The organism is Mesorhizobium sp. M0587 (genome assembly GCF_040320945.1).
GTDB lineage: Bacteria > Pseudomonadota > Alphaproteobacteria > Rhizobiales > Rhizobiaceae > Mesorhizobium.
In genome coordinates this window covers 1-57,671 of sequence record NZ_JAMYQP010000037.1, presented here as the reverse complement: position 1 = coordinate 57,671, position 57,671 = coordinate 1, and the positions used below count along the sequence as shown (strand labels likewise).

The following is a 57,671-nucleotide window of genomic DNA, read 5'->3' as shown; positions in this document are numbered from 1 at the left end:
GAAGATCGCCACCACCACCTCGTCCCATGAGGCGAGGAAGGCAAAGATCGCGGCGGAGAAGATGCCGATCCTGATTGATGGCAAGGTGATCCGAAGCCTCGCCTGCAGCGGGCTGGCACCACAGATGATAGCCGCGTCCTCGATGGATTTGTCGAAGCCTTCGAGCGCCGTGGTGATCGGAATGATGGCGAAGGGCAGCGCCAGGATGGTGTGGGCAATGACGAAGCCGATGGTGGTGCCGGCAAGGCCGATGCGCAGGAAGAAGGCGTAGATGGCGATGGCGAAGACGACGACCGGCAGCACCATCGGCGTCAACAGCAATCCGCGCAGGAGTTGCCGTCCGCGAAACTCACCCCTCACCAGGCTGAAGGACGCCATCAAGCCGATGAGCACGGCGAGGATCGCTGCCAGGGTGGCAATGCGGGCGCTGGTCAGTGCCGCATCGATCCAGGCCGGATCGGCAAACAGCTCCTCATACCATTTCAACGTCCAGCTGGGCGGCGGAAAGGCCAGCCAGCGCGACGAGCCGAACGACAGCAGCACGATGAAGACCACCGGCAGCAGTAGGAAACCAGCAATAAGGCCACTGAAGCCGACAAGGGCGATGCGCAGCCAACCCAGCCGGTTGTAGTCGAGCAGCATCTTACAGGGCTCCCGCGAGGCGCTTGGCGCCGACCAGGCGCAGTTGCAAGGCATAGAGCATCATGGTGACGACCAGCAGCACGAAGGCGGCGGCGCTGCCGAGACCCCAATTGAGCAGGGACTGGATGGTCTGGGCGATCATCTCGGCCAGCATCATATTCGAGGTACCGCCGAGCAGCGCCGGCGTGACGAAATAGCCGAGCGACATGACGAAGACCATCAGTCCGCCGGCGGCGATGCCGGGCAGCGACAGCGGCAAGAGGATGCGGCGGAAGGCGTCGAGCGGGCTCGCGCCACACAAGGCGGCAGCTCGCAACGTCATCGGGTCGATGGCGCGCAAGGTGCCGACCAGTGGCAAGATCATGAAAGGCAGCATGATGTAGACCATGCCGATGGTGACGCCGGCGAGATTGTTGATGAGCGGCAGCGGCTCATGAATGACGCCGAGGCCTATCAGGGCGCGGTTGATGACGCCGGTGCGCTGCAGCAGCACCATCCATGCGTAGGTGCGGGTGAGAAGATTGGTCCACATCGACAGGATGATGGTGCCGAAGACGACCGAGGCGAGGGCTGGCGGCATGATCGCCAGCGTCCAGGCGACCGGGAACGCCACGACGACGGTTACGGCGGTGACGACGGACGCGACCAGGAAGGTGTTGAGGAACACCCGCACATAGGTGCCACTTCCGAAAAGCGTGGCGTAGTTCTGCAAGCCGGGCTCGGGATCGGTGACGCTGCGCAGCAGCAAGGCGACCACCGGGACGATGAAGAACAGGCCGACCAGGATGACGGCCGGCAAGGCGCCGCCACTGCCGGCCGGTAGCCCTACGATCGAGGTGCGTCTGAGGGAATTTCCCGACATTTGGCGGTCCTGGTTCTGGAACGGGGCGCGGCTCTTCGCGCCCCGTTGGCTGTAGCGGCCTACTTGGTCTGCCATGCGTACCAGCGCTCGGCGATGGCGTCACGGTTCACCGCCCAGTAGTTCATGTCGAGGTTGATCTGTCCTTCGACATGGGCATCGGGCAGGCCCCTCACAACATCGGCAGGCATTTCGGCCTTGGCCGCGGTGTTGATCGGCGCATAGCCGCTGGCTTCGGCGAACTTAGCCTGGCCGGTTGGGCTGGTGGCGGCGGCCAGGAACTTCATCGCGTTGGCTTTGTTCTTGGCGCCCTTCGGCACGACGAGAACGTCGGCGGCGGTGAGGTTCTGGTTCCAGGAGACGCCAACATCGGCGCCGTCCTTCTCCAGCGCGAAGACTCGGCCGTTCCACAGCTGGCCGAAAGCGGCCTCGCCAGAGGCGATCAGCTGCTGCGACTCGGCGCCGCCGCTCCACCAGACGACGTCGGCCTTGATCGTGTCGAGCTTCTTGAAGGCACGGTCGAGGTCGAGCGGGTAGAGCTTGTCGGCCGGCACGCCGTCGGCAAGCAGCGCGATCTCGATGACACCCGGCGCCGACCATTTGTAGAAGGTGCGCTTGCCTGGAAATTTCTTCAGGTCGAACATGTCGGCCCAGCTCGTCGGTTCACCCGAGACGGCGCCCCTGTTCCAGGCGAGCACGAAGGAATAATAGAAGCTGCCGACGGCATGTTCATTGCTGAAGCGCGGGTCGAGATCGGACTTGGGCACGGCCGCGAAATCGATCGGTTCCAAGAGCCCGTCCTTGGCGGCCTTGATGGCGAAGTCCATTTCGACGTCGACGACATCCCAAGTGACGTTGCCGGCATCGACCATGGCCTTGAGCTTGCCGTAGTCGGTCGGCCCGTCTTGCAACACCTTGATGCCCGAATCGGCTTCGAAGGGGGTTGCCCAGGATTTGGTTTGGGCCTCCTGCGTTGTGCCGCCCCAACTGGTGAACACCATTTCGTCGGCGCGGGCGGCGGTTACCGCCAGCAGCCCGGCCAAAAGGCCGGTCAGGATCAGTTTCATGCCATTCTCCTCTGTTGGTTGCTATTGTTGTTGTTCTTAGTGCTCCGCCGCCGTGCGGTTCTCAGCGCATGACGAAGGGATCGGGGATCGGCTCGTCGGAGGTCTTGATCCAGACCGATTTCGAGCGCGTGTAGTCGCGGACGGCGTCGAGCCCGCCTTCGCGGCCGAAGCCGGACTGGCCGTAGCCGCCGAAGGGAACGAGCGGCGACACGGCGCGGTAAGTGTTGACCCAGACGACGCCGGCATGGATGTCGCGCGCCAAGCGGTGCGCCTTGCCGAGATTGCTGGTGAAGACGCCTGAAGCGAGGCCGAAGGGGGTGTCGTTGGCGAGCGCCAGCGCCTGTGCCTCAGTGTCGAAGGCGAGCACGCTGAGCACCGGACCGAACAATTCCTCTCGCACGCAAGGCAGGTCGGCGCTGCCGGCATCGATGATGGTCGGCGTGTAGTAGAAGCCGGGGCCGTCTGGGCGTGTGCCGCCGGTAACCAGCATGCCGCCCGCTGCAAGGCTCTCGGCGACGATCTTCTCGATCCAGTCGCGCTGACGCCGCGTGGCCAATGGCCCCATCTCGGTGGCAGGGTCCTGCGGATCGCCGATGCGGATCGCCTCGGCCTTGCGCTTGAGGCGGGCGAGGAATTCATCCTTTACCGAACGCTCGACCAAAAGCCGCGAGCCGGCAACGCAGCTTTGGCCGGTCGCCGCGAAAATGCCGGCGACAACTGCATTAGCGGCGCTGTCGAGATCGGCGTCGGCGAAGACGACGACCGGGCTTTTGCCGCCGAGTTCGAGCGTCGTGTAGGCGAGGTTTTCGGCCGTGTTCCTGACGATGGCCCGCGCCGTCGAAGGACCGCCCGTGAAGGCGACGCGCGAAACCAGCCGATGGCTGGTCAGGCGCCGGCCGCAATCATGGCCAAAGCCGGTGAGGATGTTGACGACGCCCGGGGGAAAGCCGGCCTCCTGGACGAGTTCGGCAAAGGCGAGCAGCGGCGCTGGACCATCCTCGGAGGCCTTGAGCACGATGGTGCAGCCGGCAGCGAGCGCCGGGCCGAGCTTGACGGCCGAGAGGAAGAGTTGCGAATTCCACGGTACGACAGCGGCAACGACGCCGATAGGCTCGCGGCGAATGGTGACGTCGAGATCCGGCTTGTCGATCGGCACATGCGCGCCTTCGTGCTTGTCTGCGAGCCCGCCATAATAGCGGTAGTAGTCGCCAACATAGGCGATCTGGGCGCGGGTCTCGCGGATGATCTTGCCGGTGTCGCGTGTCTCGAGTTCGGCCAGGCGTGCGGCATTGATAGCGACGAGGTCGCCGAGCTTGACCAGCAGTTTTCCACGCGCTGTCGCGGTCATCCTTCGCCATGGGTCTGAGCGCAATGCGCGGTGCGCCGCCTCGACGGCGCGGTCGACATGGGCTTCGCTCGCTGCTGGCATCTTCGCCCAGGCCGCGCCGGTCGACGGATCGACACTGTCGAAAGTGGCGGACGGCTCGTCGAAGCGGCCGTCGATGAAGTTCCTGAAGAGGGCGTCGGTCATGGGCTCGCGATCAGAGGAAGGCCGGCATCACCCGGTCGATGAACAGTTGCAGCGATTTCATCTTGCGCTCGTGCGAAAGGCCGCTGTCGATCCAGATCGAGTACTGGTCGTAGCCGAGCGTCTCGTAGGCTTTCAGCCGGGCGATCACGTCGTCGGCTTCGCCGATCACCAGGTTCTGGCGGATCTTGTCGGGCGCATATTGCGGCATGGCCGCGATCTCGTCCGCCGTCAGCGGTTCCAATATACCTTGATGCACGGGCTTTTTGTTCTGGAACCAGGCGCCGAACTGGCAGTAGAAAGTCGACAGGTCCTGCGTGAGGCGATCGGCGTCGGCCGCGTCCTCGGCGACGAATGTGTGCATCAGAAGCATGATTTCCGGCCGTGCAATGTCGGGATGGGCCTCGCAGGCGGTGTTGAAACGCTGCATCAGGCTGGTCACCTCGTCGTCACCGGACGCAAGCGGCGTCACCTGCACGTTGCATTTGTTGGCGACGGCGAAATCATGCGAGTTGGGATCGCGTGCCGCCACCCAGATCGGCGGATACGGGTTTTGCAACGGCTTGGGTGAAGAGGTGGTTGGCGGGAAGGACCAGAACTCCCCGGAAAGCTCGAAGTCGCCGTCCCACAGACCGCGGATCGCCGGCACCATCTCGCGCATGCGCTGGCCCGCGCCCCAGGCGTCGAGCCCGGGAAAGAGACGCTGATACTCATAGCTGTAGGCGCCGCGCGCGATGCCGATGTCGAGCCTTCCGCCTGTGATAACGTCGGCCATCGCCGCTTCGCCGGCAAGCTTGATCGGATGCCAGAACGGAGCGACGATTGTGCCCGTGCCGAGCCGGATGCGCTTCGTCTTGGCACCGAGATAGGCGATGTTGATGAACGGGTTCGGCGAGATGGTGAATTCCATGCCGTGGTGTTCGCCGATCCAGACGGTTTCGAAGCCGGCCTGTTCGGCCAGAAGGACGAGCTCCTCGAGTTCGTGCACGAGATCCGAATGCGGCTTCGTCAGATCCGACCGTTCCATGTGCACGAAGAGCGAAAATTTCATCTCTGGTCATCCTGATTGGAAGCGGCGCTGGCAAGCGGCCGCACCTCGCCTTCGATCTCGTTACCGACATAAACGCCGAAAGCATCCTGCGTGCACTCACGCACATAGCGCGCAAGCATTGAGCGGATTGCCGGATCGGCGATCTTCATCCCTTCGATAGCGTCGATCTCGACAAGCCGGATACTGTGGTCGCTGGAGGCAGGCACAACGAACGTGCCGCGATAGTAGACACGGGTTCTCGACGTATTTCCGGCATCGTCCCAGACCGCGAAGAGAAAGCCGAGCTGGGCTTCGATGGCCCTTGCGGCAAGAAGCCCGTTGAGGCTCTTTGCGTCGCTTGCCGAGCCGAGCCCCCTGCCGTGCGGCAGTTCGTAGAAACCGTCGGCCGTTTTGAGGAACAGGATCCTGCCGCCGTTTTCGAGAATGGCGCCGACATCGGTGCCGGGCTGGGCGGCGGCCATCGCCTCCTGGCTGAGGCCAGGCGCGACGTACGCGCCACGGCAATAGCCGAGCGGCGGCGAAGAGTTGTGCGAGAAATCGCGGACGCGGCCGATCAGAATGGAATGATCGCCGGCTTCGACCAGCCGCTCCATATCGCAGTCGAATGCGGCGACCGAGCCGTCCAGCAAAGGGCTGCCGGTCTGTCCCGGGCGCCAGGCGACCGAGGCGAACTTGTCCGCCGCTTTCGAGGCGAAAATGCCGGAGGCAGCTTTCTGGGTCTCGCTGAGGATGTTGATGGCAAAGCTTTTCGAGGTGGCGAATACTGGATGCCCCGATGCCTTGGTGGCGATACAGACGAGCACGAGTGGCGGCTCCAGCGACACCGAGGTGAAGGAGTTGGCGGTGAAGCCGCGCGGCTCGCCTCCTGGGCCGATTGTGGTGACGATGGTGACGCCGGTGAGGAAGGAACCCAGCGCGCGCCGAAACTCGCCAATGTCGAAAACGGATTCCGTTCTTCCGACCTTTGCCTCCAGCTCGCCCTCAAGAAAGTCGACAATGTGGCGCGTGGTCAGGTCGGGCGCGGTCACCGCCATCATGTGCTTTTGGCCGTCAAGCACGACACAGCGGCCTTGCGGCGCCAGACGCGCCATCGCGGCCGACATCACCGGTGACGAATTCCTGTCTTCGGAGCCGGTCATGAATAGCGCCGGCACAGCGAGCGTCCCTAGGCGGTCGGCGTGATCGCCGTCGGCGCGGGCAAACAGACGATAGGTGCGGGCGTAGCCTTCCGGGTCGGCGTTATTGAGTGCCCCGGCCGTCTTTTCGGCAGCCGTCGACAGGTTTGCCGGCACCGGATTTCCGAACCAGCGTTCGATGGTCGTGGCGGTGCCAGATGGATCGCCCTTGCCGTTCAAGGCGGCCGCGCGCTCACGAACGGCCTCAGCCAAATGCGGCGGGCGCCGAAACACGGCGTTGAGTGAGACGATGCGGCGGACGCGCTCCGGTGCGCAAAGCGCGAGTTCCTGGGCCACAAGCGCGCCCATGGAATGACCGATGACGAATGCCGCGTCGATGCCGAGCTGGTCTAACAGCCCGAGGGCCTGGCCGGCATAGTCGGCCAGGTCCGGGTTCTCTCGTGGCAGCGGCGACTGCCCGTGGCCGAGCATGTCGATGGCGATCACATCCCAACGGTTAGCCATCCGCTCGATCTGCGGCTCCCAGATGGTGGCGTTCATGCCCACGCCATGAATGAGCAGCACCGGCGCGCCCGATCCGGCGCGGAGAAAGCCGGTGCCGTCCAGGGTCTTGCCCCGGATCCATGCCGGTGCGGGGGCGTCAGCCATGCAGGTCCCCGAGCTCCTTGAGGTCCTGGTAGCGGTCGCCGATGCGGTGATGCGGGCGCCCGCCGATCGAAGCGCCAAGCGCCACCACCAGTTCGTCGGGTGCGGGCGCGTCGCCGATCTGGAAATGCACGGTCAGGTAGTGTGAACGTCGGCCTTCGTCGTTCTTATCCATCAAGGGGATCATGATCGGCGTGTTCGGCCCGCCGCGCAGATTGGTAAAGGCAAGATAGGTCTTGGCGCCGACAGCACGGCGAAAATGATTGCCGAAATGCAGCGTGTGGATCAGCGCCGATGCGTGCTCGATCTCTCCCGATGTGCCGCAGATCGCGGCCTTGCCGTAGCCTTCGATCGCCTCCCCCGAACCGGCGATGGCGATGATCTCTCGGGTCAGCAACTCACCCAACACCGGCGCGTAGCCGCGGATTTCGGGGGAGAGATCCTCGGTAAAACCACGCCCGGCCCAAGGGTTGGTCAGCACCGCGGCGACGCCAATAAGGCGCAGTGGCCGCGGGGCGGCCTTGCCGCCTTCGATCAGCGTGTTCTCGGTATAGGTCACGATCTTCCGAATGGCAGGCTGCATGGAATCCTCGGCTAGGTGACGCGCCCCAAAAGGGATCAAAGGCTTGTGCTATCTTATGGTATACCATCCTATGGAACGCCAATAAACTTGTCAATCGGCCATCGAATCTGATTTGGTGGCGGCGCAGGGAGACAGGGCATGCCGGACGACTCGCTTCGCATCGATCGCACCACCAAGACCTTGAGAACGCTGGCGCTGGAGCGCATGCGCGAGGCGATCATGGATTTCCATTTCCAGCCCGGCGAAAGGCTGGTCGAACGGCCGCTTTGCGATCAGCTCGGCGTCAGCCGTTCGGTGGTGCGCGAGGTTCTGCGGCAGCTGGAAGCCGAGGGTTTGGTGCAGATGATCCCAGGCCACGGGCCGGCGGTGGCCAAGCCGGATCTTGGGCGCACCGATGAAATCTATGAATTGCGTGCGCTGCTCGAAGGTATTGCGGCACGCGCCTGCGCCATGTCCGCGACCGATGCGCAGTTGGCCTTGCTCGATCGCGCTCTGGCCAACCTTTTTGAAGCCTGGGCGTCCGGCAAACCGGCCGAGGTGATGCGGGCGACGACGAGTTTTTATGAAGTGCTGTTCGACGCGGCCGACAAGCGCGTCGCCTGGGAGATCGTGACCGGGCTCAACGTCCGCATCAACCAGCTCCGTTCCATGACGATTCTTTCGGCGAACCGCCGCGAGCCGGCAATTGCCGAGATGACCGAGATCATGAACGCGATCCGGTCACGCAGGCCGGAGGAGGCGGAAGCCGCGGCGCGACGGCATGTCGAATCGGCCTGGCAGATCGCCCGACACAAGCTGAGCCTTGATCCGCGTTAGCCGTGCCTTGGCAACCCGTCCCCACGACATTGAATCCGGGCTTTGACCATTGGCCCACATATGCACACGCCAGCAGGATTGCTTGCGGCGCTTGGCGACAGACTTAAAGCTGACAAGGCTCATCTCGCAACAATGGACGGAGAAATCGACAGCCGGCAGTGCCGAGATGGAGGATGCTCAGTTATCTCTAACGCGAGATCGAAAACCGCAAGCGTTACAGCGACGTGTCGCCCTTTCCAGCCTCCCTAGCCATAGGGGCTTCATTGAAGCTAAAATGGCCGACGCGAAGCCGGTGAGACAGCCGCATCGGCCACCACGGCATTTGCTTGAGGGGCCAAATACCGCCCGCGGACCTTTGCATCTGCTAATGTTTCAGGCAAATGAAGTCGCTATCCGGACGCAGGAGGATAATGCCACGGCGCGCCGGGGATCGTGGTCCAGTAGGCGAATTTATATTTGACAGACCCGCTCTTAAAGTTGGCTAGAATCGCACCCTGATTCCATTTGAGCCAAGGTTAGAAAACGAGTAAAAAGTTTCCATTCGCCGGAAGGGAGGCCGCGATGATTGCAGCGCGATTAGAGGTCGCACGGGCGGTCATTGAATCCGCCTTTCTTCTTCGCCAGCATTCCATCGCCCGAACTGCCGCATTTCGCCGGGATATGGATCAATCGCGGAAGACTATCCAAGCGTCACGTGAACTGTTGAAGCGGCTTCGTCAACTTCATCGCGACGACATGGTGCAAGTTTGGGAAGATGCCGATCCGCCTCCCGTTGCGGTCTGCGCTTTCGATGCCGACATTCTCCGCTCTGCATTCCGAGACCTAGTCAGTGAAACGGGCGTGCCTGAGTGCCAGTGGCGAGATTTGGCTAAGACCCTGGTACGCGAATACACCGGATGCGAGCAGATCGCAGCTGGCTTGGTCGATTGGATCATCCACAACTAGCTACCCAGTCTGTAGAGAACGGTTGGAATCATCCCGCACCGTGCTGGTTGTGCGCTCGGAGCGGCCGATTCTGCAAAGATGCAGCCGCTTAAAAGCCCGCTGCGGTCCCTCCCCCCGGAGGGCTTTTTCCAACGGATGTTCGCAGGACTTAGGTCTTGGTTCTACACGCAAAGGTCTTGGAGTTGCGGTTTTGTCCATTGGACGTTCCGCTATATAATCCAGAAATAATAATCTGGGCGCAAGCCGGCCAACGATGACAGAGACCTGTAGCGGCAGTCGGGAAAGCTGTGCGAAAACGCTACACGCAAACACCCGATGAGCATGGCGTCCAAGAGCCGGTCAAATCTGCAATATGCACCAATGAGACCTTTAAGACGCTTTTTGGGACGAAATCAAATGGCGGTACTTAAGTCCCCGCAGTGATGTCCACCCAGGCAACACTCTTCAGCAAACGTCGCGGCCACAAGCGCCCAAGGCCCAACGACGCCCGAGATCGTCAGCATTGCGAGCAGGAACTGCGGAAAAATACATCGCCCCAATCCGCTACCCATTCCGCAAACGCTCCAGGCGAGAGTCTCATTATTTTAGCGATCGCGTGAGTACAGCCTCTGGCCGGTAGTGTCTCAGATTGAAATTTGACGGAATGCAAATGCATTCACATATCGCCCAGACCTCCTATATGCTTAGCGCAAAAGCATGGGAGAAAGGCGTGTCCCCAGAACGTGACGTGCGTATGTGGCGCGAGGCCGGGAAACTTGTGGAATCCGGCGACTATGAAGGCTGGCAAGCCATCGAAAGGGAGCTTCGTAGCAGAGGCTTCCCACGCGCCAAGCTACTGCTCGATAACGATCGGATCCGCGACAAATTGGATGAGCTCTGTGAGCGCGCACAGGAGCAACGCGCTTAACTACCGGACCTAGCTAAAGGCCAGAAGCGCCCCGCCGACGTGATAGGCAATGCCGTGCACGTATGCGAATTGCGACGGGCGAGCCGCCGCGAAGGACTTGGCGCAAGACACGGAAACAAGCGCGCCGAGAACATGACGCCAGAGCGGCGCGCGGTCAGTTCCTCCAGGAGGCTGACGGGCGTTTCCGCGCTATCCTGCACGCTGCTCACGTGCAGGAACACCGGCTAGTCATCCGTCCCCTTGTCGGCACAACCTAACTGCGTTGGCTCGAATTCGGATTTTGACGATCCTCAGTGGTGATGGCGCCCTTTGAGGCCTTCGAACCACCTCCCCATTTCTGGGCTTTTTGAGCTTGGTCGCCGCTCCCTGTCGGGCGCTTTGACTTGTCGCTTCCGTCTGCCTTTTTGCCGGAGATAGGCTGATTGGTAGAGCCTTTCGTTTGCGTGTTCATAATCGCCTCCTTGCGCTGAGCGAACGAATGAAAGTGACGACAGTTCCACTCCGGGTGGCGCCTGCAGGGTGAACTATGAGGCGCTCCCCCTCCAGAAGCCGACGAAGCAGATCGACACGAAACAGAAAACGTTTCCCTGCCTTCGCGTTTCATCAGTTCCAGCTAGGGATCGGCCGAATGCCGCCGAACCGCAGGCAGGACGGACGGAACAAGGAAGCGATTGCGTAACGAGCTTAAACGGGCACAGCCGCCCCATGCAAAAAGGATCGCCATCGCATGCTGCGCGTCGGGTGGGGAGCCGTGGCTGCGGCCGGGCCGTGGTGGGAGACGAGCAGCTTGCAGGCACCCGGCCGAGAAGTTCGGCCGGGCATTTCGAGATTAGAGGCACGCCCGCATCTCGCCATGCAAGCATTTGACGTCGAGTGCTCGGTTCGCAAGAGGACCGGACCGCCCCGCTCGCCGACCGACGGTCATGCTGCAGTCGTACCTTGCGTTGGCCCACTGCGCGCCTCGTCCAGTGCCTCACGATCTGGTTCGTTTAAGGCGGTCGATAAGAAGGGCGAGGACAATCGAAGTTGATGCCGGTCTGCTGCTTTGAAACCGGAGCATCCTCTTGGGGAGCGTGATCATCGGCCTTCGACCTACCGCACAGCGGTACGCCAAACTGCTGGTTGACTCGATTGTTTAGAATGAACTAATAGAATAGCGCTTTGGCGCCACGGATGTGGCCGCCTGTTTCGGGATCGACATGTTTGTCCCCTTAGTCAGGATGATAGGGCGCCCGAGTCGATTTGCCGCGAATTCGCCCCGATCATTGTAGAGCAGTACTGACACTTATGGCAGCTAGCCACTTTTTGCCGCGGAGAAAACGAAGTCGCCGATGATCCATGACAAAACCACGGTTGGCGTCGTGGTTCCGATGTTCAATGCCGAGCGAACCATCCGCTCTACCCTGACCAGCATCTGCCGGCAGAACCACCAGGCTTTGGACATTATCGTGGTGAACGATGGATCGACGGATCAATCCGCATCAATCGTGGCATCCTATGCCAAGCAAGATCGGCGTATACGCCTCATAGGAAATTCGAATGGCGGCGTGGCGCACGCTCGCAACAGCGGTGCGGCTTCCACCGACGCTGAGTTTCTGGCGTTTGTGGACGCCGATGATCTTTGGGCCCCCTCCAAAATCGCGCTGCAGTTGCGCGCCCTGCGCGAAGGTGGTTCCTCGGCGGGCTTGGCTTATTGTTGGTTTGCGCACATCGACCAGGACGGTCGGGTATTCTCACTGAACCATCGGCCCGACGCCGACGGCTATGTACTCCAGCGCATGTGCAGACAAAATTTTGTCGGTAACGGAAGTTCGATGCTCGTACGTCGCTCTGCATTCGAGCGAGCAGGACAATTCGATCCCACCTTGCGGGCCAGGAACGCACAAGGCTGCGAGGATCTTCTAATGTGCCTCAAAATTGCGGAAAACTATGAGTACCGGCTCGTGCCTCAGCACCTTGTCGGCTATCGGGTGACGAACCTCAACATGTCGAGCGATGTCATGCAGATGCTGCGTTCCTGTGAAATCGTCCTCGCCCAGTTTCGTGAAAAATATCCGCCGTTCGGGAGCGATCTCGATGCCCATTTGGTCGACATGATCCATTGGCTCGCCACAAGAGCCTTGATTGATGGGCGGTTTTTCGCGGCCGGTGAGCTGCTGAGGAGGCTCTTTGCGACGGAACCGGGCGTTGCGATCTCCCGTCTGCCTAATATGCTGGAAGAGTATTGCAGAAGCCGACTGGTTGCTCGATGGTTCAAGGCGCGCGTGAGACGAATGCGAAATGACAGGAGCGAATTTCGGCCCCTCTATAGCGAAATGAGCTGGTGAAGATGTCGGTGACGCCGAACCGGCGCGCAAATCTGCTGGAAGCCGACCTGCAGAAGATGTTTGGCCTGGATGGCTGCCCAGGTATCCGCCATGTGGATTTAGATACCCAAGCTGCTCCTGAGGATTGCGATTCTGGCATGATCGTATTGTGGCGCGGCGGGCTCCCAGTCGGGCATTTGCTCAGAGCGAGCGACGGTGAGTGCCGCATCGCCCCAATTGCGGCCGCTGTAGATACAGAACTTGCTCCACCGGTTCTGGACCTGCCGAGTGCCAGCGTGGTCATATGCACACGCGACAGGCCGAACGAATTGCGGCGCTGCCTCTCCTCGCTTCCCCAGCAAAGCGTCCCGCCGGCAGAGGTTATCGTGGTCGATAACGCGTCGAGAGGTGGCGAAACGCGCGAGGTGGCGCTCGCGGCCGGCGCAATCTACGTCCGCGAGGATCGTCCTGGTTTGGATATTGCTCGCAATCGGGGCGCTGAGCGTGCGTCCTCTGAGATTGTTGCTTACACGGACGATGACGTTCTGCTTCATCCGCAATGGCTTGAGCGGCTAATTACTGCATTCGGCAGCCCGTCGATCGGCGCCGTGACGGGTCTAGTACTGCCCGCCGAACTTGCCACCGAAGCACAGCGTTATTTCGAGACATTCTGGAGCTTTGGGCAAGGCTATAGACCTCAAATTTTCCTAGCGGCCGACTTTGCTGCCAGCAAGCACGAGGTGTTCCCTGCCTGGAAAATCGGTGCCGGTGCCAGTATGGCATTCCGGCGCGACGTGTTTGACCGCGTCGGGCTGTTTGACGAGCGCCTTGACGTTGGCCAGGCCGGGTGTTCGGGTGACTCCGAATATTGGTATCGGATCCTCGCCAATGGATATGACTGCTGTTACCAGCCAACGTCAGTCGCCTTCCATTTCCATAGGAGGACGATGGAAGGATTAGCCAAGCAAATCTACTTCTATATGCGCGGTCACTCAGCCGCATTGCTCGTCCAGCATGAACGGACCGGCGTCAAGGCGAATTTGAAACAAGCTTTCAAATGGAAGCCTCGTTGGTATCTCGGTAGAGTTCGCAGAAGGTTGCTTGGACGCAGGGTCCCTGACGATCGTTTCCTTTGGCAGGAAATCGCCGGCTATGCTTCGGGTATCCTGTTCTATCTCCGAGCCAGGCGCGGGTAAGGCAGCGTGGCGGATAACCCCTTGGTTTCAATCGTGGTGCCTGCGCGCAACGCGGAGTTGACGCTGGCACAAGCCCTTGATTGCCTCCTCAGGCAGGACATTGCTGATTGGGAGGCGATTGTCGTCGACGATGACTCGGAAGACGGTACCGCGGCGATTATCGCTGATTATGTCGGGCGCGATGCCCGATTTCGGACGGTGAGCTCTTCTGCCCATAGCGCCGCGGGCGCACGCAACAAAGGTATTTCGATCGCGCGCGGCCGTTGGCTCATGTTCCTGGATGCAGACGATTGGGTAGACGCCAGCTTCCTTGCGAAAATGCTGGCCGCACTGAAAACCGCGCCCGGTTCGGTGGCTGGCTATTGCGGGTCTCGGCGCGTGATGCCCGATGGCGCACTCACCCCGCCGAGCATCGCTCCCGAGGTTGCGATCCAACCCTTCGAGACATTCGCGCGCCGGTGTGCCGTCCGCACGCACGCGCTGCTGATCGACCGAGCGACGATTGTCGAGTTAGGCGCTTTTGATGTGACGCTGCGCACCTGTGAGGACTGGGATTTATGGCAGCGCGTCGCACGCCTTGGCAAACGTTGGGTGATGGTAGACGAGCCGCTCGCCTTCTATCGGGCCAGCCCCAACTCGCTCACCCGCAATTCAACGCAGATGCTGGCGGATGCGGAAATCGTGATCACCCGCGGCTTTGCCGCTGACCCCAGGGTCAAACACCCGGCAACTGCGCATGTCAATGGAGCGACCTCGGCGGGAAGTCGCGCCGCTTCGGAAGCACTCGCGTGGTTCGCATTGTGGAATGCCGCATCGGATTGCGGCGCAGGCGTCGGCCCGATCAATCCCCAGATCCTGCGTGCTCTTCCCGCCAGACATGACTGGGCGCATGAGGTCGCCAAGGTGATCTTCGACGGCCTGATGGTAGGCTCTCTATCGGTGCCCGAGCAATTGGCTGCCAGATGGGACGGGTTCGGCGCCCTCCTGACCGACTTGATCATTGAACTCGGCAAGATCTGGAACGATCCCGTTGCGGGTCGGCGCGTACAATATCATCTCGAGCAAATGCTTCTCGATTTCGACAATCTTGCTGCTCCGCGGACGCTGGCGCGGACGCTCGGGATCCGCGTTGATGCCCGAAATCCGCCCTGGACCGAACTGCCGGAGGGGATCGATCAAATCTACGCCTACCTCATGGTGAACGGCGAGATCGCGGCCCTCGTGCAGTTTGGTGTGCTCGGGAGAGTGACAAGGCGTCATTGGGTTGAATTGATCCTGAATTGTCTGTCGCCTCAGGAGGTTACACGAGATCTCTCCGGCTTCGCGCGCTTGGCATTCCGCTTCTGGAAGGGCGCGGCATGGTTAGCTAGCCGATCATATGTCCCAGGCCTGCAACAGAGCGCCGACGCCGACAAACCAGTTGGGTACGCAGCAAAGGCGTTGCTGTCTATGGCCCGACGCCGGTCTGATCGGGACAGCCACTACGGCAGGCTTGCACGGGTGGCAGCTGAAACACAAAGGCTGGTGTGGTCGGGCGTCGAAGTGAAAGAACCTCCTGCACCGCCGCACCGGGCACAACCAGAAGGTGGGCGCGACAATGATCGCAAGTCGTTCTGGGATCGCTATTTCGCGACGGAGGACCCCTGGAACTACGGTTCGCCCTACGAGCAAGAAAAATACGAGCACCAGCTCGACATTCTGCCGGCCACTCCCATAAGACGGGCGCTCGAGCTGGCCTGTGCGGAAGGCCACTTCACGCGACAACTGGCGCCGCGAGTGGGCCATTTGACCGCAACCGATATCTCCGCCGTAGCGATCGAGCGCGCGCGCGCGCGATGCAGGGACCAGCTGAATGTGGAATTCGACGTCCTGGATTTTTCCGTGGATACCCTTCCTGGAGAGATGGATCTGATCATCTGCTCGGAAGCGCTCTATTTCTTGGACGGTCTCGATGAGTTGCGACGCGTCGCCACAAAACTAGTCGATGCCTTGGCGCCCGGCGGCAGTTTCATCACCGCGCACGCATTCGTGCTTCGTGACAATATGGAACGGACGGGCTTCGATTGGGATAACAAATTCGGTGCACAGGCAATCTCGGAGACGCTCGCCGCGATCGAAGACCTCGTCCTCGAGCGGTCGATCCAGACCGATCTCTATCGCATAGACCACTTCCGCCGCATGTCCCCGCAAGATGCGGCGACGGAGCCGACGGTCGATCATGTTCCCGTCCGCGCGCCCATCGAAATGGAAGTGGCGCGAAATATCGTCTGGGGCGGGGCACGGGCGCTTCGCCGCGACGTGGCGCGTAACGAGCGGCGGCGGCGCATCCCTGTTCTGATGTATCATAGCATTTCCGACAATGGTCCGCCCGCGCTCGCCCGCTATCGCTTCACGCCCGCCAGCTTCAACAGCCAGATGGCGTGGCTGCGCGCCAATGGCTTTCACGCCATCACGTCCGAGCAACTGCAATGGTTCATCGACAATGGTCACCCTTTCGTGGGTCGCCCCGTGCTCATCACGTTCGATGACGGTTTCCAGAACTTTGCCGACCATGCCTGGCCAATCTTGCGCGCGAACGACCTGACTGCGGAAGTGTTTCTGGTGACGGACCTGGTCGGAGAAAACGCACGGTGGGATGCCGACAGCGGTCCGCCGACGCCGCTCATGGATGCCGGGACTGTCCAACGCCTTGCCGAAGAAGGTGCATTTTTCGCTAGCCATCTGGCGACGCATCGCGCGATCGATGGTCTCTCGAGCTCCGACCTGGCCGGTGAGCTGCTGCGCTCACGTATGTTCATCGAGCGTTGGACCGGGCGGACCACGAAAACGTTCGCGGCGCCTTTTTCTGTCACCGATCGACGGCTCGGTCAGCTGGCTAAGGAGTGCGGCTATCGAATCGGCTTCGGCCACAGATCGGGGCCGGCGGATCTCGATTGCGATCCGATCGACCTTCCCCGCATCGAGGTTCGCGGGGATCGGTCGCTCGACGAGTTTGTTGCCGTGCTAGAGGCTGTGCTCGAATGATCGGCGAACTTGTCAGTGTCATTGTCCCCGCTCATAACGCGCAAGACACAATCGACGAGACACTCCGCAGTGTTCGGTCCCAGTCTCACCGCGCGCTCGAGATTATTGTCGTCGACGATGGCTCGTGCGACCAGACTGTCACCATCACCCAACGTCACATGGAGATCGACCCACGCGTGCGGCTGATCAAGCAGGCAAACGCCGGCGTGGCAGCCGCCCGCAATACGGGTTGGCAAGCGGCGCGATCTGATCTGATTGCATTCGTCGATGCCGACGATCTCTGGGCGCCGACCAAGATAGAGCGGCAACTGGCCGCGTTCGATCGGGCAGGCGAGAAAGTGGGGCTTGTCTACTGCTGGTATTTGGTGATCGATGCGCAGAGTGCCGTAACTGATGATCAGCATCGGCCAAACTGGCGAGGCGATGTGCTTGAGCGCCTTTTCCACGGCAACTTCGTCGGCAACGGCAGCGCCGCCCTAGTATACCGGCAGGCACTGATCGACGCCGATGGTTTCGAAAGTGGGCTGCGCAAGGCCGGGGCGCAGGGCTGCGAAGATATCCTTTTCTATTGTCGTGTTGCCGAGACGTACCACTTCGAAGTCGTCGAAGAGCCGCTGGTGGGATATCGCTATCTACCGGGAAATATGTCGAGCAACATGGCCCGCATGCTGCGGTCCTGGATGCTTGTGGTGGATGAGATGCTTGGCCGCCACCCGGATGCGGCATCTACGCTGTGTCAGGGCCTGCATTTCTATTCGGCGTGGCTCCTGGAGCGCACGTTGCGCCAGGGGCACCCGCGCTATGTGCTTCCCATCGTGTCACTGCTGCTTCGCCATCATCCCGCGATAGCCTTGCGGATAATCGCCGTGGATTTGCCCCGCATTGGAGCGCATTTCGCCAAGCGCGTCGCGACGAGGTTGATACGTGGTCGCCTGCCTGCCCGCCCGCCCGTGACCAAGCGCTTCCCGATTGGTGACCCGAAATGAACGAGGCGAAAGATGCCACGCGCCGCGGTGCGGTCCGTGCTTCGTTGCGCGACCTTTCGCACCTGCTTCGCATCGTTGGAAAGGCGCGGTGGGCGACGCCCGCGCTGCTGGCGCTTGGCTTTCTGTCGTCCTTGGCCGAGACGCTCGGCATCACTCTGATCCTGCTGTTCCTTTATTTGGTGTCCAATCGGATCACGGAAGCAGGCGCTGGCCTTCAGGGTCGAGCGCTGGACCTGGCAGTCACCTGGTTCGGTAGTCCTACCCGGCTCGCCTTCGCAATCCTGCTGCTTATCCTGGCGCGTGGAGCACTAGCGCTGCTGTACTCGTTGATAAGCTCCAGCATCGGGGAACGGATCAGCGAGCGCGTGCGCAACCTCATCCACGAACAATATCTCCGAGTAGCGTTCGGAACCATCCAACAGCATGAGCAATCCCAACTCATGGAGGTGCTCGGGACCGAATCGTGGTTGGTCGCGCAAGCCTATGGTGCGGTCACCCGCCTCATCATAAACAGCTGCTCGATCTTCGTGTTCGCCGTTTTCCTGCTTACGATCTCCTGGAAGATACTGTTGATTGCAGCCCTCACCTCAATCGCGATCTCGGCGATCCTGCGCATCCTTTCGCGTCCCGCGCGGGATCTTGGGCATCAAGTGAAGAAGATTCATCAATCGCTCGGCGAGCACATGCTGATGACACTGCAGGCGTTGCGCACCATACGCGCCTATGGACAAGAGGCGCTTCATCAGCGCCGCTTTGTGCAATCGTCGGCGGCCGCGCGCAACGCATCGCTGTCCATGATTCGCCTTTCGTCGTGGATCGGACCAACGACCGAGATCGGCTATCTGGGAATGTTGGGCTCCATCGTCCTGGTCTCCGGGTGGTGGAATATCAGCTTCGAGGTGACGCTGGCCGCTGTTGCACTCCTTTATCGGCTGCAGCCGCATACGCAGGAGTTCGAGAGCAATCTGCTGTTTCTGGCGCAGATACAGCCGCAACTGCGCTCAGTGTTGGAGATGGTCAAGTCCGAGGACAAGGAATACCCGTCGCAAGGCACCATCGGACTCGGAAATTTGAACGCGAGTATCGTCTTCGAGCACGTGAGCTTTGGCTATGATCAAAATGCGCCGGTTCTCACGGACCTGTCGTTCGAGATTCCAGCCGGAGAAACCACGGCGCTAATCGGCGCAAGTGGCGCTGGCAAGACGACGATCGTGAACCTCCTCTTACGGCTGTATGAACCGTCCTCTGGCGACATCAAGATTGACGGCACCCGGCTGCAAGACATCAAGCGGGACGACTGGTTGTCCAAGATCGCGGTAACGGGTCAGGATGTAGACCTCGTCGAGGGCACGGTGACAGAGAACATCCGTATGGCCAAAACGGACGCGACCGAAGAAGAGATCATTCTCGCTGCCCGCAGTGCCGGCGTGGCGTCATTCGTCGAAGACCTCCCCGATCGCTACGATACCTGGATCGGGCAGGAGGGGCTGCGATTTTCCGGCGGCCAACGACAGCGCATTGGCCTGGCACGAGCTGTATTGCGCAATCCTGACTTCCTGATCCTGGACGAGGCCATGAACGCACTCGATACCGCGCTCGAGGATCAAGTACGGCGTGCGATTGACAGGCAGCTTGGCAAAAGGACAATTTTGCTGATTACGCACCGCATAGAAACGGCGCGTGATGCCGTTAACGTGATTTGGATAGAGAACGGCAGAGTCAATAGCCAAGGACCTGCCTCTGTCATTGTTCCTCAATACCAACGTCGCCAGCACGAAATCGCATGTGCCTCTGAGGTTGATAGCAGGGGGCAGTGACCACTCGATGTTTGTAACCCAGCCTGTTCATTGATCTAAATGTTTAGTCCCGGCATTTGCCGGAGCAGGTTAAGCTGGAAGGGTTCGGGCTGTGCGGCCCAAACCTTGCAGATGAACTCATGAGGTGTGAAGACCTTGAGGTTTTGAGCCTGCGGCCGAAGTTTTAGGCCGAGATGAAGTCGCCAAGGTGCTGGGGGAGCTGGTCGTTGCTCTCATAGTAGAAGCGCCTGACGGTCGCATCCTTGCTGGTTCGGTTCATCCGCTCGACTTGGCCGTTGGTCCAGGGATGCGTTGCCTTGGTCGCCCGGTGCTCGATGTCGTTCGTGGCGCAAGCGTATTCGCTTTGCTCAACCTTTTCCCTGATCTCCAGAAGCTTGCTGGATTTGCGTCATCACATGTCGGGGATCGACATTCTCTGCCAGTTGCGGCAGCTCGTTGTCGGCCGGGGTCGAGACATTCAGGCGCGTCGCCAAAGCAGCCACCATCTCGATCAGCCGCGTGGTTTCATGCTCGTTAAGAAGGCTGATCTGCAGGTCCAGTTCCGCTCGGCGCTCGCTGTGTTCAGCCATTCTGTTCTGATTGATCAGCACGAAAGTGGACAAGAAGATTGCCTCGACCGAGGCGACCATGGCCAGGATCACAAACGTGGGGTCCCAAGCTGGGATGCTTGGTATCGCGCCAAGGTTCGCAAGAATCCAGGCTACAAGAATCGCGAGATGCAAATAGACAAAAGTCATGCTTCCCGCGAAGCGTGAAATGGCGCCAGCAACTCGCACCTGAACGCCTTGGCGCTCCTCTTGTTGTCGTCTCTGGTCGACCAGAGCCTGTATGTTCTGGTGAAGGACGGACTGCATGTCGTCGGGACGTTGATCACTCATGTGTTTGAATGTCACTTTCGCAAAAGCGGCGCTCGCCACTCCCTTGGCCTCGAGACGTGCGTTGACCTCGCTGACACCTGCCCTAACTCCCAGCCGACAGGCAGCCTCGACGCGAGGCGCGCAGCCCTGCACTCTTGTCCACCATCGCGCATCGCGACCACCGCCCGCGGGGCGCTCCGGTGAACCATATGGCCGACGCCCGGAACGATCTCAAGGAGAGACCCACCAACCTCCTCATGCAGGCGCCGCGCATCCCCTTCCGCGTCGAACAGCCGGTCTCCAGATCCGGCCACGATGCCCGTCGACACGGCGATATCCTTGTAGCTTGCCTTCGACAACGGCCTGCGGCCAGCATCAGTGCAGACTCGGAACAAACGGCCTGCAGTTGGGAAGGGCGACTGGCGAATTCTTTGGCGAGCGCAGCAAAGCCACTGTCGACCTCAGCCGGAGAGAAGATCTTCTCCATCGCCCAAGGCCAGGCTAGCCTCACAAGCAGCGGCAGCAAGGGGTGGCGGAAAGCGGTGCCGATCACCGGCAGGGCCGCGAGTGCGGCCAGCGCAAAGAGCGAGCCGAGGCGGCGGATAGTAGCCGGAGACCAGCACGATGCCGGCAAGCGATGGAGCATGCCTGCGCGCCAATTCGATGGCGACCCAAGCTCCCCAGGAATGTCCAAGCACCAGATATTTCTCGATGCAGAGATTGCGTACAGCATCATGTATGACGTCAGCTTGTTCGCCAGCAGACCAGCTCCTGCCCTGCGACCGTGAGCTTCGGCCGAAGCCGGGACGATCAAATGCGAGCATCCGGTAGCTTTTGCCGCCAGGTCGAAGATGCCGCTGGACTTGAAGTCCTCCGCAATGGATCCGTTCCCGTGCAGCAGAAGCAGCGGCATGCCAGTGCCCGCCTCGACAAGATGCAGGTGTAGGCTGCCGATCTCTATCACACGACCGCACGGTCGGCCGGCAAGCGCTCGTTTGGCGCGGACGGCGTTGTATCCCGCCAGGGCCGCCAGTGCGGCGATAAGCAGCCCGGTCGCAAGTTTCGGTCCATCTCTGTCGAGCGCCATGCTCGTGCCTGCCAGGAACTGTTTTGCTCACTGCCGCCTTGCCCCAACCCCGGCCGCCGCGGCTTGTTCCGCCAGACAAACGCAATGCTGTATCGCCCGGCTCAAGCGGGCTGGAAATCAAGTTGTCTATGGGCGTGGGACGCAGCGATGGCAGCCTGACCAAAGGCGACCGCTATCTGGTTCAAGGCTTTAACGAGGTCACCGATCGCGTATACGCCATCGACGGAAGTCTGCTGGTGCTCATCGACTTTGACGTAGCCCTCTTCACAACAGGTCGCGCCAACGACCCCTGCGAGTTGAGAACGGACCTTGCAACCCAATGCCGCGTAAATGGCATCGAAGCGGCATGTCGCCCCGTCCCTCAGAATCGCCTCACAACCGTCAGCAACTGGGCTGAGCCTGTCGAGAGTGTCTCGGATAACGATCGCTCTTTCGCCGGCCGCGCGACGCGTGCTGGTTGAGAAGTCCCTTGCATCAGTCCCCAGCATCGTTACAGCCGGTGTAAATCGACTGAGGAAGATGGCCTCTTGCAAGGCTCTCTCTCCTTGCCCGAGGACCGCTATTTTCCGGTCGATCACCTCATATCCGTCGCACACTGGGCAAAGCCGAACTACGCCTGCAGCCATTGCGTCCCGCAGGCGTGGCATGACGGGTGTCGTGTCGATAATCCCGGTCGACAACATGACCTTGCGTGCGCGGAATGCACCAATCGAGGTCTCGGCGTCAAAGCCTCCCTTAACAGGGGCCAGAGAATGAACCTGACCCCGCATCAGAGTTGCTCCGTACAAACGCGCGTGGCGTCGTAGCCGATCCAGAAGATCGGGACCACTTATCCCTTCGGGAAAGCCCGGACAATTATGGCTTCTTGGGATCAGGGCGGCGCGGGGATCGCCCGCATCGATCACCAGCACGCGACGGCGGAAACGGGCAAGATACTGAGCGGCGGTCAACCCTGCGGGCCCGCCTCCGACGATCAAGACATCTTCGGTGTCGGCGATCAGTCGACCGTTATGGTTTTCAATGCTAGTGTGGCCCATCAGCGGCGAACGATTTGGTTCGTGCGATGTTCCAGTATGATTGCGGAGAGACCGCATTTGCTTAGCCTTAGCGGCGCAATACGTACGCGAGGACGGATGACGAACAAGATTTGAACAGGCCAAAGAAGGCCGAACGGTTGCCAATTTGGGCGACGTCGCGACAAGACCGCTGTTCAGTGCCATCGCTCTGTGTCGTGGAGACCATGTCTTCGCCATGATGTGGAAGGGATCGGTCTGTTTCAAAGTAGACGAAAACACCGAAAAGATTTTGACGCGTCAGGGTCGCATCCCTTGGGCTATGAAAGCCGGGGCAAACCCCAAGCTCTCAAGTCCTATATGGAAGCAGCGCCATCCGCCATTGTCCCAGCGTCACTTCGCTAAGCCCTTCGCGCCTTTATGTCGCTGGAACGGCCGGCCGAATCTCACCAGCAACAATACGACGGAAGAGCCACAGAATGACCGGGCAGAGCAGGAGCACGGCGGCGCCGAAGTCGAGCGCTGCGCTCGCACCGCCCAGCCGCGTCGCGAGCTTTCCACCGATCGCCGGTCCAAGCGGGCTCCCGGCATAGAAAACCGTGTAGAATATTCCCATTCCGATCGACCGCGTCTTCCGCTCGAGCACAAGCGCAGACAGGCTGATGATCGCACCGGCGGGCAGGCCGCAAACGATCCCAAGGGCAATGACGATGGGAAACACCGCGTCGGTTCGCGACAGCAGCAGTGCCAGCAGAGCAAAGACGATACAGCCTGCGATGACCACGGCGTCACCGCGTTTGGTCCAGTCGGCGAGGAAGCCCCCGAAAGGAACCGAAAGCACGGCGAGCCAGAGCACCATGCTGATCGTCGATCCAGCTGCCGTGCCGGACCAGCCTCGCTCGACGAGCATCGATGGTCCGAAACTGAAGATCATGGCAAGACCGACATTGTAGAGGCACCAGATCGAGCCGGCTACAATCACCGCATAGATCGCTTTTGCGGTAAGCCTGCCGCGCTCGCCTTCCGCGGAGGCAGGCGTATCCGGCGCACGATAGATAAAGGCGATGAAGCCGAGTCCGATCAGGATCAAGCCTGCGACAGCAAGGTTGACGGCATGGAGCCCGAACCTCTCTCCGATCGCTGGCAACAGCAGGAGCGCGATTGCGATGCCAGCTGGCCACGAGTTGACGAAAATGGCCATCGCGGTGGCTATTTCCCGGCCACTAAACCAGTCGGCGACCATCTTGGTCATCTGAACGCTCAAGAAAATGCCACCAGTGCCGGCAATCAGTCGGCCTGCGATCTGCATGCTCCACGAGGCCGACGCGGTCATCAATAATTCGCCTGCCAGCATCATCAGCAGCCCGGCGAGGACCGTCGCCTTGTCGCCATAGCGGCGACCGACCGTCCCGCCGGGCAAGGCAAGCAGGACGCCCGGCGCAAAATAGATGCCGATAAGGATACCGACATCGGCCAAGCTCACACCGAGACTTCGGCTGAGCTGTGGCGCTACGGCCCCTACGCTCCCAAATTGAAAGGCGAAGGCGGCACGAGCGACAAACAGAGCGGCAAGAATGGTCCAGCGGCTTCGCACCTGCATCCTCCCAACACCGCGCGGTGCCCGAAATGTTCTATTATATTAGCAAAGTAACATATAATCTCGCCAGCCGGTAAGCTGATATGGGGCGCGGGTGTGATTTCCCTCGATCGTGTTGCCGAAAGTTTTGCCGAGAGACGCCAAAGTTAGCTCCCGCCTACACTAGATCGCCAGCATCGCCTCCTACTGGCGCAACCGCGACCTCTAGGGTGTGACCGAGCCGATCCTAGCTGTCGCCGCATCGAGATCGCTCACGTGCAGCAGAGGGAGATTGCCATCTGATAGCGCCGATCTAATAATCATTGTGTTGAATGCGTTTCGCTGATTAGCTGCCTTGCGTACGCCGGGACAAAATTGGCATTTGTTGTCCGGGGAGGACCGCGATGCCGGTGCTTGAGGTTCGTCACGTCTCCAAGAATTTTGGGGCCATCCAGGCCCTGACGGACGTCAGCTTCCACGTGGAGCGGGGTGAAGTCGTGGGTCTGATGGGGGACAACGGCGCCGGCAAGTCAACGATAGTCAAGACAGTGGCCGGGAATTTTCCGCCGAACGACGGCGAAATTGTCGTGGACGGCGAGATTTGTCACTTCCATAAACCCGTTCAGGCCCGTGCCAAGGGAATTGAAGTCGTCTATCAGGACCTGGCGCTCGCGGATAATCTGACGGCCGCGCAAAATGTCTTTCTTGGCCGCGAGATGAAGAAGGGCTTCTGGCCGATCAGGGTGCTCGACAAGCAGGCGATGATCGACCGCTCGGCAGCGTTGTTCAGGGAACTCAAATCGGAAACACGGCCGCGCGACCTCGTCAGGAAGATGTCGGGTGGGCAGCGCCAGGCGGTAGCGATCGCGCGGACCCGGCTTTCAAACGCCAAGCTGGTGTTGATGGACGAACCGACCGCCGCCATCTCGGTACGCCAGGTGGCAGAGGTGCTCGAATTGATCCGGCGCCTCAAAGCGCAAGGTGTCGGCGTCATGTTGATCAGCCACCGCATGCCTGACGTTTTCGCCGTTGCAGATCGTATCATTGTGCTCAGGCGAGGTTCGAAGGTTGCCGACAAGGATGCCGGCAATACGTCGCCCGAGGAAATCACCGGACTGATAACGGGGGCTATCCGTGGCGAATAGTGCTCGGGAGTCAATTGGTGTTGGGGAGTCGGCCCTGGAAACCGGCCGACCGGCCATGTCGGACTTTGTCCCGACCAAGGAAAAGACGGCGCTTCAACATGTATTTTCAAGTCAGCCGTTCTGGGTGACGATCGCGCTCATTGCCCTCGTCACCTTGATGTCGACCATGGAGCCGAGCTTCGGCACCTCCGAAAACGCCGCCAACGTCACGCGCAACTTCGCACCTTTCGGCATCATGGCGCTCGGCATGACGGTGGTGATCATCACCGGCGGCATCGATCTGTCGGTCGGCTCGATCATGGGCCTGGTGGTCATCGTCGCCGGTCTTTTCCTGACCTGGCACTATCCCTGGTATATCGCATTCGCCGTCGGCCTTTTCTCCGGCATGGCGTGCGGCGCGGTCAACGGATTCTTCGTCGCCTATATTGGAATGCCGTCCTTTGTGGTCACGCTCGGCATGCTGTCCGCGGCGCGTTCGCTGGCGGTCGTGTTCTCCGCCAACCAGATGCTCTACCAATTCGGGCCCGATGCCCCGATCGTAAAGGCGATCGGTCAGGCGAGATGGCCGCTGCATGGGCCGCAGGATTGGGCACCGCACTGGATACCAGAACTGTCATCGCAGTTCTGGACCATGGTGATTCTGGCCCTGATCGTCGGTTTCGTCTTCAATTTCACGGCCTGGGCCCGGCATCTCTTCGCCATCGGCGGCAATGAGGAGGCGGCGCGGCTCACCGGCGTGCCGGTCGACTGGATCAAATTCGAGGCCTATGTCTTCTCGGCCTTCACCGCTTCGGTCGCCTCACTCCTGCTCCTCGGCTACAACGGCTCGGCCATCAATGCCATGGGCCAGGGCTACGAGTTGCGCGTGATCGCAGCGACGGTCATCGGCGGAGCCAGCCTTATGGGCGGAGCCGGCACGGCCTTCGGCGCGATCATCGGTTCGGCGTTCCTCGAAGTAATCAGGAATGCGCTGTTGATGGCCGGCATCGATTCAAATTGGCAAGGCGCATTCGTCGGCGCCTTCATCGTTCTCGCGGTTCTTTTGGGCATGCAAACCGGCGGCAAATCGCTTCTCGCCGCTTGGCTGGCAGTCTTGATGCCCAAAAAAAGCCGCTAGAAAACCCCGCCGGCGGGAGGCCTACGGGGCATTCCAGCTAGGAGGAGAACGTCGAAATGAAAAAAAGATTGCTGATGGCGGCCGTGGCGCTTGGCGCAATGGTGCTCGCCGTTTCCGGCGCCCAGGCGAAATATACCTTCGCCCTGGTGCCGAAGAACATGAACAATCCTTTCTTCGACCAAGCACGCGACGGCTGCAAGAAGGCCGAAGCCGAATCGAAGGGCGCCTTGGAATGCATGTATATCGGCCCGGGCGAGCATGGCGGCGGCGACGAGCAGGTGCAGATCGTGCAGGATCTCGTGGCCAAGAAGGTGGACGGCATTGCCGTGTCGCCATCAAACGCCGCGGCGATGGCGGTTGCGCTACAGGCCGCCAAGGAAGCCGGCATCCCGGTCCTCACCTGGGACTCCGACCTGCTGCCCGAGAATAAGGAGCTTCGCGTTGCTTATATTGGCACCCACAATTATGAGATCGGCGTGAACCTTGCCAAGCTTGCCATGCAGGTCAAGCCTAAAGGCGGCACGATCTGCATCCAGTCGGGCGGCGCGGCGGCGGCCAACCATAATGAACGCATGCAGGGCATTCGCGATACACTTTCAGGAACCAAATCGGCGGCCTCGCCCGGGGACCGGCTGACGGGCCAGAATGGCTGGACCGAAATCGAAGGCTGTCCTCTCTACACCAACGATGATTTCCCGCTTTCGGTGCAGCAGTTTGAGGACATCATGGCGAAAAATCCGAACCTTGATGCATTCATCCCAACGGGTGGATTCCCGCAGTTCATTCCTGATGCCAACCGCGCCGCGGTCGCACCGTACAAGGACAAGATTGCCTCGAAAGCGCTAGCGCTTGTCGTCGCCGACACACTTCCCGTGCAGATCGACCAGATGAAGGAAGGGCTATCCCTTGGCCAGGTCGGCCAACGGCCATTCGAAATGGGCTACAAGACGATGATGGCGCTGAAGGACATGAAGGACGGCAAGGCGCCCCCGGCTGACCCGACCTACACAGGCCTTGACGTCTGCACGCCGCAGACGGCCGATACCTGCGTCGCCAAATAGCGCTTTAGGGCGGGAGGAAACTCCCGCCCTTTCATTGGAGCCAGGTGCGGTTAGACTGCATCATCGTCATCTATCTCGCTCCAGGGATTTCAATGTCGGAAATGTTCTCGCTCAAGGGTCGAGTCGCGTTGGTGACGGGTGCTTCGCGTGGCCTCGGCTTTGCCATGGCCAAGGCGCTTGCGGACAACGGCGCAACGGTAATTATCAATGCGCGCGACATGGACACCCTCTCCGCGGCGGCGGAAAAAATCGGTGCCGAAGCCCTGCCGTTCGATGTTGCGGTCGCAGCGACCTCAAGGGCGGCGCTTGAGGGGATCGTCGAACGCCACGGTCGCCTAGATATCCTGATCAACAACGCCGGCATCCAGCATCGCAGCCCGTTCGTCGAATGGAAGGACGAGGACTTCGACCGCGTGATTGCAGTCAATCTTTCGGCCTGCTTCCGAATGATGCGCGAGGCGGTGCGCCTGATGCTGCCGAACAAATTCGGGCGCATCATAAACACTGGATCGGTTGCAGCCATCCTTGGCCGCCCTACCATTCACGCCTATGTGGCGGCAAAGGCGGGGTTGCATGGACTGACACGCTCGACTGCCGCCGAGATGGGCCGTCACGGCATCACCATCAACGCGATCGCCCCCGGCTATTTCGCCACCGAGCTCAACACCGCGCTCATCAACGACGAGGCCTTTAACAAATGGGTCGAGTCACGAACCCCTGCTGGCCGCTGGGCTCAACCTGACGAACTCAGCGGAGCCGTGGTGTTTCTCGCGTCCGACGCTGCCGCCTATGTCAACGGACATGTTTTGGCGGTCGACGGGGGTCTATCGGTCTCCCTCTGACCTGCGAACTGCCTTCAACAGATTGTGAAAGCTTGGGTCCGGACGGGCCCGAACCCAGATGCACTTCGACCCATTGTATTGCGACGGACCGCAGCGGAGGGCAGCTTTCAGGCCCGGCCGATCGCAATCCGAACGTCGCGACGCGGCGCGAGCCCAAGACCTTCCGGTCTGGACGCACATGTACAATTGGCACAGGCCCCATGGCAGCCTAGGCTCAAAAACACCAATCAGCCGCCTCGCGAGCGGGTGGTCAGCAAGGACGATCTGGTCGATGCGGTCTGGCAGGGACGCATTGTCTCCGACGCGACGCTGGCCAGCCGCGTCAACGCCGCCCGCAGCGCCCTCCAGGTCAATGGCGGGCAGCAGCGCCTCGTCCGCACCATCCTGGGCCGGGGGTTTCGGTTCGTCGGCACCGTGCGCGAGGAAGCCGGAGCCGGCGCCAAGGCGATCGCACCGGTCGAGCAGCCGAAGCCTGGCCTTGGCATTCCCGCCCGCCCCTCCATCGCCGTGCTGCCTTTCGTCAACCTGAGCGGCGATGCGGATCAGGACTATTTCGCCGATGGCGTGGTCGACGACATCATCACCGGCCTGTCGCGCATCCGCTGGCTGTTCGTCATCGCCCGCAACTCCTCCTTCACCTACAAGGGCCGCGCCGTCGACGTGAAGCAGATCGGGCAAGAGCTCGGCGTGCGCTACGTGCTGGAAGGCAGCGTGCGCAAGGTGGGAGTCGCGTGCGCATCACCGGCCAGTTGATCGACGCCGAGGACGGCAGCCATCTGTGGGCCGAACGCTACGACCGCGAGCTGACCGACGTGTTCGCGCCGCAGGACGAGATCACCATCAGCGTGGTGGCGGCAATAGAGCCCAATCTGCGCCGGGCCGAGATCGAGCGCGTCAAGCGCCGGCCCGACAGTCTCGACGCCTACGATCTTTTCTGCGCGCGCTGCCCGACGTCTACACCTTCATGCCGCGAGGGGCCGCCAAGGTCCTGCCGCTGCTCGACCAGGCGCTCGTTTTCGAGCCGAAGCTATGCACTCGTGCACGGCTTTGCCGCCTGGACGCGCATCAAACCCTTTTCATCCGCGGCGGCATGGCTGGCCGAGCACGGCGAGAAGGCATTCCGCCATGCCCACGCGGCGATCGAGCACGGCTCAGGCCGACGCCATGGCGTTGGCTCTGGCCGGCTTCCCTGTCGAGTTGGAGACTCGACCTCGTCATCCGTGATCAGCAGTAAGCTGCCTTTCCGCGGACTGTGCGATGTGACCACAATATCGTCGTCCTGAAACTCGACTTCGCGGGCCATAATACGACCTCCATTGCTCGCGCCACCATGCCGAATGAGCCACAGGAAAGGAAGCGACACACGGACAAGAGGGGGCGTCCCTGGCCGCATCCTGCGGATGCCGCTTCCCGCAGAATTGGTTTTCCGCAACTGCACGTCAGCGGCGACCGCGGTCGGACTTCGTAGTACCATATGAATCGCATGAGCGATCAAATGATGAACACGTCATGAAAGGTCAGGGTGGTTCCGGGCTCTAGCTGGGCGATTTCCACTTGGGCCATCGGTTTCGAGCCGTCGGGGTCATAGTACAGAACGCCCGTGCTCTGGTTGTAGAGCAGGTAATCGTTGTGGCTGGTGGCGTGTTCGCGCAACTCGAAATACGACGAGTTCACCTGCGTCGGGCTGGACAAGGAACCTTGGCCGAGCATGGTGAAGACGGCATTGTCGAGGTAAAGCGCGTCATCCGCCGCGTGGAAGTCAATGAGTTTATCGACATTGCCGGGGCCATAGGCCGTGTCAAACACGAAAGTGTCCTTGCCGGAGCCACCGCTCAGCACGTCGTTGCCACCCTTGCCCGACAGTGTGTCGTTGCCAGCCAGGGCATCATAGGTATCGGCCGCGCCGGTGCCGCCAAAAGTGTCGTTCCCGGTGGTCCCCTTGGCCGAGTCGGTCGGCGGTGTCGGAGGTGGCGGTGGCTGGTCGGTTCCGTCATGGGCTGTATGCCAGGCCGCCTTGGCGTTGGCCCAGTAATCGCGGGCCGCCTGGCCTTGAAGGACCGTCCAGCCGGCCGGCGGCACTGGATAATCGGACGGCAGCGGCGTGTCAGAGAGGTTGAGGTAGTAATTGCCGTGTGACTCGACCGTTTTGTCCCAAGCCCGCTGCAGCCGCTCCAAGCCGTTGTGGTGGACATCGGTGATCGCCACCACGCAATCGATAAAGTGCAGGCTGGGCACGATATCGTCAGAGCCTATGCCCTTGTCGAGTTTGAACGGCGAGCCGTGCGTCATCTCGCCTTTGCGAAGGTACTCTCCCATGCCCAGAAGCATGCCGTCCATGGTGACCGAGTTGTCAGACCCATCCACGTCGCCGTCACCAAGGCTCACTCCGGAAAACACGTTGTCGAACAGGGAATCCTTGATAGTGCCGCCGATGACGTCGTCATCCTCGACCGCGTCGTCTCGGGAGTAGCCGACATAGCTATTGTCGATGAGGAAGGTGCCGGTGCCGCCGACACGGATGCCGTCCCAGGGCTTGGTGATCGTCCAGTCGTCGATGACAAAGCTGTGGGCTGAATTTACACGGACCGCGGCGGAGTTGACGTAAATGCTCTCCCAGGCGCCGGTTTGGGAGACAGTGCCGTTGATCGTGCCGCCCAAAGCCAGGAGGGTGTCGCCGGGATCGACGACCGCGAAGGGATAGAGGTTGGTGGGGCTTCCCTGATTGGCGACGATCCACGAGGCGTTGGTGGCATCGATAGTGGTGTCGGCGGCCAGACCGGATACTTTATAGCTGCTGTAGCCATAGTCGCCGCTCAAGACAATGGTGCTAGCTAGGGCCATGCTTGGCCACCTTTCCGACCCCCCACCCTTTCCGCCAAGTGCCTGAAGCCGGAAAGGCTTGCATCCAGCAGAGACCCGTTGGCGGTATCGCGCAAATCACTAAATGTAACAAAATATCGGTGCAGCGCGGCTTTGTTGCGGGACTGCTAACATGAGAATAAACCATCCAGCGCGGGGACACGCCCATATCCCAAACCCCGCAGTGGCCGGTGCGTTCCCTCCTACCTGTAGGGTGCGCCCCGTGCCGGCCATTCCTCTGCCCTGCGGCAATGCTCTAGCCCGCGTCCACTCTTTGACGGGCTAACGGTAGTGCGCGTCAGTTTGGATTTTGGTCGGCATCTTTTTCCAGTATGCGAGCTTCGCGAAATGCTGCTGGCTGTTGCCTGCCAACAGACAGAGCAACCTAAGCCTTTTGGAGCAATGTCATTCCTGCAATGAACGACTAGGAGATCTTGCTCAAAGGAGTCCTGAGATGGCAACTGAAAGCACAAGGTATAACAAGCAGGTCCCGGAGGCCAAAGCGCGCCGTGACTTTATGAAGAAGGCCGGTCGCTTCGCGGTCGTGACGCCGCCTGCTATAACACTACTGCTCGGCACAAGTTTGAACTCTGAGACGGTAGCGAAATCAGGTGGATCACGTCCCGGCAAAGGATCGGGCGACAGGAACCACGTTCACGTCAGCCGCTGCCCGAATAGCTTCACATTCGGGCGGAGTCAGTCCGGCAGCCACGGCGGCGGAGGCCACGGGGGCTCAAGGTCCGGCGACCCCAACTAACGCGCCGGGATAGCGAACCACACTGCGATCATGCCTGCTTCCGTCTGGGGCATCATTCCTAGGCGGCTGTGTTACAGTGCCGCCATGGCGTCGCTCACCATCAACAGCGGCGGGGTTTTTTGTAATTCGCTCGTTGACCTATGCTGGTTGATCCCCGTGCACTCCAGACCCTCGCCCGCTGCCTCACGGCTGACGGGCTTTTTGCGTTCGTATGTTCAGCGTCTGCGACTGAAGTCCCATCCTATTGGCAAAGCTTCCAGGCGCGAAACATTTGAGCCGATCACTCATTGGGTAACGGCCGGCGAACATCAGTTCCTTCATCGTCGGTTGATGAGCGCTCGTCATTGTAGCACGTCTAGTGGCGCGCGCTCAGCATTGGAGTTGGAGTTGCCTGGTCGCGAACACGTTCGCCACGCTTGCGTGATTGCAGTCTCGTTCCTTCTTTTCGGAAAACCCTTGTGGCCCGAAAGGCATATCCGGATGGTGATAATCGTGCCGGCCGATAGAATGACCACCACGGCCATTGAGAACACGCACGTTCACCTGCCACCCAATTTCGATCTGAGCAAAGCGCCGACGAAGCCAGAACCGCCCCGTGGTGTCGCAGTTCATTAGACCCGCAAGGTCAGCGCATGGCTGGCCCGGCTCTGAAATGTGCACGGCCGGCGGGCTCCCTTTGTGCTCAACTAATTTGGCGGTATGCTTTCCATGAGCCGGCGTCAATCACGTGCCGATCTCGTCAGCGGGTCTTCTGGCTTTTAGGGCCGGTTGGCGCGTTGCGCCTGTGCGCTCTTACAAAGCTGATCCAATTTGTCGCGGAGTCGTTATCAAGCAGTAGCTTGGCGCGTGGGTATCCTCTGCTACGAAGCTCCCGTTCGATGGCTTGCCACCCTTCGTAGTCGCCAGATTCCGCAAGTTTCCCGGCCTCGCGCCACATACGAACGTCACACTCTCGGAACACGGCTTTTCTCCGATGCTTTTGCGCTAGTCATATAGGAGATGCGGCTAATATGTGAGTTGCCGATCGCTTCTACCAACCTATGGGTTTGGTTCGCGGGATTGCTAATTTGGCAATAGACTATCAAGCGCGGGGGACGGCCCAAATCCAAACCTCCGCGCGGGTGGCCGGCGCGGTCCCTACCTAGCTAAGAGTGCCACACCCCGTGCCGGCCCTTCCCTTACGGCTGATTCAGCCAGTGCGGTTTCGGAATGGTTGTGGCGGTCGTGGAGAGCGGCCAGCAATTCTTCTTCGGTTCCTCTGGGAACCAGTTGAAAAAAATTCAGCACTGCCGCCGTGAGTTGCTCTGCCTCAATCGACGTGCGGTCTTATGTTGGCGTCGATGCATACCTGCTCAAATATGCGCTGGCACATAGCCAGATTTTCCGGGTCCAGGAACAAAACCCAAGGATTCCGGGCTTTTCCGTAACGGTCGAAGTGCCGATTTCAGCTGGCCAGGGCGGGCCTCCAAACACGCTCGGGAGCGCGCCAGTCGATGCCCTCGATCAGCATCGCAAGCTGCGCCGGCGTCACCGGGATCAAGCAATGAAGCCGGCCATCACCGGCCACGCGAGGCGCCCTTGGTCGAGCCGTTTGGTGAACAGGCACATGCCGTTGCCGTCCCACCACATGATCTTCAGCATCGACGCCTTCTTGCCGTGTCAGTGTAGCCGAGCGCCAGATGCACTTTTACCCCCGCCGGAATGGTCATGGTTCTGTTCCTCCGCGTTCGGCCTGCACGAGATCGCGCAGCAAGGCCGCCCGCCAGCGTACCATGAGTCAGCGTGACGGGCGCAAGCTTCGCGCCTGTTCTGCGCAACGCCAAACTGCACCCGCCAGCGGAACAATAACCCCGTGACGATCCGTGCCTGCGCGACCTGTGAGACGCTGACACCCGGCAGGTCGCTCTCCATCGCGATGGCGCGCTTTTGCTCGTCGCTGAAGAAGCGGCGGGCAGGCGCCGCATCTTCCTTCGTGGCGACTGTCAAGCTCAATTCCGAGGGCGTCGCGCTAGCGCTAGGCCTCGCCTAGCCGTCCTTTGTAGGATTACAATCGGCTACGATACCAAGCTAGTGCCGTCTCGACGATCCTGTCGATTCCGGATTGCTCAGGCACCCAGCCAAGTTCCCGCTGCGCCTTGGCGGCCGTGGCTACGAGCTCTGGCGGATCACCTGCTCTACGCGGACCGCAGACCACAGGAAGGCGCGTTGCCGAAGCCCGGCTGACCGCATCGACCAGTTCCTTCACCGTCGTTCCAGTTCCGGTCCCGAGATTATAGACGTGTACACCTGTGTCGCGGAGAAGTTTCTCCCCTGCCAGAACGTGAGCACGCGCGAGATCGGTGGCATGGACATAGTCGCGTACCGCGGTTCCATCGCGGGTTTCGAAGTCGGTGCCGTTGACGGTAAAAACCCGACCGCGCCTGACCGCCGCCTCGATGGCGAGCGGTATGACGTGTGTTTCCGGTTCATGCCGTTCGCCGATCTCGCCGTCGGGATCGCATCCGGCGGCGTTGAAATACCGGAGCACGACCGCGTTGAGGCCATGGGCATAGGAGAAATTATCCACCATCCGTTCTATGATGAGTTTCGACCATCCATAGGGATTGATCGGCAACTGCGGATGCGTTTCGTCAATCGGAAAGCGGACCGGAACGCCATAAGACGCGCAAGTGCTGGAAAAGATCAGCTTGTTTACGCCGACCTTCAACATTTCCTCGAGCAACACCAGCGACCCGAAACTGTTGTTTCGGTAGTAGAGTCCCGGATTTTCGACCGACTCGCCCACATAGGCGTAGGCGGCGAAATGCGCCACCACATCTGGCCGATATTGTCGTAGCGCTGCCGATACGGCTGCAGGGTCGGAAATGTCGCCTTCGACAATAGGCCCCCATTTGACCGCGTCGCGCCACCCGCGCGAGAGGTTATCATACGTGATGACCGACCAACCCGATTCGGCGAATGCCTTGCAACAATGTGATCCGATATAGCCGGCCCCGCCGGTGACCAAGACTGTTTTCATTCGGCGGCGGCCCGCAGGTACCCTGATGAAGCCAAACCTTCGAAGTAGGCAATGGTCTTGACAAGGCCGTCGCGCAACGCGGTTTGCGGCTCCCAGTTGAGTTCATGCAAGGCACTCGCGATATCGGGCTGTCGCTGCCTTGGGTCGTCGACGGGCAAGGTCAAAAATCTGATCGCGGACCGGCTTCCTGTAAGTTCGATCACCAGATTGGCGAGTTCGAGCATCGTGAATTCGACCGGATTGCCGAGGTTGATCGGACCGGTAACATCGTCACCCGTTTGCATCATGCGAACCAGACCGTCAATGAGGTCGTCGACATAGCAAAATGAACGTGTCTGCTGGCCAGTGCCGTACACCGTTATCGGTTCATTCAGCAATGCTTGCACGATGAAGTTGGAAACGACACGGCCGTCGTCGGGGCGCATCCTGGGGCCATATGTGTTGAAGATGCGCGCTACCTTGATTCGCAGCCCGTGCTGCCGCCGATAGTCGAAAAATAGCGTTTCAGCACATCGCTTGCCCTCATCGTAACAAGAACGGGGTCCTATTGGGTTTACCTTGCCCCAATAATCCTCGGTCTGCGGGTGAACTTCAGGGTCGCCGTAAACTTCGGATGTTGATGCCTGAAGAATCTTTGCGCGAACCCGCTTGGCGAGTCCCAGCATGTTGATCGCCCCGTGGACGCTCGTCTTAGTCGTCTGGACCGGATCGAATTGGTAGTGAACGGGGCTCGCAGGACAGGCAAGATTGTAAATCTCATCCACTTCCACGTAGAGCGGAAACGTCACGTCGTGGCGAATGATTTCGAAGGAATGGTTGTCAAGCAAATGTGCGATGTTTCGTCGAGTTCCGGTGAAGAAGTTGTCGACACATATAACTTCATGACCTTCACCCAGAAGTCGCTCACACAGGAACGATCCCAAAAACCCCGCGCCTCCAGTCACCAGGACTTGTTTTGCCTGCCGCATTTTCGGGGCCTCCAAGGCAAATTAGCTAAACCTAATAATCTGGCTGTACAGTAGCGCGATCTAAAAGCGGCCTGCCTTCAATTTGCGTTACCGACAAGACATGTTTGTCTACCGACCCCCCTCCCGGTGCCTGCCGGCTGAAGACGGCCGGAACCAGGTTCCTTCCCTCCCCGCGAAGGCGCTTTTAGCGCGTCGTTGCGCTAAATTGCTGCGTACTTTTGGGCGACATGTACTAATGCCCGGTTCCCGTACCCTTTTGCCGACGAGACCTGACCGCCTCCAGAAGTTCGCGCTCGCTGGTGTGAACATTTCGAAAAATGGCCACAACCATCACTGCCAGGATTTCAGCGTCCGGGCCCAAAGGATCTAGATTCTCATCCGCGCAGACCTGATCGAACACGCGTTCGCAAATAGCCAGATCGGGAGGGGCCAGGCAGGTGCGATTGAGATGGCGACGCAGCATCTGTGCGAACCTTTCAGGGCCCGCCGCGCGTGCTTTGCGGCGGGCTTTTGATGAACCACTGACGCGATGGAATGTATAATTCATAGTATCATCAGCAGTGTACTTGAAAGAGATTAGCTGCTGACTGAAGCTGAATCTGTTAAGAGTCCCAAAATCAGGGCGCACTCACGAGCTTTATACTGCCCAGCGTTCATAAGTTGATAGTAATCTTGGCGCTGATGTTCCGGAACGTGAAATCCGCGCCGAAACTCCGCCGCTTCTGCCGGGGTTCGAGTGCAGCCGAGTTTGCTTGCTGTAACTTTCAAGCTCGCCAATGAGCATCCGACCTTTGCCGCAATGTCCTTCAATGGCTCGTTGTTGTCATAGCCATCAAGAATGACCCTGCGACGAGCGTCGCCGTTGAGCTTGGTGTTCATTTCCGTGGGCTCCTCACCTATTTGACGATGCCAGATTCTATACGCATCAGGTTGAAGAGAGTCGTTATCTTCATATCCAGAAACTTATCTCGGAATGCATTTCGTACTGCAATCGAGCGTGATCGCCGTTGCCCCCGTCTTGCCAGATGCTGAGCTACACCACATGATTGAGAAGGGCATGGGCATAGCCGATTCGGATATGGCACCACGCGATGGACACTAAGAGGCAAGATGGGGTTCCTGCGAGGCTGCCGCGGGACCGTGATCGACGTCGGTGGCCGCGAGACGGTCAACCCAACGATAAGGCCGCTCCGTCGCTCGCGCCGGCGCTGGAGCCTCTGTCCTTTTCAACGCTCGAGCTGGCGCCAGAGCATCAATTCGCTGCTTGGCAAGCGCACATGGCGCCGCTTGTCGAGGCCAGGTTGCCGGACGACAAGTCGCTGAGCGAGGGCTTTCGCGCCGACCACACGGCTTGGAATCTCGGTGGCATACTGATTGTTCAACAGCGTGCGCCGGCTCACAGCTACATTCGGTCCCCCGCGAAGCTCCGATCGAGTTCCATCGATCACTGGTACATCGTCTTGCCACGCACTGGCCGCTCGTGGACGGAAGTCGACCGCCACGTCGTGGAAAACCAGCCGGGCAAATTGGAGATCAGATCGCTCGGCTACCCGTTTCGCGGGAGGGTAACTGACTCGGAAAGTCTCTGTCTCTACCTGCCGCGTGATTTGTTCTCTGATGCGGCCTCAACCCTCGACGCAAAGAACAATTCAATTCTGGCCGGCAACTTTGCCAACCTTATGATCGACTACCTCAGCAGCATCGAAGCAAGACTGCGCAGCCTCACGGCTGAAGATCTGCCTCGCATCGTACACGCAACGCGCAGCATGATCATTGCCTGTCTCGCGCATCCGGCGGAACATGCCGCGGCCGCTGACCAATTGGCGAGTGTCGCGCTGATGGAGCGAGCGCGTCGATACGTCCAAAACAATCTGGATGCGCCTCATCTGACGCCGGATTCAATGTGCCGCGCGCTCGGCGTGTCGCGCTCCCGCCTCTATCAATTGTTCGAACCGAGCGGTGGTGTCCTTCACTACATACAAAGTCGCCGACTTCTGGGAGCCCATGTCGCGCTTAGCGATCCAGCGGACAGCCGGCGGATTGTCGATATTGCTGAGGCGTTCGGGTTCAGTTCAGCGGCCAATTTCAGCCGGGCATTCAGCAAGGAATTCGGTTACAGCCCGCGCGAGGGCCGCACTACTGTGGTGTTGCCGCGCCTCTCCCACTCTGTTTCGCTTGCTGAACACGAGAAGGCTTCTTCCTTTGAAGGTTGGCTCAAAGCGCTTGGAAGCTGAGTACAGGGTCCGTGATGGCGAGAGGGGTGGGCTCAAAACAGGCTTCCCGGGGCGGGGAAGGTCACGCCGCCTGATCGACCAGACTATTTCGTGTCGCGTCCGCCGCGCCATCAATCATACAGCCAGTTCCCGACTGGTTAACCAACTGTGAATGTTCATCTTTAACACCGTCAATCACGGCGGAGCCTGCATCGCAACTGCGCCACACGCGGTACTTATTCAGACTGCGTGTTAAAAGTTTGCCAAGCTTGCCAGTTATGCTATTTCTGAACTGGGCAACGTGGATTCGCACCGCCTATGGAGGTGGCTCTTGCATCCAGAGGCATCAGACGTCGGCACGGAGCGTGAGGGGCCTTCCTCAAACGATGTTCTACGTCCAGGCGAAGTGCTTCTCGCTGACCTTTTGGCGAACACGACCGAACTCTTGTCGTTCTATGACCGCGACTTCTGCTTGACGCACTACGCAACTAAGTTCCGCGGTGCGTACGGAGGCGCGGTGGCGCCGGGTGCCGCCCTTTGGGAGATCTACCCGAGCTTCCTCGATGCGAGGTATCGCGACGAATTTCGTCGTGTGTTCCACGGCGGCTCACCGGCAAGCATCGATTTGCCGCCATCATCGGGCGAAGTGCAGCGGTCTGTTTTCGTTTTCGCCACTGCAAATGGTGTGGGGATCATCGAATCAAGGGAGCGCGATGGGCGCAGCGTAGCGGACGAGCAAGAACACGTAATTCTGCTCCATCAGGCCACGCACGACGTGCTGACCGGCCTGCAGAACCGGCGACGATTTGGCGAGCGGCTGCAGCAAGCACTGGCGCCCGTTGGCGCACTGAAGCCGAAAACCGCCCTGCTGCAGATCGACCTTGACGATTTCAAAGCGGTCAATGATACGCTCGGCCATGGAGCAGGTGATACGCTTCTTCAGCTCGCGGCGGGTCGTATCCGCGACGCGCTGCAGGACGGCGAATCCGCGTACAGGTATGCCGGCGATGAGTTCGCTGTCATCCAATTGGGAAAGGAGCAGCCGGCAGAAGCTGAGCGCCTCGCCGGATCGCTGGTCGACGCGTTCAAGCGTCCGTTCGTCATCAACGGAATTCCCGTCTTCGTCGGCTCGAGTGTCGGAATTGCTTTCGGGCCGGAACACGGGACCGATGGCGAGCAACTGATGAAAGCCGCTGACATTGCTCTTTACGCAGCCAAGACAGATGGACGCGGTTGCGCTCGAACATTCAACCGTTCGATGCTGCTCTTGCTCGAGCAGCGCGAGAATCTGAGGCGCAGCCTTCGAACAGCGTTGGGACGGGGCGAGCTCTACCTGGAATATCAGCCGCTCATTCGGCCTCCCTCGTCGGTGATCGGTTTCGAAGCGCTACTGCGGTGGCGGCATCCCGACATCGGAATCATTCCACCCAGCGTGTTCATACCTATCGCTGAGGCCGACGGTCTGATGGACGAGATTGGACGATGGGTGCTCGAGGAAGCCTGTCGCCAGGCCTTGACCTGGCCCTCCTCGCTGACAGTCGCGGTGAACCTGTCACCGGCGCAGTTCCTTGGCGGTTCGCTGACGGACACGGTCGCGCAGGTCATTGATGCCGTTGGAATTCGGGCCGAGCGACTTGAACTCGAAATAACCGAGACGGTTCTTCTCGAGAAGACGATCGACAATATCGACACATTAAATACCCTGAACGTCTTGGGCATACGCATATCGCTCGACGATTTTGGAACGTACTATTCGTCGTTGAGCTACCTAAAGAATTTTCCCTTCGACACATTGAAGATTGATCAGTACTTCATTGCGGACCTGGAGACCGATCTCAAAAGCCAAACGATCGTACGATCGATCATAAATCTTGCACACGGCCTGGGAATAAGTGTCACTGCCGAGGGAGTCGAGACGTCGGCACAGGCACGGTGGCTGATCAAGGAAAATTGCGATTGCCTGCAAGGTCATTTCCTGGGACGGCCGCTCGGAGCCGAGGCAACGAACGCTTTCATCAGGCGGTCCCCGCTGAGGGTGGTACGAGCGATGGAGGAATCAAATCGCGCGGTTTAACGCCTTGAAGCGTTTGTTAACGGTGAAATGGAGATTTGTAGAAGCAATCGAGGCAGATATCGCGCAATTCATCGAGGCGGTGCGAGAGTGGCTCGTCACGGGGGCGCGGTGGGATTTCGTCGCGGAGGCTATCACCGCGCGAAGGCTCAATACGGATGGAACAAGGGAGGATGCCGATGGGACCCGTTCATCACGAGTTGGCTGGCGAGCCGACTTTTGCGCCCATGATCCAGATCGACATGGAAATCAAAGCCTTCGTCTCCGCCTGGAGACACTGCGACTATGTCTCGACATACATGGCTCGGATGATCAGTCAAAACAGATCGGACTCGGTCCGGCATTCAAATCTCTTTTCCTCTGCGTTTAACGAATTGCTGGAAGTCGCGTTTCGTACCCGCCACACCGACGGCGAACTGGCATGCAGGGTGTCCCGCCATGGCGGAACGGACAGGATCGAGCTGACATTCCCCTGCGTGCCGGAGGAGCGCCAATTCTACGAAGAAGCCGCGTCGCAACTCGCAGGAACAGAGGCCAGGGAGCGATACGTCAATTCGGTTTCTGGGGATCTCGCGCCCAGCCGGGAGATCGTACTCCTGGAATTGGCAGTCGACTACAACGCGACATTCAGGGTCGAGGAAACCGACGGCGATGCGATCAGGCTCGTCGTCGATCTTCCGCTTGAGAGCCTGCCGCATTGAGCCCTTACGACCTTCTCCCACGCTTCAAGGCGCAATACGACGCCAACAACCAGGAGTTCTCCATAGCCGGGGTTGTTCGGCCTCAGGCAATCGATGAGCTTGGACCCAGCATCGCATTGCTTCGTGACGCGATCGGCCGCGTGCGGGGCGTTCTCTACGTCAATGTCAGACGCCTGACGCAGATGAACAACGCCGCATTTCACGCCTTTTCGAGGATCATTATCGACGCCTGTCGCGCTCGTCCCGATCTCAAATTTGTCGTCATCACTTCAAGCGTCGTCGGATGGACCTCGCGAAAATTCGGTCGCTTGAGCGCCATCGAACCGAACATCACGGTCCAGCAGTATGACAGCGAATTCTATCCGGGCCAGGGCTTCCTCGAGGCGGGCGGGTTCGTACCTATCCTGCGATCACAGACGAAAATGACCTGGCGCCACGAGCGAGCAATCTTGCCGCGACACGGCATGAGGCAGGGGATCGTCATGGCCGACATCTGTTGCGGGATCGGCGATTTCGCCGTGCTCGTGCAGAAGGAGTTTCAGCCATCGCGGATCGTCGCCCTCGACCATTCCACGTCGAGCCTGAACTATGCTCGCCAGGTGATGCAGGAGTTCGATATCCGGGGCATCGAATACACTTATGGCGATGCGTCGGAGATGCTGCTCGACGAAGCGCAGTTCGACCTTGTGACCTGCCGGCATTCCCTCCAGATCTTCAATCGGCCTGAACTCATCCTCAAGGAACTCTACCGCATATGCAAGCCGGGCGGGCGAGTCTACATCACCAACGAGAAGAATTCGCATTGCCTCGGCGAGCCCCGCTCCGAAAGCATTCGCTGGACCTACGCCGAGGTGGCGAAGCTGTTCGAGCATTTCGAGATGGACGTCGAGCTTGGGCCCAAGAGCCGGCGGTATCTGATGGAAGCCGGATTCGAAGACATACGTGTCGAGACCTTCATGGTGACTAACCTGGACGACGATCCGCAGGATTTCGCGGATGTCATTGCGGCTTGGGCGGATGTCTATGCGGGCGAGATGGCGACCAGACGCGGCGATGGACCGGAGTTCGTCGCACGGTTCCGGCAGGGCTTCCAGGACCACATTTTCGCTGCGCTCCACCCCAAGGGTTACGCGGGCTGGCCGATCTGGGTCGCATCGGGGCGACGCCCGCAATGAAAACCGACAATGAGTCTGCACCGCGCTTCGGCCTGCGCTCCTTTCGAGCGAAATTCGTATTGGTCGTTGGCGGCGCCGTACTGTTCGACCTTCTGCTGAGCGGTGGTCTGGCGCTTTGGAACGTTCAGAAGCTGTCGCGCGATGCCACTTCGGAAGTCGGTGAGGGCTTGACGACTGCAAACCAGGAATACATTCGTTCCTATGCCCAATCGACGGCGTTGAGCGTCGACTTGCTGCTCGACCGGGTTCATGGCGACGTCAAGGCATTGGCCGGCGTGATGCAGGCCCAGATCGACGATCCAAGCAGGCAGCAACAGGTAGGGGCGACGCTTTCGCATGCGGCGCCCGGCTCGGTGAAGGTCGTCTACGACACGCGGGGCGATTGGGCGCAGAATCTGCCGGGCGCGCCTTCGGTGGTAAGCGTTTGGGGCTACCTGCTGGGTGCCGACCACGCTCCGCTACCGGGCGTTCAGAAGGAAATCGAAGACAGCACCGTGATCGATCTCGTCGCGCCGTCTCTCATGGCCAGCGGGTCGTCCAAATTACAGATGTATTATATTGGCCCGAAAGAACGGCCGATCTTCAGGACTGTCCCGTATACGGACCAGGCACAGACCTTCGACAAGCTTTATCCGGGCCACAACAAGGCGGAGTTCTGGGAGTTCTTCTTTCCGGGTATCTATGGTTCATGGCAGCAATGGGCCGGGGACCCAGCCTCTCGTCCCGTCCCTGATGACATTACCCAGACGGCGCCTTACACCGATGCAATCACGGGAAAGCTGATCGTCAGCTTTTTCCACCCGCTGTGGACGCGCGATCGCACCGGCATCGCCGGTACGGCAGGCGCAGACATCACTCTCGACCAGCTCGCGGAAGTCGTCGAACGTGTGAAGATCGCTGAAACCGGGTTTGGCTTTCTCACGATGTCGACTGGTAACGTGGTCGCGATCAATCCGTCCGGCCAGGCGATCATCGGCCTGACCTCATCAAGTGATGCGGGCACGCAAGGCGTCACGGGCCTGGAGAGGTCCATGCGAGAAAGTGTGCAGCCGGCAATCGCATCGCTGCCTCTTGACCAGAACAACGATGGTGTCATTCAGCATATCATGCTCGACAGCAAGGGCGAGCGCGTACCCTACATCGTCGTGCTCAAGAGATTGAAGCCGACCAATCTGTGGAGTTCGGGACCGATCAAGTCCGAAACGATGTCGGTGGGGATCGTCGTTCCCGAACGGGAGATCTATGCCTCCCTGTTCGCCGCGCAGGAGAGTATTTCTCGCGCAACCAATCGTATCCTGCTCTATCAGATCGGTGCCATCATCGTTTCGCTTCTGATTGTTTTCGCGGCCGTGCTCGGGATTTCGAAGCGGATCACCGCAGGCCTCAGGGCGCTTGCCAGCGCCGCCCAACGGCTCCAGACCAAGGACTATTCAGTGCGTGTGAGTATTCCGACACGCGACGAGGTTGGAGCGGCAGGGATCGCCTTCAACCGGATGGCTGAGCAGATCAGCTTTCACACCGAAAACCTCGAGCAACTCGTAGACGAACGAACCAGGGAGCTCGGGGACGCCAATCAGCAGATTTCCGCACTCAACGAAAAGCTGCGGGACGAGAACGTCCGCCTGGGTGCCGAGCTGGCGGTTGCCAGGCAGATCCAGTTGATGGTCCTGCCCAAACCATTCGAGCTCGAAGCGATTCCGGGGCTGGAGATCGCAGCCTACATGCGGCCGGCCGACGAGGTCGGCGGTGACTACTACGACGTCCTGCAGAACGGGTCCCGGATCAAGATCGGTATCGGCGACGTGACCGGTCATGGTCTCGAGAGCGGCGTGCTGATGCTGATGGTTCAATCCGTTGCACGCGCGTTGCAGGAGACAAACGAGGCGGATCCGCACCAGTTTCTGAACCGGCTGAACAGAGCGATCTACAAGAACATCGAGCGGACGAACACCGGCAAGCATCTCTCGCTGGCCTTTCTTGACTTTGAGGATGAGCGCGTAACGCTATCGGGGCAGCATGAGGACGTTCTTGTCGTACGTGCAGACGGGGAAGTCGAACGCATCGATACGCTTGATCTGGGCATGCCGGTTGGTCTGGAGAATGACATCTCGAAGTTCATCGACACGCGTGACATCCTGTTCGGCAGTGGCGACGTGATCGTGCTGCACACCGACGGTGTGACCGAGGCGGAGGATCAGGACAAAAGGCTATTCGGTTTCGAGCGCCTCTGCCAGAGCGCAAAAAAACGTCAAGGCGGCAGCGCCGAGGAAATCAAGACCGGGATCATCGAGGATCTGATGGCACACATCGGAGTCCAGAAGATCCACGACGACATTACCCTCGTGATCATAAGGCACACATAGCAATGACAACGCTGTTCGGGACCCCTGACATTGCAATCGGGATGAAGGAGAGCGTCAGTCGCGTGCGGCTGTTCGACGGACCTCTCGACTTGAGTTGGCGTCATTGTGCCACGACCTCGGACTTCATCGCCGATCTTTTCGCGTTGCGCTTCCGATCGTCCCGCAATGACTACATCGAAGTGCGACACAGCATCGGATATCTCGTCAACGAGCTCATTGAGAATGCCATCAAGTTTCGCGCACCGGGTGAGATCGTGATCGAGGCGTCGATGGATTCGGAGTGCTTCAAGCTCAAGGTATCGAATGCCGTCGATGGTGAAACCGCGTCTGAGTTCCAAAATATCCTGGCGGACATCACGGTTGGCGACCCCGGAGACCTGCTGATACAGCGAATCGAAGCGAATGCCACGAACCCCGACGTGTCAGGCTCCGGACTCGGATTGCTGACGTTGATGAGCGACTATGGCGCACGGTTGGCCTGGATATTCAGCTCGGTCGAAGAAGGCGATCGGATTTACCTGGAGACATATGCCTCCATTCCGATCTCGCAAACGCACAACTAGAAGAAACGAAGCCAGGCCATGGAAATCAAGACCGACGACTACCGCGTGTGGAATGAAGGAAGCGAGATTTTCTTCGACGGCGCCATGCGGCTTGCCAGCTCCGAGGCCGGTGCGCCCATCACGGCTTTGGCGACCAGCGTTCTTGCCTCAAATCCCGCTTCCCTCACGCTCAACTTAAAGGATCTTCACTTTCTCAACTCTTCCGGCATCAATCTGCTGGCGAAATTTACCATCGAGGTGCGCAAGCATCCCGACGTTCGACTCGTCGTGCGTGGAACGCCCGACATACCTTGGCAATCGAAATCATTGCCGAATCTGAAGAAGCTGCATCCCGCTCTTGTGCTTCTGATGGACTGATCAGGTTGCTCAAAATTGGCCAAAGGGCTGCGTCGTGCAAGAGCGCCGCAACGAGCGAGATATGTACGCCGGGATAAGTATTCGGATGCGAAGCTAACGACAATCCGGCTAGGTGCGCAGATGGTCGCTATGCCCGGCGGGGGCTCGGCACAGGCGGCGGACGTCCAAGTTGGGGGGATGTCGGGCTGCCTGTGCCGATCAGCCGCCGTTGCGGGATCAAAGGTAGCGTCATTGCGTAAGCGAGCCAAACTGAATCGCGGCCGGCTGGAGTTCATTCCGCCGCAGATCCCGACGCGGGTCAAGGAGCCGCCCGACGATGAGGGGTGGGTTCACGAGGTCAATCTTGACGGCTACCGAACGCAGATCGTCATCGATAAGGGTGGCGTGCGCCTTTACAGCAAGAACGGCCGTGACTGGACCGCGAAATACTGGCCCATCGCGTTGGCTGTCGAGCTGCCATGCCGGGCTGCCATTATCGACGGCGAGGTCATTGTGCCAGGCGAGCAGGGCCCGCCCGATTGCCCTGCGCTGGAAGCCGCGATCTGGCACGAACCGGACCGGCTGGTGTTCGTCGCGTTCGACATCCTCCATCTCGACGGTCGCAATCTGGCTTCCTTGCCCCTGCTACAGCGCAAGCAGGCGCTGTGGCAACTGATTGCGCACGGCCTGGGCAAGATCCAGTACAGCGAGCATTTTGAGGGCAGTGCGCTAGCGATGTTTCGCGTCATCTCGAAGGCGGGGCTTGAGAGCATCATCTCGAAGCGAGCTGACAGCCGCTACAGGAGTGGACCGTCCACCACATGGCTGAAGACCAGATATTTGGATAAAGCCGACTTCTGACCATCGACGACGGCTTCTGGCGCAACCGCGACGAATGTCCGGTTTTGGCAGGCGGTCACGTTGGCCCGGGAGCAATCAATGGCTGCGACCGCATTGTGTCGACGGAGCAGGTAACCAGCGGACTGACCGGCAACGCGCGCCCAGCGTTTCAGAGCCGGTTAGTTGGCGCCAATGCATATGGGAACATTCGTTCGCGATCACTGTTTTCTCTTAGGAGGTACGATCGATGACCGACAACAAGAGCAAGCGCGCTTTCCGCGACCGGGACCGCGTCTCAGCCGAGGAGGAATACGAGGTCAAATACTTCGCCAAGCAGAACCGCATCTCGCCCGACGAGGTCCGCGAGCTAATACGCGAGCACGGCGATGGTCGGGCGAAGCTGGTGCGGGAAGCCAGGAAGCTGCACGGATGATGGACCTTCGCGACTCGAGCCCCTGCTCATCATCGGCCGGTGATCGCGGACTTGTCGTTGGACGCCGCGATTAACGAATCGTTGACCGCGCTGTCCTATTCTGAGACAGCGCGGCCAACCCGCCCTTGACTGCGCAGGCGGCTCCGGCACCCCACCCCGCCTCACTGTCGGAGCCGCCACCCACACTCCTTGCTAATATGCAAGCAATGGTTGAATTAACCGTTACCGAACGTGCTTTCCAATGCACTTTCCCGATGATTAGATTTTGATGGATTGGGATCAGCTCCAGCCCGTCCGCAAGACGTTGCAGGGAACCCGCGCTCGCCATAGCGCGTTGCACGGCCATCGCTCTTACAGAGGATCCGGCAGTGTCAGAACACCTGTCTCGCAAGCAAGAACGACGCGGCACCAGAAGGGCTCTCATGTGGGGCATCGCGATTGTCGCCGCCCTTTTTGTGGTGCTGCTGGCCATATTTCTTCTCGGGCCGTTTATATAGGACGTTGGAAACGCGAATCCGTCCAGAGCTCTCCATCTCGTTATCGCTGGAAACTGTGCCGACCATCCAACGCTGTTTGCGTAGTCACCCAGCGCAAGAGCTGCCGGCGCCACGCATCGCGATTAACGGCGCATCTTTGCGGGACCGCGCCAATACGGGCTTTGCCGCGTCGGACTAATCAACAAAGTAGGCAAGCCCTGGCTTGACGCCAACGCGGTCTATATGAAAGCGCGATCGCAGGCGTTAACCGGCTGCGCTGGAGTGACATCAGTCGGCATATGAGAAACATTGCACCAGCAATGCCCTCCTGAGCAGGTTGATGGACCGACGCCCTGTTACGCATCCCAACATGATTGCGGGCTAAAGTCGGGGCGGATCTCGGTTCGTCCTTGCGGCGGGGGCAACGAAACTTCTTTCTCGCAGCTAAGATGCTTTGCTCGGCCGATCACCCGTTCAGCCGCCGCGACGACAGCTTCTTGGCATGCGGGAACACTCTGCTGAAGCCGAAGCGTTTGGAGAGGCAGCACCTCCGCCCACAGAATTCATCCCGCTTTGTGCCCTGACGCTCACCAGCGCTGTCTGGCTATATACGCATCACAACATCGTAGGTGTGTGCGCTCGCATCCGGTAGGTCCAGCGGTCGTGGCGCCATTGCTGCCAGTAGACCCACCATCTTCCGCGATCACGCCATAGGCGTCAACAGCGTGCCTGTTACCATCCGAGCGGCGGGCCCGAATTCCGCCTGGCCGGCGCCTTCCCAAAGCGCACCCCATCGCGCGGCGCCGACCCTCCTCATCCCGCAGCCGGGCCCTTGCCGAAAAGGTGTGCAATACAATGTTAGGTCGCCTGACGCAGGTTCCCCCCGGCACCGTAGGTGGTCTAAGGCTAGGTCTGAAACTTTCAGGCCGTCGGGGTGCCGTTGTGAATCCCAGCATGCACGTAGGCTACGCGGCGTCGGCAGCCGCGCTGCTCTCTGTTATGGCAAATGATAAGCGGCTGTTGGCCCTGGACCTTCTCACCCGGAGTGAAATGTCGGTCGGTGAGTTGGCAAAGCTGGTCGGGTTGAGCGCTTCCGCGCTTTCCCAACATCTGAGGAAGCTTCGGCAGCTCGGATTGGTTACGACAAGGCGCCACCAACAGACCATCTACTATTCGTGCGCGTCTGAGCCTGTTCAAGCAATCATTAGTCTGCTGCTGCGAGAGTTCGGAAAATCCAGACGCTTATGACGCGGCTCGTCTGCCGAAGGACCAAATTTGACGATCGGGAGCGCAGCCCCACAACCTTGCAATCTCCCGCGGAATAAAATCGGCGACGAAGTGGCGATCATGGCAACGGTTCTGCATCGCGTGAATGACGACCACGTCTGGCCTCCCGACCGACCCGGCATTGGCATCGAGAGCGTCGCGCATGCCGGTCATCTTGCAATGCCGACCTCGTCCGCAGCCGGAGAGCGAGCCTCGCATCTCAGGTATGCTCCATTTTAAATTCGCTCTGACCATTGGACTGACTTTGCTCCGTCGCGGACCGACGTGGCCTGTTCGCAGATCCTTTGCAGTGCGACATCCGGGAGCCGCGACTCCGTTTCCGGATAAGATCCACTGACATCGGAGTGTGTCGGCGAACGAAGCTGAAGAGCGCCGAATTGGTCCATTTCTTTACAAGCGACTAGCGAGAAGGTTCGCCCCACCCTGGGATCGGGGGTGAAACCTCATCCACGCACGAAGGGCTTGGCTGCACAAATACATCTGAGCAGGCCCGGTTCGGGGCCATTGCACGCAAACGCAGTTCGATGCGGCTAAGGTCTAGCCGCGGAACGTTGAAAGGGTTTTCACGTTCATTGTCCGAGGGGTTCTTCTAAGCTGAAAGGAGAACGTCATGGATGACCGCCCAACTGTCGTTAAAACAGGCGGAGGTGGCAATGTAGTCCTCGCCATCGTTCTGGCTGTTGTCGTCATTTTTATTCTGCTGTTGGTTACAGGTGTCATCGACGTCCGTGGCGGGGGCGGCAAGGATGTCAATGTGAAGGTTGACGCGCCTGCCGTCGAAACACCTGCCACGCCGGCCCCGGCTGCAAAAGCCCCGGCGCCTGCGGAACCTGCTCCAGCGACGTCTGCTCCAGCGCCTGCACCGGCTCCTGCGGCACCGGCTCCCGCTGCGCCGGCCCCGACCAACGGTGGTTAGTTCAACTCACCGTTCTCGGTGGCGGCAAGAAACAACGGCCCATCGGCATCACAGCAGATGGGTCCGCGTTGCGCCTTCCCCGTGGTGGATCACTCGCGGTTTCTTCTCCTGATCATCGCTGACCATCAATGAGCGGCTTCCTAAGCGGGAGGTGAGCACACCCGACAAAAGGTTCCAGCTTTGAAGTGGTCGGGCCTAGTGAGGACCCGATCATCGCCAGAATGGCTTTGCAAGTTCAGACTCGACTCTGCGTCAAGCCAATATCGTCGATCATCTGCGGCGCTTCTTTGGAGAGTCGCGCGAGATCACAGCGATAGAAATGCCGTTCCCGCCATCTTGATACATAGGAGTTATTCTGATTGCGCGCACCGTCTGAAGCAAGTGACGTAACGTCGATGCTAGGAGATGGTTGCTCAACCCTCAGGCCTCCGTGCCAATCTCGCTTACAGAGGGCAGCGTAGGCAGACAGCTTAACGGCCACAAACCAGTCTTTCTCTGGCGAAGGCTCAGAATTCCTGAGGTAGTGACAATCCTGCGTCTCCCTTCACTCAACGCGCTTCGGGCTTTTGAAGCGGCCGCGCGTCACGAAAGCTTTGCGCGCGCAGCTGAGGAACTATGCGTGACCGAAGGAGCGATCAGCAGGCACGTCAAGCTCTTGGATGCAGCATTGCAAGTGGAATTGTTTCGACGATTGCCGCGCCGGTTGGTCTTGACCGAGGCGGGCCGCAATTTCCAACCTATTCTGGCGGCCGCGTTCGAGAGCATTGCCGCGGGAGCTCAAGACCTTCAACGCAAGCCTCGGCATCTGAAGGTCATCTGCCCGCCCACCTTCTCCATTCGGTGGCTGCTACCGCGACTTGACCGTTTCAAGCAGCAATGGCCTGCAATCGGTGTACGGGTAACGACTGCGTCATTTGACTGGGAAATTTTCTTCGGAGGTGAGTTCGACCTCGCCTTTGACTGCGGTTATCCAAATCGGCCGAAAGACATCGACGCAGTGCTTGTGTTGCAATCGTTCGGCACCCCCGTTTGCTCTCCAAAGCTACTGGAGAGAGGCGTGCCACCAATTTCTCCCGCCGACTTGGTTCACCATAACCTGCTGCATGAAACGCCTGATCGGCACGATTGGAAAGTTTGGGCTGGGCGATTTGCGTCGAACCTTCTTGACTTGAACTCGGGTGAGGTCTTTCCGAGTGCCGATATCCTATCGTGCTGCGGCCATGGGCCAGGGTGTCGCGATCGGAGATCTCTCTGTGCTCCACGAAGAGATCAGCAAGGGAGAACTGGTCCTGCCGTTCAAGGATATGCAGATCTCTGACGACACGGAGGCATATTACTTGTGTTGCACAAGAGATTGCTGGACCGACCCTCGTATCGCCGCGTTCCATAAGTGGGTTTCGGCCGAGGCGACGTGGTCCTGAAGGTCGCACCGCCGACTCAGATTGCCCTGAGAAGGCCCGCGGAGCCCAGATGAATGGAGCAACATCTGGAAGTAGTAGCTCCCTTTTTAAAGAACAGCAATGAAAGCCGCGGAGGCAATCTACTTGGTTCCAGCACCTGAGTTCGATCTGTAGCGGTGCCCATCAAGCTGTCTTCATAGCGGGTCCAAACATCATGACCTCGTCACGCGCTACCGTCGTCAGACCATCTCACCACCAAGTCAGCGGTTGGCCGTGATTGGAGATATCGAACCGTCAATTCGGCGTCATCGGGGAGATCGGCGATTGCGTTTCTTGCGTCTTCCACGGTCGGCAGCCTGCCGCTGCCAGACCTCATGTCACCTATGGCGCGTGTTCTCGATGTAGTTCCCGCTCTCGACCATCGTATGTTCGTGTGAAACGGTGATCTGCGCAAGGCATCCGCCGCAAAGAGTTCTCCGCAGTTTGCCCGCTGCGAGCCTTACCGCCCCATCGAAATTGCAACGCAAACAGGTTTGGCGCAAAGCCCGTCATTTCTGGCGGAAGGCGGAGTGGAATGAGACAATCAGCGGGCCCAAAATGTAGTCGAGCGCGGTGCGTTCCTCGGTAACGATGATGACCGATGCCGGCATTCCCGGATAGAGCGCAATTTGTGGGGCCGCAGCCAATTCCGCCGGATCGACCGCGACATCGGCGAGATAGTAGGGAAATCCGGTTTTGCTGTCGGTGATGCGATCCGCCGAAATGCGGCTGACGCGTCCATGAATTATGGGGATCGAGCGCTGCTTGTATGATGTGAAACGAACTTCGGCTGCCATGTCTGGTCGCAGGTTCGATATGTCCTCGACGCGAACCTGCGCCTGGACGATCAGCGAATTCTCGGTCGGTACGATGTCGAGGATCGTTTGGCCCGGCGCGACGATCGCGCCGATCGAGAAGACGCTCAGACCCATCACCTTGCCGCCATAAGGCGCCCGGACTTCGGCCCGGTCCATCGCGGCCTGGGCGGCAAACATTTTGGGCACAAGGTCTGCAAGGTTCGATTGCGTATCGATCAGCATGGCCGACAGTTTGGCCCGGCGCTCATTGGTCAATTGCGCGATCTGGCTGTTGAGCTCGGCTTTGCTCTGCTGGATGCCGGCGATTGCGCCGAGGTTCTCGTCGATCAGGCCCTGCAGATCCGAGGCGGATCTTTCCAGTTCCAGAATGCGCGGCCGGGTCGTCAACCCGGCCTTGAGCAGCTTTGACAGGCTGGCCTTCTCGTCGATCGTCGATTGCATCTGGGCTTGGTAAGATTCGACACGGGCTCGCTTGCCCTGGATCTGCTCCTCGAGCTCGGCAATCCGCCGTTCGAGAATCTGTCTCGCGCCAGCCATCGAAGCACGCTGGCTTCCCAGGTCGGCGACCTGGTTTGCCATCGCGTCCTTGAGGTAGGCCTCGTGCTCCTTGAGGATGTCCTCCGGGAAGGCAACAGCCTCGCTGCCGTCCAGTTCGGCCCGAATCCTGGCATCGGTTGCGCGCAACAGCGCATATTGCTGGGCATAGAGATTGAACTCGGACCGAATTCTGGTGTCGTCCAGCGCCAGCATCATGTCGCCCTTCCTGACGATGTCGCCGTCCTTGACGTGGATCTCCTTCACCGTCCCGCCGTCGAAGTGCTGTACGCTCTTGCGATTGCCTTCCACCTTGACGACGGCGTCGGCGAGCACGGCGCCGTTCAGCGGGGCAAATGCCGCCCAGCCGCCGAACACGCCAAAGAAGGCGGCGATGATCAGCAGCCCGATGTAGGCCGGTACCCGGATCGAATCCAGGGCCAGGCTGCCGGTCTCGTCGGGCAGGCTGCGGTACGTGAGGGCGCTGTCGCTCATCGATCTCTCCGAACACAGCTCATTGGGCTGCCACCGTCATTGGCGCCGCGCGCTGGTTGAGTAGCGCAACGATCTCGTTTCTCATGCCGAAGGCCTCGACGGCGCCGTCACGCAACAGAAGGATCTTGTCGACATTGGCCAGGGTCGAGGGCCGGTGCGAGACGATGATCACCGTGCTGCCACGGCGCTTAAGCTCGATCGCGCACTCGCTCAGCGCGCGGTCGCCATCCGCGTCGAGATTGGAACTCGGCTCGTCGAGAATGATCAGGTTCGGCGTGCCGAACACCGCACGGGCAAGAGCAATCCGCTGCCGATATCCTCCAGACAGCACTGCACCGCCTTCGCCGATCTGGGTCTCATAACCCTGGGGCAGGCGAATGATCATCTCATGCACTCCGGCGAGCCGCGCGGCCTCGATCACCTCTTGGTCGACATTCGTCTTGAAGCGGCCGATGTTGGCGGCGACCGTATCGGAGAAGAGCTCGATATCCTGCGGCAGGTAGCCGATGTGGTCGCCAAGCGCGTCGTGCCCCCATTGCGACAGGTCGGCGCCGTCCAGCCTGACGGTGCCGCGGCTGGGTTGCATGACGCCCGCGAGATGACGCGCCAGCGTCGACTTGCCGGCGCCGGAAGGGCCGACGATTCCCAGCGCCTCGCCTGCGTCCAGCCGGAATGATACATCTCGGAGAAGCACTTTCTGCTGGCTGGCAATTGCAAAGCTGACCTGCTCGACGGAGATCTTGCCGCTGGGCTTGGGCAGGTTGAACGATCTCTCGTTCCGCGCGCCCCCGTCGACCAGCTTCTCGACCCTTGCCAACGCGGCCCGCGCCAGGATCAGGCTGCGCCAAAGGCCGACGATCTGCTCGACCGGCTGTAGCCCCCGGCCCAGCAAGAGGCTCGCGGCAAACATGGTGCCGCCGGTGATCTGCCGTTCGATGACCAAATAGGCGCCGAGGCCGAGGATCAGCGACTGCATGGTGAGCCGCAGGAACCGGATCAGGCCCGACATCAGGGCGGCACGGTCGCTCGCCTCCGCCTGACGCCGCAGCGCCAAATTGCGGTCGCGCCCCCAGCGGCGGATGAGCCCGTCGATCATGCCCATGGCGCGAACGACTTCTGCGTTTCGGAGGCTCATCTCGGTAAAATTATAGTTGGTGGTCGCCAGGTCGTTGGCCTGCTTCAGCGGCGAACGTACGAAATACTCGTTGAGTACGGCCATGGCTATCAAAAGCAGCGAGCAACCCAGTGCGAATAAGCCGAGCCATGGATGCAGCAGGAAGATGACGCCGATGTAGATTGGCGACCATGGCAGGTCGAACAGGGCATGGACGCCGCTGCCGGTGATCACCTGCCTGAACGTGTCGAAATCGCGGATCGGCTGGCTTTGCGAGGAACCGGGCGATGGGGTTTCGACCGACGCGGCGAGGATCTTTGCCGACAGCAGCCGGTCGAGCCGCGCGCTGGCACGCGTCAGGATGGCGGCGCGCACCAGATCGAGGCCGGCCAATGAAAGGAAGGCGGCCAGCAGCACCAAGGTCAGCATCACCAACGTGGTTTCGCTGCCGCTGGTGACAACCCGGTCGTAGATCTGCAGCATGTAGAGTGGCGAGGCGAGGTAGAGCAGATTGATGGCCAGGCTGAACGCCGCCGCGACCAGGAAATAGCGGCGGCATGCCCGAAGCGCATCCTTCACGATCTTGGATTTGTTGTTGAGACTCAAATTCCCAGCGGAAAACCGCCCCCCTATCCGACTATGCGCCCGGGACCGATACTACTCCTGGTCATGCAGACGTCCATCTGGTCCCGTCCTATTCCTGCCGTAACCTTAATTCGTAAGCTGAATCCGGACCCCCGGCAGCGTGAGCCGTGCACGTATACGCGGCTCAACTTTTGGTTCAGAGCACAAAATCGCTCGCCGTCACCACCGTCCTGCCTTGGCCATCGTCGGCAAGCTTGAAGCCGTTCACATCATAGGAGCCGACCAGATGCAGCGCGGTATCGTGGGTACCATCCGAAACGGTCAGCATTCCGCCGCTGCCATCCTGGTTTGCCTGATAGACGGCCGTTGTTCCCGCACCGAACAGGATATCCTCGAGCTCCAGCCTGTCGTCATTGGTGATACCGGCGATCCGACCGCTGAAATCGAAGGAATCGTCGAGTTGCAGTGTGCCGGCCGCGTCGTGCGCGAAGGTGACGTCCGTCGACGAGGCGCCGCCGAATTCGAGCTTCGACAGATTGCCGATCGTGGCATCACCGCCGCCGGTAACCTGGCCATGGATGACGATGTCGCCGCCATTGGCCCACAGCAGGCCGGAATTCGCCAGCCCGCCGGTGACCGTCAAGCCACCTGAACCGGTCGCCTCCAATGTTCCGGAGTTGTTGACGACGCTGCCCCCTGTATCGATGACGAGCGCATTCGCGCCGGAGGCGATGATGGTGCCGTGGTTGTCGAGGCTCAGCATCCCGCCGCCCAACTGGCCGGCGCCCGATATCGTGTTGTCGACATTGACCAGAGTGACGTCCGGCCCCGTGCCGGAGATCACGTTAGAGGGGCTGTCGGACAGCAGGATCTGCCCGCCGCCCTGCAGCGTCACGCCATGCTGGATGATTTGCAGCAACGTATCGCCGCCGATCGAGTCCAGCGAGATGAGGCCGCTATTGTTGATCGTGCCGCTCAGCGGCAGCAAGGCGCCGTCGCCGATCGTCATGGTCCCGGCATTGTTGACCACCGGCGTCTGGTCGAAGACGAAATTGCTTGCCGTCAGGGCGCCCGAGTGGACGCCGTCCAGCGTGATCGACTGCCCATCGCCGAGCGTGATCACCGCGTTGCCGTGGGCATCGTCGGCGATACGCGCCTGGAGATCGGCAAAATCTGCCAATCCGTTGTAGCCGACAAGGTCGATCTGGTCGGCCGTGGCGTCGAAATTGTGCACCGTGTCGAAGCCGATCGGCTGCGAGAAGACAAAGAGATCGTTCCCGCTGGACCCGGTCAGCACGTCGTCGCCGGACCAGGCGAAGATCGGTGAACCCGGAGCGTAGGCCTCGACATTGTCGGCGATCGACGCGCTGCCCACGGTGCCGTCGGCGTTGATCCAGGTCAGCTGCACGTCGAGCACGGCTGCCCCGGTGAATTCGACTGGTGTGGTCACGGTCAGATCGTGGACGGCATTGGTCTGCACCGTCCAGGAGCCGTCGGCGTTGTGCGTCGCACCGTCGATGGTCCAGCCCGCAGGAACGTCCTTGGCCGTGACAGTGACAAGCGCGCCCTCATGCGATGGATCGCTCAGAGCGAGGTTGATGGGTTCGCCGGCGGTGCCGGCGGGCTTGAGGCCTATTTGAGACCCAGCGGTGCTTGGATTGCCGGCGCCGTCCTTGAAAGCTCCCGCAGCAAAAGTTGCCGTGTATGTCGTGCCGTTGTTGGGCTTGCTCACCAGGAGAGTGTACGTATCCACCGTGTTGCCGCCACCGTCGGTTGCCGTGCCCCACGTGCCTGTGGTCGACACGAGGGTCACACTGTTCGATAAGGCTAGTTTCGTTGAATCGAAGAACGTGTGGTTCATTCCGGTTTCGCTGAACTGGATGACGAGCGTGCTCGGTGCCCCGGCATTTCCCTGAATGCCCGTGATTAGTGAGATGTTGGGGGCCGTTGTATCGCCGCCCGTCACATTGATCGTCGCCGTGGCTGTGCCTGTGTCGGTACCGCCGTCCCCATCCACCAACGTATAGGTCACCGTCTTTGTCGTGGTAGCACTGGTCGCATTCGAGTAGCGAATGTGATCCTCAAGCGCTTGCGTCGCGGCTTGCGTGGCATTGGCGTTGAGAGTGACGACCAGGTTCGTCCCGTTCGTTCCGCCGGTGAACGTTCCAATGGTCGTCCCACCATAAGTGACGTTGCTGCCGCTGGTGCCGATCTGGCCGGGGCCTGTGCCTTGGTTCTGAATCGTCAACTGGTCGGCTGAGGTGCCGTTTACCGTGAACGCGACGGTCAGCGAGCCTCCGTTGAAATCGACGGAGTCAACATCCGCCACAGTTCCGGACGGAGCGATCGCGGTCGCGGCGGATCCGGTGGTATAGCTGAGGCTTGTGGAGGTGCCGGCCAGTGCGCCATTGAGATCTACTACCGGCGCATCGTTTGCACCATTGATCGTGACGGTGAGTACTGCCGTGTCGGTCAGGCTTCCGTCGCTAACCGTGTAGTTGAACGTGTCGGTGGTGGAGCCGCCGCTGCTTAGCGCCTGCACCGTCAAGTCGTTCTCGTTGACCACGTAGCTGTAGCTGCCGTTGGCGGCAAGCGTGAGGGTGCCGTGTGCGCCGACCAGGCCGACAGCTAGGGAACCGGCCGTGCCAGCGCCTTCGGTGCCGCCGGTGCGGATCGAACTGACCGCCAGGCCGGCGCTGTCAACATCGCTGTCGTTAGTCAGCACGTTGCCGGAGCCATCGTTGCCGCCGGATCCGTTTAGCGTGCCGCTCTTCTCGGTTGCGGCAATCGCACCCGCGCTGGCGCTGCTGTCATTTCCACCGACAGGCGCATCATTTGCACCGTTGATGGTGACGGTGAGTACTGCCGTGTCGGTCAGGCTGCCGTCGCTGACCGTGTAGTTGAACGTGTCGGTGGTCGAGCCGCCGGTGTTGAGCGCCTGCACCGTCAAGTCGTTCTCGTTGACCACGTAGCTGTAGCTGCCGTTGCCGGCGATTGTGAGGGTGCCGTGCGCGCCGACCAGGCCGACACCCAGCAAACCGGCCGTGCCAGCACCTTCGGTGCCGCCAGTGCGGATCGAGCTGACCGTAAGGCCGCCGCTGTCGACATCGCTGTCGTTGGTCAGCACGTTGCCGGAGCCATTGTTGCCGCCGGATCCGTTTAGCGTGCCGCTCTTCTCGGTTGCGGCCACAGCGCCTGGGCTGGTGCTGGTGTCGTTGGTACCCACCGGGGTGTCGTTGGTGCCGGTCAGCGTGATGGTCAGCGTCGAGCTTGCGGAGGCGCCATGCTGGTCGGTGACGGTGTAGTTGGCGACCACGGGCAGCGTGGCGCCCTGGGCCAGGTGCTGGTAGGCGGCATTGGCGGCGTCGAAGCTGTAGCTGCCGTCGGCGTTGATGATCAGCCCGGCGACCGAGCCGACCTGCGCATAGGTGAGCACCGCGCCGTCATCGACATCGCCGTCATTGGTGGCGACCGTGCCGTTGATGGTGCTGTCCTCGAGGCCG

49 protein-coding genes and 3 pseudogenes (1 of these 52 running past the window's edge) are annotated in these 57,671 nt (G+C 60.2%); 30 read left to right on the top strand and 22 right to left on the bottom strand.

Annotated features, from left to right (window positions below):
• The 7 genes from NKI49_RS26610 to NKI49_RS26580 form a co-directional block, all read right to left on the bottom strand.
• Positions 1 to 642, bottom strand: partial view of an ABC transporter permease gene (locus tag NKI49_RS26610; protein WP_352605514.1) — the 5' portion only. Its footprint begins 159 nt before the window's first position; 642 of the gene's 801 nt are visible here — the first part of the coding sequence; it begins with the start codon at positions 640 to 642; its stop codon lies off the left edge, out of view.
• A 1-nt stretch (position 643) separates the two neighbouring features.
• Positions 644 to 1,504, bottom strand: a complete 861-nt coding sequence (locus NKI49_RS26605; RefSeq protein WP_352605512.1) for an ABC transporter permease — start codon at positions 1,502 to 1,504, stop codon at positions 644 to 646.
• A gap of 59 nt (positions 1,505 to 1,563) precedes the next feature.
• Positions 1,564 to 2,568 (bottom strand): ABC transporter substrate-binding protein, encoded by a 1,005-nt coding sequence (locus tag NKI49_RS26600; RefSeq protein WP_352605509.1) that lies wholly within the window; start codon positions 2,566 to 2,568, stop codon positions 1,564 to 1,566.
• A 61-nt stretch (positions 2,569 to 2,629) separates the two neighbouring features.
• Positions 2,630 to 4,099 carry an aldehyde dehydrogenase gene (locus NKI49_RS26595; protein WP_352605507.1) on the bottom strand — a complete coding sequence of 490 codons (1,470 nt, stop codon included), beginning with the start codon at positions 4,097 to 4,099 and terminating at the stop codon, positions 2,630 to 2,632.
• Between the two features lie 10 nt (positions 4,100 to 4,109).
• The gene (locus tag NKI49_RS26590) at positions 4,110 to 5,147 is read right to left on the bottom strand and encodes an LLM class flavin-dependent oxidoreductase (protein WP_352605505.1); all 1,038 of its coding nucleotides are present in this window, start codon (positions 5,145 to 5,147) and stop codon (positions 4,110 to 4,112) included.
• Positions 5,144 to 6,931, bottom strand: a complete 1,788-nt coding sequence (locus NKI49_RS26585) for an alpha/beta fold hydrolase (protein ID WP_352605503.1) — start codon at positions 6,929 to 6,931, stop codon at positions 5,144 to 5,146. The genes NKI49_RS26590 and NKI49_RS26585 overlap by 4 nt, the downstream gene beginning before the upstream one ends.
• Positions 6,924 to 7,511, bottom strand: a complete 588-nt coding sequence (locus tag NKI49_RS26580) for an amino acid synthesis family protein (protein WP_352605501.1) — start codon at positions 7,509 to 7,511, stop codon at positions 6,924 to 6,926. The genes NKI49_RS26585 and NKI49_RS26580 overlap by 8 nt, the downstream gene beginning before the upstream one ends.
• A gap of 138 nt (positions 7,512 to 7,649) precedes the next feature.
• Between NKI49_RS26580 and NKI49_RS26575 the strand changes: the two genes are divergently transcribed.
• The 3 genes from NKI49_RS26575 to NKI49_RS26565 all read left to right on the top strand — a co-directional run bounded on the left by NKI49_RS26575 (position 7,650) and on the right by NKI49_RS26565 (position 10,179).
• Positions 7,650 to 8,327, top strand: a complete 678-nt coding sequence (locus NKI49_RS26575) for a GntR family transcriptional regulator (RefSeq protein ID WP_352605499.1) — start codon at positions 7,650 to 7,652, stop codon at positions 8,325 to 8,327.
• 561 nt (positions 8,328 to 8,888) lie between these two features.
• Positions 8,889 to 9,272: a hypothetical protein gene (locus NKI49_RS26570; protein WP_352605497.1), complete on the top strand. Its 384-nt coding sequence runs from the start codon at positions 8,889 to 8,891 to the stop codon at positions 9,270 to 9,272.
• Positions 9,273 to 9,921: 649 nt separating this feature from the next.
• Positions 9,922 to 10,179 (top strand): hypothetical protein, encoded by a 258-nt coding sequence (locus NKI49_RS26565; RefSeq protein WP_352605495.1) that lies wholly within the window; start codon positions 9,922 to 9,924, stop codon positions 10,177 to 10,179.
• A gap of 253 nt (positions 10,180 to 10,432) precedes the next feature.
• On the opposite strand, the gene NKI49_RS26560 is transcribed toward NKI49_RS26565, so the two are convergent.
• Positions 10,433 to 10,630: a hypothetical protein gene (locus NKI49_RS26560; protein ID WP_352605492.1), complete on the bottom strand. Its 198-nt coding sequence runs from the start codon at positions 10,628 to 10,630 to the stop codon at positions 10,433 to 10,435.
• An 880-nt stretch (positions 10,631 to 11,510) separates the two neighbouring features.
• On the opposite strand from NKI49_RS26560, the gene NKI49_RS26555 reads away from it, so the two are divergent.
• Genes NKI49_RS26555 through NKI49_RS26535 form a run of 5 tightly spaced genes read left to right on the top strand, consistent with a single transcriptional unit; the run spans position 11,511 to position 19,508 of the window.
• Positions 11,511 to 12,506, top strand: coding sequence for a glycosyltransferase family 2 protein (locus NKI49_RS26555; RefSeq protein ID WP_352605489.1), 996 nt, complete (start codon positions 11,511 to 11,513; stop codon positions 12,504 to 12,506).
• Positions 12,507 to 12,508: 2 nt separating this feature from the next.
• Positions 12,509 to 13,681, top strand: coding sequence for a glycosyltransferase family 2 protein (locus NKI49_RS26550; protein ID WP_352605537.1), 1,173 nt, complete (start codon positions 12,509 to 12,511; stop codon positions 13,679 to 13,681).
• A gap of 6 nt (positions 13,682 to 13,687) precedes the next feature.
• Positions 13,688 to 16,705: a glycosyltransferase gene (locus NKI49_RS26545; protein ID WP_352605487.1), complete on the top strand. Its 3,018-nt coding sequence runs from the start codon at positions 13,688 to 13,690 to the stop codon at positions 16,703 to 16,705.
• Positions 16,702 to 17,691: a glycosyltransferase family 2 protein gene (locus NKI49_RS26540; protein WP_352605485.1), complete on the top strand. Its 990-nt coding sequence runs from the start codon at positions 16,702 to 16,704 to the stop codon at positions 17,689 to 17,691. Before NKI49_RS26545 ends, NKI49_RS26540 begins: the two co-directional genes overlap by 4 nt.
• Positions 17,688 to 19,508, top strand: coding sequence for an ABC transporter ATP-binding protein (locus tag NKI49_RS26535; protein ID WP_352605483.1), 1,821 nt, complete (start codon positions 17,688 to 17,690; stop codon positions 19,506 to 19,508). Before NKI49_RS26540 ends, NKI49_RS26535 begins: the two co-directional genes overlap by 4 nt.
• 35 nt (positions 19,509 to 19,543) lie before the next feature.
• On the opposite strand, the pseudogene NKI49_RS26530 reads toward NKI49_RS26535, so the two are convergent.
• The 4 genes and pseudogenes from NKI49_RS26530 to NKI49_RS26515 form a co-directional block, all read right to left on the bottom strand.
• Positions 19,544 to 19,848 (bottom strand): annotated as a pseudogene (locus NKI49_RS26530) (integrase core domain-containing protein); the annotation flags it as partial.
• Between the two features lie 7 nt (positions 19,849 to 19,855).
• A complete protein-coding gene (locus NKI49_RS26525) occupies positions 19,856 to 20,386 on the bottom strand; it encodes a DUF1003 domain-containing protein (protein WP_352605535.1) in 531 nt (176 codons plus the stop codon).
• A gap of 440 nt (positions 20,387 to 20,826) precedes the next feature.
• Positions 20,827 to 21,189: an alpha/beta fold hydrolase gene (locus NKI49_RS26520; RefSeq protein ID WP_352605481.1), complete on the bottom strand. Its 363-nt coding sequence runs from the start codon at positions 21,187 to 21,189 to the stop codon at positions 20,827 to 20,829.
• A gap of 364 nt (positions 21,190 to 21,553) precedes the next feature.
• Positions 21,554 to 22,672 (bottom strand): NAD(P)/FAD-dependent oxidoreductase, encoded by a 1,119-nt coding sequence (locus tag NKI49_RS26515; protein WP_352605479.1) that lies wholly within the window; start codon positions 22,670 to 22,672, stop codon positions 21,554 to 21,556.
• Between NKI49_RS26515 and NKI49_RS26510 the strand changes: the two are divergent.
• Positions 22,635 to 22,736, top strand: a pseudogene (locus NKI49_RS26510) (hypothetical protein); the annotation flags it as partial. The gene NKI49_RS26515 and the pseudogene NKI49_RS26510 overlap by 38 nt on opposite strands.
• A gap of 147 nt (positions 22,737 to 22,883) precedes the next feature.
• Here NKI49_RS26510 and NKI49_RS26505 read toward each other — a convergent pair.
• The gene (locus tag NKI49_RS26505) at positions 22,884 to 24,065 is read right to left on the bottom strand and encodes an MFS transporter (RefSeq protein ID WP_352605477.1); all 1,182 of its coding nucleotides are present in this window, start codon (positions 24,063 to 24,065) and stop codon (positions 22,884 to 22,886) included.
• 380 nt (positions 24,066 to 24,445) lie between these two features.
• Here NKI49_RS26505 and NKI49_RS26500 point away from each other — a divergent pair, with 380 nt between their 5' ends.
• The 7 genes and pseudogenes from NKI49_RS26500 to NKI49_RS33470 all read left to right on the top strand — a co-directional run bounded on the left by NKI49_RS26500 (position 24,446) and on the right by NKI49_RS33470 (position 29,489).
• Positions 24,446 to 25,186 carry an ATP-binding cassette domain-containing protein gene (locus NKI49_RS26500; protein WP_352605475.1) on the top strand — a complete coding sequence of 247 codons (741 nt, stop codon included), beginning with the start codon at positions 24,446 to 24,448 and terminating at the stop codon, positions 25,184 to 25,186.
• Between the two features lie 55 nt (positions 25,187 to 25,241).
• The gene (locus NKI49_RS26495; RefSeq protein WP_352605473.1) at positions 25,242 to 26,303 is read left to right on the top strand and encodes an ABC transporter permease; all 1,062 of its coding nucleotides are present in this window, start codon (positions 25,242 to 25,244) and stop codon (positions 26,301 to 26,303) included.
• Between the two features lie 56 nt (positions 26,304 to 26,359).
• Positions 26,360 to 27,364, top strand: a complete 1,005-nt coding sequence (locus tag NKI49_RS26490) for a sugar-binding protein (RefSeq protein WP_352605471.1) — start codon at positions 26,360 to 26,362, stop codon at positions 27,362 to 27,364.
• Between the two features lie 92 nt (positions 27,365 to 27,456).
• Entirely contained in the window at positions 27,457 to 28,206 is a 750-nt protein-coding gene (locus NKI49_RS26485; RefSeq protein ID WP_352605469.1) for an SDR family NAD(P)-dependent oxidoreductase, read from the top strand.
• A 148-nt stretch (positions 28,207 to 28,354) separates the two neighbouring features.
• Positions 28,355 to 28,444 (top strand): annotated as a pseudogene (locus NKI49_RS26480) (integrase core domain-containing protein); the annotation flags it as partial.
• 8 nt (positions 28,445 to 28,452) lie between these two features.
• A complete protein-coding gene (locus NKI49_RS26475) occupies positions 28,453 to 28,959 on the top strand; it encodes a hypothetical protein (protein ID WP_502899576.1) in 507 nt (168 codons plus the stop codon).
• Complete coding sequence (locus NKI49_RS33470) at positions 28,938 to 29,489, top strand: hypothetical protein (protein ID WP_502899575.1); 552 nt, start codon at positions 28,938 to 28,940, stop codon at positions 29,487 to 29,489. The genes NKI49_RS26475 and NKI49_RS33470 overlap by 22 nt, the downstream gene beginning before the upstream one ends.
• Before the next feature lie 208 nt (positions 29,490 to 29,697).
• Here the strand turns inward: NKI49_RS33470 and NKI49_RS26470 are convergent, their stop codons facing one another.
• Entirely contained in the window at positions 29,698 to 31,023 is a 1,326-nt protein-coding gene (locus tag NKI49_RS26470; RefSeq protein WP_352605467.1) for a calcium-binding protein, read from the bottom strand.
• 496 nt (positions 31,024 to 31,519) lie between these two features.
• On the opposite strand from NKI49_RS26470, the gene NKI49_RS26465 reads away from it, so the two are divergent.
• Positions 31,520 to 31,822 (top strand): hypothetical protein, encoded by a 303-nt coding sequence (locus NKI49_RS26465; RefSeq protein ID WP_352605465.1) that lies wholly within the window; start codon positions 31,520 to 31,522, stop codon positions 31,820 to 31,822.
• 1,536 nt (positions 31,823 to 33,358) lie between these two features.
• Here NKI49_RS26465 and tnpB read toward each other — a convergent pair.
• Positions 33,359 to 33,463 (bottom strand): IS66 family insertion sequence element accessory protein TnpB, encoded by a 105-nt coding sequence (tnpB, locus tag NKI49_RS26460; RefSeq protein WP_352605463.1) that lies wholly within the window; start codon positions 33,461 to 33,463, stop codon positions 33,359 to 33,361.
• Between the two features lie 211 nt (positions 33,464 to 33,674).
• Here tnpB and NKI49_RS26455 point away from each other — a divergent pair, with 211 nt between their 5' ends.
• Positions 33,675 to 33,851, top strand: coding sequence for a hypothetical protein (locus NKI49_RS26455; RefSeq protein ID WP_352605461.1), 177 nt, complete (start codon positions 33,675 to 33,677; stop codon positions 33,849 to 33,851).
• Positions 33,852 to 33,866: 15 nt separating this feature from the next.
• Here NKI49_RS26455 and galE read toward each other — a convergent pair whose 3' ends face one another.
• The 4 genes from galE to NKI49_RS26435 all read right to left on the bottom strand — a co-directional run bounded on the left by galE (position 33,867) and on the right by NKI49_RS26435 (position 36,688).
• Positions 33,867 to 34,841 (bottom strand): UDP-glucose 4-epimerase GalE, encoded by a 975-nt coding sequence (galE, locus tag NKI49_RS26450; protein WP_352605460.1) that lies wholly within the window; start codon positions 34,839 to 34,841, stop codon positions 33,867 to 33,869.
• Positions 34,838 to 35,809 (bottom strand): UDP-glucuronic acid decarboxylase family protein, encoded by a 972-nt coding sequence (locus NKI49_RS26445; RefSeq protein WP_352605458.1) that lies wholly within the window; start codon positions 35,807 to 35,809, stop codon positions 34,838 to 34,840. Before NKI49_RS26445 ends, galE begins: the two co-directional genes overlap by 4 nt.
• 232 nt (positions 35,810 to 36,041) lie before the next feature.
• The gene (locus tag NKI49_RS26440; RefSeq protein WP_352605456.1) at positions 36,042 to 36,356 is read right to left on the bottom strand and encodes a hypothetical protein; all 315 of its coding nucleotides are present in this window, start codon (positions 36,354 to 36,356) and stop codon (positions 36,042 to 36,044) included.
• 29 nt (positions 36,357 to 36,385) lie between these two features.
• Positions 36,386 to 36,688 carry a hypothetical protein gene (locus tag NKI49_RS26435; RefSeq protein ID WP_352605453.1) on the bottom strand — a complete coding sequence of 101 codons (303 nt, stop codon included), beginning with the start codon at positions 36,686 to 36,688 and terminating at the stop codon, positions 36,386 to 36,388.
• 212 nt (positions 36,689 to 36,900) lie between these two features.
• Here NKI49_RS26435 and NKI49_RS26430 point away from each other — a divergent pair, with 212 nt between their 5' ends.
• From NKI49_RS26430 to NKI49_RS26375, 12 genes are all read left to right on the top strand, one after another.
• Complete coding sequence (locus NKI49_RS26430; protein WP_352605451.1) at positions 36,901 to 38,043, top strand: helix-turn-helix domain-containing protein; 1,143 nt, start codon at positions 36,901 to 36,903, stop codon at positions 38,041 to 38,043.
• Positions 38,044 to 38,446: 403 nt separating this feature from the next.
• The gene (locus NKI49_RS26425; RefSeq protein ID WP_502899577.1) at positions 38,447 to 40,096 is read left to right on the top strand and encodes a putative bifunctional diguanylate cyclase/phosphodiesterase; all 1,650 of its coding nucleotides are present in this window, start codon (positions 38,447 to 38,449) and stop codon (positions 40,094 to 40,096) included.
• Positions 40,097 to 40,272: 176 nt separating this feature from the next.
• Positions 40,273 to 40,794: a ubiquinone biosynthesis methyltransferase UbiE gene (locus NKI49_RS26420; RefSeq protein ID WP_352605447.1), complete on the top strand. Its 522-nt coding sequence runs from the start codon at positions 40,273 to 40,275 to the stop codon at positions 40,792 to 40,794.
• Positions 40,791 to 41,969 carry a methyltransferase domain-containing protein gene (locus NKI49_RS26415; RefSeq protein ID WP_352605445.1) on the top strand — a complete coding sequence of 393 codons (1,179 nt, stop codon included), beginning with the start codon at positions 40,791 to 40,793 and terminating at the stop codon, positions 41,967 to 41,969. Before NKI49_RS26420 ends, NKI49_RS26415 begins: the two co-directional genes overlap by 4 nt.
• On the top strand, positions 41,966 to 44,332 hold the full coding sequence (locus tag NKI49_RS26410) for a SpoIIE family protein phosphatase (protein WP_352605443.1): 2,367 nt from the start codon (positions 41,966 to 41,968) through the stop codon (positions 44,330 to 44,332). Before NKI49_RS26415 ends, NKI49_RS26410 begins: the two co-directional genes overlap by 4 nt.
• Before the next feature lie 2 nt (positions 44,333 to 44,334).
• Positions 44,335 to 44,895, top strand: coding sequence for a slr1658 superfamily regulator (locus NKI49_RS26405; protein ID WP_352605441.1), 561 nt, complete (start codon positions 44,335 to 44,337; stop codon positions 44,893 to 44,895).
• Between the two features lie 18 nt (positions 44,896 to 44,913).
• Positions 44,914 to 45,252, top strand: a complete 339-nt coding sequence (locus NKI49_RS26400) for a slr1659 superfamily regulator (RefSeq protein ID WP_352605438.1) — start codon at positions 44,914 to 44,916, stop codon at positions 45,250 to 45,252.
• A 231-nt stretch (positions 45,253 to 45,483) separates the two neighbouring features.
• Positions 45,484 to 46,092, top strand: a complete 609-nt coding sequence (locus tag NKI49_RS26395) for an ATP-dependent DNA ligase (protein ID WP_352605435.1) — start codon at positions 45,484 to 45,486, stop codon at positions 46,090 to 46,092.
• Between the two features lie 226 nt (positions 46,093 to 46,318).
• Positions 46,319 to 46,504: a DUF3606 domain-containing protein gene (locus tag NKI49_RS26390; protein WP_352605433.1), complete on the top strand. Its 186-nt coding sequence runs from the start codon at positions 46,319 to 46,321 to the stop codon at positions 46,502 to 46,504.
• A 1,430-nt stretch (positions 46,505 to 47,934) separates the two neighbouring features.
• Entirely contained in the window at positions 47,935 to 48,228 is a 294-nt protein-coding gene (locus tag NKI49_RS26385) for an ArsR/SmtB family transcription factor (RefSeq protein WP_352605431.1), read from the top strand.
• Between the two features lie 1,385 nt (positions 48,229 to 49,613).
• Positions 49,614 to 50,501 carry a LysR family transcriptional regulator gene (locus NKI49_RS26380; protein ID WP_352605429.1) on the top strand — a complete coding sequence of 296 codons (888 nt, stop codon included), beginning with the start codon at positions 49,614 to 49,616 and terminating at the stop codon, positions 50,499 to 50,501.
• The gene (locus NKI49_RS26375) at positions 50,404 to 50,604 is read left to right on the top strand and encodes a LysR family transcriptional regulator (protein WP_352605427.1); all 201 of its coding nucleotides are present in this window, start codon (positions 50,404 to 50,406) and stop codon (positions 50,602 to 50,604) included. The genes NKI49_RS26380 and NKI49_RS26375 overlap by 98 nt, the downstream gene beginning before the upstream one ends.
• A gap of 527 nt (positions 50,605 to 51,131) precedes the next feature.
• Here the strand turns inward: NKI49_RS26375 and NKI49_RS26370 are convergent.
• The 3 genes from NKI49_RS26370 to NKI49_RS26360 all read right to left on the bottom strand — a co-directional run.
• A complete protein-coding gene (locus NKI49_RS26370; RefSeq protein WP_352605425.1) occupies positions 51,132 to 52,469 on the bottom strand; it encodes an HlyD family type I secretion periplasmic adaptor subunit in 1,338 nt (445 codons plus the stop codon).
• A 19-nt stretch (positions 52,470 to 52,488) separates the two neighbouring features.
• A complete protein-coding gene (locus NKI49_RS26365; RefSeq protein ID WP_352605423.1) occupies positions 52,489 to 54,162 on the bottom strand; it encodes a type I secretion system permease/ATPase in 1,674 nt (557 codons plus the stop codon).
• Positions 54,163 to 54,364: 202 nt separating this feature from the next.
• Positions 54,365 to 57,671, bottom strand: a 3,307-nt coding sequence (locus NKI49_RS26360; RefSeq protein ID WP_352695817.1) for a beta strand repeat-containing protein, incomplete at its 5' end; no start/stop codon positions are given.

What these genes read in the sequence shown, in the direction of transcription:
- NKI49_RS26605 (WP_352605512.1), bottom strand. Translation starts at nt 1,504, where the DNA reads ATGTCGGGAAATTCCCTCAGACGCACCTCGATCGTAGGGCTACCGGCC.
- NKI49_RS26600 (WP_352605509.1), bottom strand. Translation starts at nt 2,568, where the DNA reads ATGAAACTGATCCTGACCGGCCTTTTGGCCGGGCTGCTGGCGGTAACC.
- NKI49_RS26595 (WP_352605507.1), bottom strand. Translation starts at nt 4,099, where the DNA reads ATGACCGACGCCCTCTTCAGGAACTTCATCGACGGCCGCTTCGACGAG.
- NKI49_RS26590 (WP_352605505.1), bottom strand. Translation starts at nt 5,147, where the DNA reads ATGAAATTTTCGCTCTTCGTGCACATGGAACGGTCGGATCTGACGAAG.
- NKI49_RS26585 (WP_352605503.1), bottom strand. Translation starts at nt 6,931, where the DNA reads ATGGCTGACGCCCCCGCACCGGCATGGATCCGGGGCAAGACCCTGGAC.
- NKI49_RS26580 (WP_352605501.1), bottom strand. Translation starts at nt 7,511, where the DNA reads ATGCAGCCTGCCATTCGGAAGATCGTGACCTATACCGAGAACACGCTG.
- NKI49_RS26575 (WP_352605499.1), top strand. Translation starts at nt 7,650, where the DNA reads ATGCCGGACGACTCGCTTCGCATCGATCGCACCACCAAGACCTTGAGA.
- NKI49_RS26570 (WP_352605497.1), top strand. Translation starts at nt 8,889, where the DNA reads ATGATTGCAGCGCGATTAGAGGTCGCACGGGCGGTCATTGAATCCGCC.
- NKI49_RS26565 (WP_352605495.1), top strand. Translation starts at nt 9,922, where the DNA reads ATGCATTCACATATCGCCCAGACCTCCTATATGCTTAGCGCAAAAGCA.
- NKI49_RS26560 (WP_352605492.1), bottom strand. Translation starts at nt 10,630, where the DNA reads ATGAACACGCAAACGAAAGGCTCTACCAATCAGCCTATCTCCGGCAAA.
- NKI49_RS26555 (WP_352605489.1), top strand. Translation starts at nt 11,511, where the DNA reads ATGATCCATGACAAAACCACGGTTGGCGTCGTGGTTCCGATGTTCAAT.
- NKI49_RS26550 (WP_352605537.1), top strand. Translation starts at nt 12,509, where the DNA reads ATGTCGGTGACGCCGAACCGGCGCGCAAATCTGCTGGAAGCCGACCTG.
- NKI49_RS26540 (WP_352605485.1), top strand. Translation starts at nt 16,702, where the DNA reads ATGATCGGCGAACTTGTCAGTGTCATTGTCCCCGCTCATAACGCGCAA.
- NKI49_RS26535 (WP_352605483.1), top strand. Translation starts at nt 17,688, where the DNA reads ATGAACGAGGCGAAAGATGCCACGCGCCGCGGTGCGGTCCGTGCTTCG.
- NKI49_RS26525 (WP_352605535.1), bottom strand. Translation starts at nt 20,386, where the DNA reads ATGAGTGATCAACGTCCCGACGACATGCAGTCCGTCCTTCACCAGAAC.
- NKI49_RS26520 (WP_352605481.1), bottom strand. Translation starts at nt 21,189, where the DNA reads ATGCTCGCATTTGATCGTCCCGGCTTCGGCCGAAGCTCACGGTCGCAG.
- NKI49_RS26515 (WP_352605479.1), bottom strand. Translation starts at nt 22,672, where the DNA reads ATGGCACTGAACAGCGGTCTTGTCGCGACGTCGCCCAAATTGGCAACC.
- NKI49_RS26505 (WP_352605477.1), bottom strand. Translation starts at nt 24,065, where the DNA reads ATGCAGGTGCGAAGCCGCTGGACCATTCTTGCCGCTCTGTTTGTCGCT.
- NKI49_RS26500 (WP_352605475.1), top strand. Translation starts at nt 24,446, where the DNA reads ATGCCGGTGCTTGAGGTTCGTCACGTCTCCAAGAATTTTGGGGCCATC.
- NKI49_RS26495 (WP_352605473.1), top strand. Translation starts at nt 25,242, where the DNA reads ATGTCGGACTTTGTCCCGACCAAGGAAAAGACGGCGCTTCAACATGTA.
- NKI49_RS26490 (WP_352605471.1), top strand. Translation starts at nt 26,360, where the DNA reads ATGAAAAAAAGATTGCTGATGGCGGCCGTGGCGCTTGGCGCAATGGTG.
- NKI49_RS26485 (WP_352605469.1), top strand. Translation starts at nt 27,457, where the DNA reads ATGTCGGAAATGTTCTCGCTCAAGGGTCGAGTCGCGTTGGTGACGGGT.
- NKI49_RS26465 (WP_352605465.1), top strand. Translation starts at nt 31,520, where the DNA reads ATGGCAACTGAAAGCACAAGGTATAACAAGCAGGTCCCGGAGGCCAAA.
- tnpB (WP_352605463.1), bottom strand. Translation starts at nt 33,463, where the DNA reads ATGCTGAAGATCATGTGGTGGGACGGCAACGGCATGTGCCTGTTCACC.
- galE (WP_352605460.1), bottom strand. Translation starts at nt 34,841, where the DNA reads ATGAAAACAGTCTTGGTCACCGGCGGGGCCGGCTATATCGGATCACAT.
- NKI49_RS26445 (WP_352605458.1), bottom strand. Translation starts at nt 35,809, where the DNA reads ATGCGGCAGGCAAAACAAGTCCTGGTGACTGGAGGCGCGGGGTTTTTG.
- NKI49_RS26440 (WP_352605456.1), bottom strand. Translation starts at nt 36,356, where the DNA reads ATGAATTATACATTCCATCGCGTCAGTGGTTCATCAAAAGCCCGCCGC.
- NKI49_RS26435 (WP_352605453.1), bottom strand. Translation starts at nt 36,688, where the DNA reads ATGAACACCAAGCTCAACGGCGACGCTCGTCGCAGGGTCATTCTTGAT.
- NKI49_RS26430 (WP_352605451.1), top strand. Translation starts at nt 36,901, where the DNA reads ATGGACACTAAGAGGCAAGATGGGGTTCCTGCGAGGCTGCCGCGGGAC.
- NKI49_RS26420 (WP_352605447.1), top strand. Translation starts at nt 40,273, where the DNA reads ATGGGACCCGTTCATCACGAGTTGGCTGGCGAGCCGACTTTTGCGCCC.
- NKI49_RS26410 (WP_352605443.1), top strand. Translation starts at nt 41,966, where the DNA reads ATGAAAACCGACAATGAGTCTGCACCGCGCTTCGGCCTGCGCTCCTTT.
- NKI49_RS26405 (WP_352605441.1), top strand. Translation starts at nt 44,335, where the DNA reads ATGACAACGCTGTTCGGGACCCCTGACATTGCAATCGGGATGAAGGAG.
- NKI49_RS26400 (WP_352605438.1), top strand. Translation starts at nt 44,914, where the DNA reads ATGGAAATCAAGACCGACGACTACCGCGTGTGGAATGAAGGAAGCGAG.
- NKI49_RS26390 (WP_352605433.1), top strand. Translation starts at nt 46,319, where the DNA reads ATGACCGACAACAAGAGCAAGCGCGCTTTCCGCGACCGGGACCGCGTC.
- NKI49_RS26385 (WP_352605431.1), top strand. Translation starts at nt 47,935, where the DNA reads ATGCACGTAGGCTACGCGGCGTCGGCAGCCGCGCTGCTCTCTGTTATG.
- NKI49_RS26375 (WP_352605427.1), top strand. Translation starts at nt 50,404, where the DNA reads ATGGGCCAGGGTGTCGCGATCGGAGATCTCTCTGTGCTCCACGAAGAG.
- NKI49_RS26370 (WP_352605425.1), bottom strand. Translation starts at nt 52,469, where the DNA reads ATGAGCGACAGCGCCCTCACGTACCGCAGCCTGCCCGACGAGACCGGC.